Raw genomic sequence first — 42,391 nt, 5'->3', positions numbered from 1 at the left:
TAAAGAAACCAGTGAGGAAAGTGTCATTTCAATTGCCAGCTGGAAGCGTAAAAAGTTCAATCAACACCTGATGGATAGGGTTTTTGATGACTTAGAATTAAGCAGAAATTGTAAAAAAGTGGCAGCGGTTTACCAACATTATAGTGACTATGGGGCAATCGCTGCTTAAAAGTGTCTACAGTATTGGAAGCATCAAACTTGAAAAAAACTCCGAAATTATTTTACTCTCAAAAAGCCCCTTCCGGGGCTTACAATAGCAATTCTCCAAAAACGTGCTTTGTGAGTTTAATAATCTGCAATTAAGCGCTCTAAACGATCCAAATCATTCATTACTCTCCAGTATCCACCGCCATTGCTCACACGCGTTTGCCAATTTTCTAAACGCTTGAGATACTCTCTTGGGTCGATATTATCCGACCGGAGTTTTGTCACATTTAACGCCACCACTTCGATGCCAGATAACGTCATCGGAAAATTCCGCACATGACCACTGTCTAGATCTTCTTCCAGATCAGAGAAAATCAATACCATTTTCTTATCCGCCCCCGTTTCATTTAAAAACTCAGCGGCTTGTAGAAGACCTCCGGTAATATCGGTATGACGACTGCCTTTTTTCAACTGATCCACAAACGCATCCAGCTCTTGCTTAAAGGCACGTTTTTGTTGATTAGCCATGCTTGGCCGTTCATCAAAAGTGGCTTTCGCAATAATGTCTTTTTCACTAAAACTGCCACTATCGATTCTAGCTACGGCAATAGAGTCACCACTACTGAGTGTGGCCAATAAGTAATTTAAAATATGCTGTGCTTTATAAATTTCTTGTGTGTAAGTCCCTGAGGTATCCATCAACATGTAGACAGATCGACTCTGTGGCCCTTGTTCCCCACAACCCGTCACCCATAAGGTGACGGCAATGAATGTGACGAGGCGAATTTTATGCATTGCTTTCAATAATGGCATCGTCATTGTCCTCTTTCTTGGTTCGACTTTTACGTGGCGTGGTTTTTCGTGTGGTCGTTTTGGTTGTACTTTTTCTTGCTGTGGTTTTTCGGCCTGAATCTGTGGAAGTCTCTTCCATTGGTAATTCAGGCTCTACCACGTCTGCACTCAATCCACCCCTTAGGTCATCACTGACGGAATGATTGCCTTGATTATCATTACCACTATAGGCATAGCGGTAAGAGGGTAATGCTTCTCGACTATTAAATTTAATGCGCCCTTGAGCAACCCATGTTTCTATACTAAGCGGTACCATAATCACCAAATCATAAAGGTGAGTGAGCACACGACAAGAATACATCCCCAAAGTGCCGAGCAATCGTGAACACACTGATAATAGCTGCAATACACCTTGCGCTACTAAACCCAATACCGTTCTCGCTGCATGCACAAAAGACTCAAGGGGAATCGCAACAAAAGCCAATGCAAAGGGTAAAATAAATCCCATCACCATTTGACCCACCGAAGGAATCCAACGAAAATTGGCTTCCACAACGGTATTCCCCGCCAAGCTTTGTGTTAATGCCTCACGATCTAAGGCTAACAAGTCCCGCATGTAAGCCAGAGAAGCCTCAACGGTCGCCAAAATAGTGAGTATGGTTAACGTAATGAGCATCATTTTACGGCGCATTTTATCGTCCATGGAGCCGATAATCGGAAATAAATGGGTAATGCGTAAAGACTCCAACAAAAATAATCCCATGGCAATTTCCACTAAAATAATTACCAACGCCGCAATATCCGACGTTCTCATCCCGCCGATATAACTATTACCACCAACCATTTCTGACATGGGCATCGCTATTAATTGAAAATTAATTAATCCCCCCATCACCGCAATGACCAGCACCACACCACCAATAAAAAATTGAGTCAATGATGACAACGTTAATGCCTGCAATACGCTCTCTTCCCCTTCGCGAATTTTCTGGTACTCCTGCATTTTTTCATCAATGATACGAGCCCTGTCGCCAATTCCTTCAAACTTCGTATTTACCTCTCCAAGCTGACTGACCATATTGCGCCAGAGCGGTTGTAATTTCCCTAAGATACGATGACGTTCTTGACTGGACTTTCGGTATGCCGATAACGTCTCATCGTGAGCCGCAACAATCGTGTCATGAATGTTATCCATGATTTTCGCCACAGCCGGGTCCGCACTTTTAGGAATGGCCCCAACCGCTTCTACTGCATCAAGCCAACTCGGTGGCGCCGGTGGCGTTTCTGCGGATGCGTGGTAATCGGTCTCGATTTTGCCGACTACATCGCTGATCTGGCGATGCAGACTGGGATAATGAGCCAAGTCACGGGCAACAATGTCTTTGATGCGTTCAAATTCTCGCTCAATGGCACGCTCTGTCGCGTCTTTGCCTGAAGCCAGGATGATTGAGCGATTACGCTCTGCCAAGGCTTCTTGCCACAACGCTAAAGTACGCGCACTTAAGCGCATCAAACGATAAATCCCACGACCGGACGAGCGTAGAAGTTGGTGTGAAGGCTTGCGCCCCAGATACATCATAAAAATAATCATCGCCGCCCATATCGCCAACGATAGCGCAGGTTGATTGGACCAAAGTGTCAAAAGTTCACTGGACATACATCACATCTCCACTGAATGGGTGAAGTTCGTCACAGTTTTAATCAGGATGACCCTCTTCGATTTCTGGATAATCCAAGGGGTATGTCGAGTTGTGTAACGAACCGTTTCAAGTTAACGGTGTGATTTATATCCAACGGCAGTGAAAAATCTGTGAGAAAAAAGGATAACGATCAATGGCAGTGATATTTTGGGTAGAAGACCAATCCCATTGGATCAACAAATTCTCGTCGGTATTAGAGTCTACACACTTTGATCAAATCCCCGATGCCCAATCCTCATCCATTTCCCAGTCCAACTCTCGATCTACCTCACAATCTCACCCACAACCCAATACACTCATCGTTTCGCGCTTCGCCGAGGCCGCCAAGCAACGTATCGCCCAACTCCCGAAAGATCAGCCACCACACATTGCCATTTTAGATGCCCGCATGAATGGCAATGATCAGGCAGGGTTTTCCGTCTCGCAAGCATTGAATAAAAAATGGCCACAACTGCCCATTATTTATTTATCGGAATACAGCGGTACGCAAATTGAAGCAGATGCCTTTGAGCAAGCCAGTACACAAGACTTTATTGCCAAACATCAAAGAAATGTCGAAGCGGTTTTATGCTGGCGAATTAAAGCCATTTTACGTCAACAGAATATGGGCAATGAAATAGCAACCACCTCTTCTTCAGAAGAGGCCATTATCAGCGGCCCATTAACCATCGATTTAATTACCTGGGATGTGTATTGGCGCAAGATAAAACTCATGAACCCTGCCAATCCGAAACGTCCGCTTGCACCGATGCCGCGAAAAATTTTACGTTATTTAGTAGAATGCTCACCTCGACCGATTACCACGCTGCAAATGGCAGAATGTTTAGACGCGGACCCTGAACGTTTTTCTTACGCCAATTATCGACAACACATTAAAACCCTACGCCATGCCTTCGAATTCGCCGAAGGTAAGCAAGGTCATTTTATATCCCATTGTAAAAACGGACAGGCCATTGCCACGTTTGGTGATCAAGGCGCTTATTGTTGGATACCCCCGAATGAATGAACACCCGTTACACCGCCACGACGTAATGCTCAGTCGAAAAAAACGTCTATCTTACACTTGGAGCAGTACGACACTGTTGTTAGGTGTCATTGCCTATTTATTCATTGGAACAAACCCCTTCTTAATTCCAATAGAGCTCACACCTTCTTTTTTATGGCAGTGGCCATTACAAACGGTGGTACTTATCTGCGCTGGACTGTTATTAACACTAGACATACGCCGCTTTTATCGTCGGCAGAAGCGTTATATTGCACATATAGAAGCATTACAGGAACAAATACAAGAATTAACAGACCATAAAAAACACTTACAAAGTAAAGCCCATACTTATTCCAACCAAGCAGATAAGCTAAAATTTTTTATCAGTGACCGTTTATTAGAATACATTGAATACGATGAAAAATTTCTGCACTTCCGGGGCATTGCCGCTGAAGTACGCCATAACGGCATTATTTGTTATGACAAAGTCAAACAATCCCTACAAAATGCGCGTGATCATTTTGAGATAGACTCGCACTCAACAAAAAGTACTTCACCACCACCGACATCTCATCACCTCCACCCAGAAGCCCCCCCTCAGTATGAGCAACAAACCCTCATTAATGGGGAAATGGAAAACACACCCTCAGAAGGAGAGTTCGATGAGGAAAGTGCAGCGCAAGCATTAGAAGATACACTGATCGCACTTTCTGCCGAGCACAGAACCCAAGACAATCCTCCCGAAGAGAGTTCAGAAAATAATTCATCACACATTCACACAACGCTGAACTCGACTATTCCTCTCTATCATCACAACCCTTATGCAGAGGCGATAATCAGCTTAGATTATTTATGGGACTTATTGGATTTATCCACTACCGAAAACATCGCGCTTCATATTAACAATCATTTATGCGAGTGCGAGGAATACTACTACCAAGCGCAATTACAAAAGAAAAATCAGCAGAAAAAAACGTTAAACAATACCACCAATGGTGAAGAGCCTCTGCCTTATGTACCCACATTTTTTGCACACAACAGTGTACTAAGGGCCATCGCACCGTTAATGGAAGATTTTACATTACTGCACAACAGTGATACTCACGGAGGGGTTATCCGTAATTTTCATGATTCACAGTTTTGGTTTGACCTCGATGCTCATTGCGAGCTGTTAGGAAATGAAAACCATCTCGTATTGGTAATGGAAAACCTAGTAAAAAATGCGCTCTATTATTCGAGTAAACTTCCCACAGGCAAAAACCATTCAGGAAGTACAATAAGCCGAAAATACCATCGGGTATCCATTGCACTCACAAAGCAACCGACTCAGACACTATTACGCGTGTACAATCATGGCCCCCATATTCGCGATGAAGATGCCGATAAACTTTTTCAGCTTGGGTTTACTACGCGTCGAGCAAAAGGCCAGCATGGTAAAGGATTAGGTTTATATTTTGTGCGTGAAGTGATTAAAGGTTACGAGGGCAATATTGAGTTTCAAAATATTGAAAACACACCTGAAAGTTATTCGATACGTATCGAGCTAGACAGCAGCGGATTCAGCAGTGGCGCCATCATAACGGATATTGTTGAAGTTCAAGTAACAAAAAATGGGCTTCGCTGTAATAACCAAACGTCTCCCATCAACGATAATGCTAACCTTTCTACTCATACCGATGAATTCGAAAACCATCACTCTAATAAAAATACGCCGCCCTCTAACAACAAGACCATAGAGTGGAAATACAAAAAGCCCATTAAAAGCGTCGAGATCACACCCCGCTCACAAGGTCAAACTCATGTATTTAGTCATTTTGAAACGGATACACTCATTAAAATCACGGACCCGAATAATCATCACATCCCTAAATGGGCCATCGAAATCACCACTAAACGTCGTTCTTCCAAGCTAACTTTTATCCCTCTAGACACCACTGGAGTAGAGTTCAACGTTACTTTACCCAATGCAGATGCGCAGTTTTCCTATGAAGATGATCTCAATCAACGGCAAGACGATGATGAGTATTTGAGCTTTATGGAAACCAAACTTAAGCCGCTGGATGTGGAGTAAGAATCAACCTACCCAATGACTACGATTCATATTTTCACTTCACAACCCCTGAATCACCTAGCGGATTCAACACCCAACAGCGCTCATTCCATGAGAACCCCACTTTTTCGTAGTAATCTTTCGCCGCCGGAGCCGCAATGAGTATCAGTTTGCATTTTGGCCCCAACTGTTTTTGAGTCGATGCAAGTAATTGTTTACCAATCCCTTTCCGTTGATACTTTTTATCTACCGCAAGATCCGACAAATAACACCCATAATGGAAGTCGGTCATACTGCGAGCAATAGCGATTAACTCCGCCCCTTGCCATGCCGTCACAATCAGGTTGCTGTTGTCTAGCATTCCTTGCAAGCACGGGAGGTCATCGACAGGCCGCCTCTCACCTAATGTAGATGCTTCTAGTAATTTCTGAAATTGCACTACATTGATAGGAACGTTCACTTTGTATTCAATACTCACGCTTTATCTCCATCATTACCCCCCTCTTTTCCTCTCTTCAGCATCGCCTTTACACATTACAACAGCACAACCCATTACAACAGCACAAAAAACACTCTCTCAAAACACACTTTATGGAAAATCGAATTAACGTGAGTTTAAAGTAAAAAATACTTACCAATGAAAACACCACATAAAAATTCAGAATCAGCACACCATTTTGACACAAAATACATCTTAATTAATTAAAATTTAATTTAAACGCCAAAAACCATCACCATCATAAAACACCAAAAACTCTTAAAAAAAATTAATTTACCCTAAGTAATTCACAAAAAAAAATTATTTTTTTACAAAACAAAAATAATTTTGAGGCCATTCAAACCACAAGCGTCTTGCTTTTGTAACATTAGAAAAAACATTCAAAACAAAAACATTCAAAATGCGACAAAGTCTCAACACAGAGAATAGTCCAAAAGTGACGCTTTAAAATAAAAAAAGTAAAGAGAAAGAAAGTACCAAAACATTTGATTTCCTGGTGTTTACACACCTGCAACAGCATGTAAAAAATTTTAACGACAATTAATATTCATCAATATTTTTTGATCAATGCATAACTTGTCGACCGCTTTTGCGGTCAAATTCAGTGCATTAATTAATTTCGTGCACAAAATTTGACGGCAAAAAGTGATGTTTATCATCACAACAACAATAGTATCCCGCTAGGGTCTTAAATGTACTTACTATAGATACAATAGGTTTATAATGTTTAAAAAAACAATGATTGCCGCTGCCGTTGCAAGCAGCATGATAGGCTTTGCTCACGCTCAAAGCACTGCTCAAATTGAAGCCACAGACAAAACTCGGCTTCAAGCCATTAAAGAGCGCATTCAAACCAAGCGCGCAAAAAATAAAGCGTTAGCTTTAGAAATGGCTGCGCAATTTAATTGGCCTATTCGTCAAGAGCTTCCTAACGGCAGCATCATGGAATTAATCGGTGTAGAAGACAATCAGCCGCGCTATTACACCACTTTTAATGTTGATTCTGCGGAGACAACGTCTACCGATGCATTGTGGATCAACGGTTCAAGTGGTTTAGATTTAGAAGGTAACGGTATTACTTTGGGTGAATGGGACGGCGGTGGTGTACGTACCACTCACCGTGAATTTGACGGTCGTGTGACCCAGCGTGACAACCCTTCTTCCTTCAGTGACCACGCCACTCACGTGGCCGGCACCATGGTAGCCCAAGGTCAAACTGCTCGCGCGAAAGGCATGGCGTCTCTAGCCAATCTCGATGCCTACGACTGGAACAGCGATACCGAAGAAATGGCCGATGCCGCCGCAGATGGCTTGCTGATCTCAAACCACTCCTACGGATACGTGACTGGCTGGAGCCGTGGAACCTGGTACGGTGACGAAGACATTACGCCAAACGAAGATTACCGTTTCGGTTACTACACGCAAAACACCGCCGACTGGGATGAAGTGGCCGAGGCGGCCCCTTACTACCTCATCGTAAAAGCGGCCGGTAATGATACGGGCGACAGCGGTAACGGCCACCCTAACGATTGTGCGTACGACAATGGTTATGACTGTATCGGTGAAACCGGTAATGCGAAAAATATCTTAACCGTTGGCTCGATCTTAGACATTTCCGGCGGCTATGAGTCCCCAAGTGATGTCACTGCCAACAGCTGGAGTTCGCGTGGTCCTGCTGACGATGGCCGTATCAAACCAGACTTGGTCGGCAATGGGCATCAGGTTTACTCCACCTACAGTGGCAGCAATAGCGCTTACCAAACCATCAGCGGTACTTCGATGGCCTCCCCTAACGTTTCTGGCTCTATGGGGTTATTGCAACAGTACTACGATGAAACTTACAACGAGTACATGCGTGCTGCCACGTTAAAAGCTTTGGTTATTCATACTGCGGATGAAGCGGGCAACTCAGACGGCCCCGACTATGTCTTTGGTTGGGGTGTACTGAACACGGAATCTGCGGCGAACGTCATTACAGCAGCGACTACTGGCGGTAGCATCATCACCGAAGAGACCCTGTCCAATAACGGCACCTACACCCTTGAGTTGGAAGCCAGCGGCGACGGCGACTTAGTGGTTACCATGGTATGGACTGACCCTGCTCACGCTGCCCAGAACCCTGCTGCACGCGGCAGTCGCTCTTGGGACGATTGGGAGCATGAAGAAGTCATGCTGATCAATGACTTGGACATGACCATCACTCGCCCTGATGGCACTACCGCCAGACCTTACGTTCTTGACCCAGAATTCCCAGCACGTGCCGCCACCACCGGCGACAACGATGTGGACAACGTCGAGAAAATCGTGATCGAAAATACCGTGGCAGGAGAAACCTATACCGTAACCGTCACTCATGAAGGTTCTCTACGTGGTGGCTCTCAGGCGTTCTCATTGATCGCAACCGGTATTGAAACCGAAGGAACGGGCACTCCTGATCCAGACCCAACTCCAGATCCAGATCCAGATCCAACCGACCCAGCACCTCAGTGTTTAACTGCACCATTGTCTTTGAGCATCACCTTTGACCGTTACCCTGAGGACATCAGCTGGAGCGTGACAGATGGTGGCAACACGGTAGCCTCTGGTGGAACCTATGGCAGCGAACCCGATAACTCTACCCTAGAAGAAACCATCAACCTGGCTGCTGGCACCTACACCTTCACCCTAGACGATTCCTACGGAGACGGTTTGTGCTGTCGTTATGGCAACGGCGGTTTCACTTTAACTGATGCCAATGGCACCGTTGTTTCAGAAGGCGCTGAATTCACCAGTGAAGTCACCTCTGGCGAATTCTGTATCGCCGAATAAACACCAATGACACATCAGCCTCTACACGTAGACTCCTAGTGTAGAGGTTTTCATCCTTTGCCCAAGTGTGCTCACTTGGGCTTTTTTTACCTATCGTTACGCTTTCGTGAAGATCTCACTCGCTCATAGGGCAATACTAAACCAACGACACATAGGCCATTACTCATCGGCCTGTTACAAATAGGTGATAGGATGAAAACTTCAAATACCCCCCCACCCTTTTCTACGGTGAAGACGGCTTCTTTTTCTCTGAGAGAAGATTTTTTTATTTTCACTCTTGTTACAATACTTTTCTTGATCGCCTCAACAATTGCACCAAACGCACTGGCGAATGAGCCTCAGACTACCTTATCATTCTCAAGCGGTGACGAAGCCACCACCGTCATTGAGTTATACACCTCACAAGGCTGCAGCAGCTGCCCCCCTGCAGATCGATGGTTGTCCAAGTTCACTGAACACCCTGGCCTGTTTGAACACATTATTCCAATGGCTTTTCACGTGGATTATTGGGATTACATCGGTTGGAAAGATCCGTTCGCGTCATCCCGTTATTCCCAACGACAACGCAAACTGGCCAAAACGGGGATTCTCAAGTCCGTTTATACTCCAGGCTTCGTCGTCAACAGTAAAGAATGGCGGCAATGGTTTCAACGACGCGCTAGCACACCACCCGCTCATCAAGGAACACCCGGTAATTTAAAAGCCACACTGAATAACGAACAATTAACGGTATCATTTGACCCCATAGGGGACGTGAAATCTTCTTACACACTGCACATTGCTTACTTGGGTATGGGGTTGACACGAAAAATTACAGCAGGTGAAAACAACCGACGAGAATTAACCAACGATTTTGTGGTGTTGGATCATTGGCAACGAAATGGAAAAAAAGAATGGCGCTTTCCATTAAGAAAAATCCCCAACAAACAGCAAGAAAAAACGGCTATTGCTTTATGGATAACTTCAGACCGTTCCGAAGAGATTATTCAGGCCACCGCACATTGGTTGCCGAGACATCATCACCAATTTTAAATGGACAGCTTTTTTAACTGAGCAACCAAGAGCGCTTACATCAGCAACCCCCCTGTAAATAAAATCTACCCTCACTCACCAATAGCGCCATTTTTCTTATAAAAACTCGCGATTAACGCCAAGTGTTAATCGCCCACTCTTTTAAGTTGATATTTTTTTGCACCAAAGCCGTAGTGATTACCGGAATCCCATTGACCTAAAAATATTCAATGGTGATGCGTGTTACAAATATAAACTTATCCTCTTAATTAATAATATCTTGCTGTCGACTATTTGATCATCAATGTGTAGTTTTGTTACATTTTTACGACAAGAATTAGACTGAGCGGTCATATTTTGTTAACCGATTTGTAACACGTTATGGTTTCAACATCCCTCATAACAATAATTTCGGGAGACTCCCTTTTATGAAAATACAACTTTCATCTGTAAAAAAATTACCTCTCTGGTTATTGGGCATAGCATTTGTTGTCACAAGCCAATGCACGCTTGCCATCGCAGAATTTTCGGAATCAACCTTCACCGATCTAGATTATGGGTTTTATTTTTTTGGAAAAAATGACGCCTACGAGAAATATCAGCCCGGCCAGCGAAATCGTTATTTTGACCCATCCAAACCCACAATGGTTTACCTCCATGGCTGGCAAAATGGCATGGTAGAAGATATGCGTCGAGAAACTTTTGATACCAGTGACATTATTGGCGCACCTGAGGGGATTGATCTTGCCGCCTCTTGGATAAACGATGGCTACAATGTAGCAATTTATTATTGGACGCAATTTGCAGACGAAAGCGAAGTGCAAGATGCCGAAGAAAAAATCTGGCCACAACCCGAAAGAAATAACCCTCGCCGCTTAAGCTGGCGTTCCTACGTTAGCCAAGGACAAACCGAAACCAACAATAATGGCCCCCAAAATACCAGCATCTCAGAATTATTTGTTGAGGAATATCTCGACGTTTTTCAAGACGCCAGTAATATCCGCCTCGCAGGACATTCTCTTGGTGCACAGTTAATGATTGTCGCCAGTCAACAATTATTAGATGCCGTTAACGCAGGAGCACTCAACACAAACGCATTGCCCAATCGCCTTGCATTATTAGACCCATTTTTTTCCAATGGCGAAAAAGACTATTTAAATAATCGGTGGACAGGCCAAGTCGCTCGTGACTATGCAGATAATTTAAAAAATGCAGGCGTACTTATTGAAGCCTACCGCTCTTCTCCTACCACCAGTACGATATTTGTTGGCGATGCCAATAATGAACTATTACAAAAAACAGCGTTTTCTGAACTGGCCCCTTGGTATTTTTGGGCGTGGCAATTTACAGAGAAGCACGTTATGGCACGCTGGTGGTATTTACTCAGCTACAACAGTTCTACTTTAAACATTGAAAATAATAATAACCGAGATGCGCTCTCAGCCAGCGCCTCAAACCAAACCGTTCGCTACTGGATGAACAGCAACCAGCGCTTAGTTCAAACAGAAGGCCGTCGCACTGAACGCGTAAGTGATGATCAGTTTACCCAACGTAATCGGTGAGGGTCTACTTCTCGAATCGGCGGAATATCCCGCCGATCACCATACTTCTGATGACTTGCAAAAAAAATAGCAAATAATCCTCTTCTCCAAGTACGGCTCTTCTCTGCTTTTTATCCTTCGTTAATGCAATCCCATGATAGCTCACTATATCGGTGAGCTTGTGTAAGCTTCCCTCAGCTATACCTTTTATACAAAAGGCCTGTTGTACATGAGCAAAAAAGCTTATAGTTTTAAATGAAGAGCAAATAGTATACCCTGCACATTTATTATTCTTTAAGAACCTCATTCAAGACATATTATCTCCAATAAAGGACAAGCGTAAAACGTGAAAAATGTCATTATCCAAGCTCCCAAAATTAAAAACTTAACATCAATGAAATATGTTTTATCACTTTTTGTTATATTTTTTCTATTTACAACAAACTCCACAGCTGAAGCAAGCGAAGAAGATAGAAAATTGGAATTAGCTCTGGAAATGGCTACTGTAAAGAAGTACGCAAAATTCATACATGATCGCGCTGATATAGCATTTGAAAAACATTTAGAAAAAAGTAAACTGAGAAATGCAAGTAATAAACTAATACTTGACTTTAAATCAGACTACACCAATGCGGTTGAAAAGCACCTCAGTGAAGAAAGTATCAAATACTCAATTGCCTTTCATATAAGTCATCACCTCACCTTAGATCAGCTTGAAAATGACGCAAAGTTTTATGCCACTCCTTTGGGCAAAAAAGTGGAAAAGAATATACTGAATAAGAAATTAGCCACCCATGGCTTATCGAAAGAGGAAACCAAAGAGTTATTTAAATTGTATAAACAATATGGGGTTTTAGAGTTATTAAGTATCACACCAGAGCTAATGAAAACCATACAAAAAAGCTTGCTTCAAAAAGTGGATAAACTAACTACTGAACACAAAGCACTAGAAGCCGAATACCTAATTAGATATTCAAATGAGAAAAGCCACAGATAACAAATTTAGTAGCATTCAACTATCAAAGAAAGATTAAGCATTGGCCAAAAATTCACCGAAGGCCATGATAAATATTTTTAGAGTTCATAAAAGCTATATTGTCCTATGAATTTAATTCTTATTTCAGCCGACGAACTGAACCCAAATCACTCAATCCAACTCACCGACCGCCGCTTTAAGCATATTCGCAAGGTTCATCGAGCCGAGGTGGGAGACGCATTGAAAGTGGGCGTGATTAATGGTGAGTTAGGTACTGGGGAAATCCTACACATTGACGAACAACGAGTAACCCTTCACGTCACACTGAATTCACCACCACCTCCCCCCTTGCCCGTGACGCTTATTTTGGCATTACCTCGCCCGCAAATGTTAAAGCGTACTTTACAGAATATCGCCGCGATGGGTGTGAAAGAATTACATTTACTCCAAACGCGTCGAGTTGAAAAAAGCTATTGGCAAACGCCATTACTGATCGAAGAAACCGTTCACGAACAATTATTACTCGGGTTAGAACAAGGTCGAGACACCGTGCTACCACGCCTTTATTTTCATAAACGCTTTCGACCGTTTGTTGAAGATGAATTGGCCCAACTCACAGAAGACCAACATAAACTCGTAGCGCACCCAGGTGACTTCCCCCATTGCCCCGCCAATGTGAATGAGCCTACCACCTTGGCCATTGGGCCTGAAGGAGGGTTTGTGGATTTTGAAATTGAGAAACTGCAAGCTGTGGGGTTTAAGCCCATACAGATGGGCGCAAGAATATTAAGAGTGGAAACTGCCGTACCCGCACTACTGTATCGGCTTTTTGGGCATTTAGCGTAACGTAGAGGATGGTGTAACGTAGTGGATGGCGTCTCCTAGAGGCGCTACGAAACCGACTCTGATGCGATACTCTCGGTTAACAAGTGGGTAAAATCATCGGCTGAAATGGGGCGGCTGTAAAAATAACCTTGGTACTCATGGCAACCAAAGTCCCTTATTAGCATCAATTGCTCTTCTGTTTCCACGCCCTCGGCAACCACTTTTAACCCGAGCAAAGATCCCATTGTGGCCATCGTTTGCACCAGCACTTTGTCGCTACGATCCTCGGTAATATCTCTGACAAAACTTTGATCTACCTTCAGAGTGGAAACCGGCAAGCGCTTGAGGTAACTGATCGAAGAATACCCTGTGCCAAAATCATCCAACGAAAACGTAATACCGCTGGACACCAATTTACGCATAGTTGCAACGGTTTCGTCCACATTGCCAATAACAACACTCTCTGTTACTTCAATATCTAAACTGCCTTTTTCGATAGGCACATCACGGAGTGTTGAGATTACATCGTCAACAAACGCCTCTCTTCGAAATTGCCGTGGACTGATATTAATACTCAGTTGCATGTTCAGGTGCCAATAGCCTTGACGCTGCCAATATTGTAATTGTCGACACGCTTCCTCAAGAATCCACTGACCCACATCAATAATGAGGCCCGAGCTTTCTAAAATGGGAATAAACTCTCCAGGCGATACCATACCTCTAGTGGGGTGACGCCAACGCAGCAATGCCTCCGCCCCCGTCAAAACACCCGTTTTCACACTCACTTTGGGTTGGTAAACCAACTCAAATTGAGATTCTTCCAGTGCTTTATGAAGCTGACCTTCGAGCAATAATTGATGGTGTACTTGTTCAGCCATATGCGCATTAAAGAATTCAATAGCATCACGGCCACGCTCTTTCACCTGATACATGGCAGTGTCAGCGAAGCGCAATAACTCATGCACGGTGACGCCTGCCTCAGGGAACATGACCGCACCGATACTGCATGTTACGCGCAACTCCATACTTTCATGGTAAATCGGCTCGGCAATACGCTGGCGTACTTTTTCACCTATTTCACTGGCTTTCAGAGCCGCATCGTTCATTTGCGAATCCAACACCGTCAATACCAGCACAAATTCATCACCACTGAGACGTGCGACTAAGTCTTCATCCCTGACTGATTCCAATAAACGCGACGAAATTTCTTTCAGTACCACATCCCCCGCCGGATGGCCCAAGGAGTCATTGATATTTTTAAATTGGTCTAAATCAATAAAGAGTACTGCACCAAAATAACGATGGCGTGCGGCTCGATGGATTTCACTTTCTAAGCGCTCGACTAATTGCAGTCGGTTAGGTAATCCGGTGAGCGCATCATGATAAGCCATGTGCGCCATACTCGCTTCAGCGGTTTTACGGTCGGTAATATCGGTAGAGACCACCAACACAACCCGTTGATCACGAAAATCCATTGGCGTGTAATGGCTTTGTAAAAAGAGCACGCGCCCATCGGGGGCTTTCCAATTCTCTTCAGCAACAAACTGGTCAATACCCGTATCAATGACCATACGATCACGCTCATACACATCAGACACAATGGCGGAATTCACACCGGCCACCTCACTGAATAAGGCATTGGCCAGAGCACCACTTTCGACCCCCAACAATTCAGACATCGCCTTATTCGCAAAAACAAAACGTCCGCTGTAGTTACGCGCCCCTACCACCACAGGCAAGCTTTCAATGAGTTGGCGAAGATGCTCTTCACTTTGCCGCAAAGCACTTTCGACACTTAAACGCGACGATAATGCTGTTTCGACAGACTCCAATAAGTGATTTCCATTTTTTACGAGATCCGCCAATTCATCTCGACGATTACCCAAGCTGGTGAAGCGTTGTGACCCCGGACGATGAAAGTTAATCGCACGCATCTCTTTGGCAAGCCTAATTAAAGGACGCGTTAAAATCGCATGAAAAGCAATGAATAAAAGCAGGACCAATAACATATTTCGAAGTAAATCGAAAAAGTAAATGGCCACGGAGCGTTCATAAAACGCCGCCAATGCAACACGTTGGTCTACAGTAAAGAAAATTTGGCCAGATACCGCATTGGTATAACCGGGAATCGAAAGCTGAGCATGGTAAACTTTGTAACGCTCACCGGTTTGAATAAAGGCAAACTGTCCCAGCGGTTTTTGCTCGGGCAGTGTCCCTTCAGCGAGGGTCGCACCCAGCTCATCCACAATCTTGGCACCCACCACATGGTCATAGCTCAAAATACCAGTGACAACCTCGTTGGCTAAGCCACTATCTAACGTATGAACCGCGCGTGACGCAGCTGGGGAAATCATTTCAATAATGTGGTTATTATTTTGCTCCAGCAGTATCTGTTGACGTGTAAAATCCCAGTAAATCTGTACGGCCCCAAACAGCAAGCCTAGGGTGAATGCCATGCATACACCCACTAATGCGAGCCGAAATGAGATACCTCTAAAAAATGCCTGCACGTAGGTTTCACCCTATCTCTTATCGATATCTAATTGCTTTACGATATGGCCAGCGTTTTGAGTGTCGTACGTCACTCATCGCCCAAAAGCCTTACCTCATGACACTGGCCCACTTCGATGAAGCCATGCTTCCTACTCGTCAATCACTACCCCCAATGTCTTTCAAACTGCCATTGGTATAACTATAGTCATAACTGACGAGTCTGCACCTTTGAATGAATCGTTGGCCAAACAGACATAACAAATCGATATAAGTAAGATTAATCGTAGCGAATACTGCCTATGGTGAAAGGAGGAGGTAAGAAAAATCGAGGGAAAAAAGAAGAGGCTTCAGGTCAGGCTCGCTTACCCGACCTTTCAATCAATGCAAATGCCATAACCTAGAGCAAGTACTACGACAAATTCATTACATTGATCACTTCAACAGGATCTGAATTCAGCTCTGTAGCAGCGGCGTGGCGAGATGGCGTCAATTCCGCATCCAGAGCGAGCTCTGCATCTTCACTTGGTGTCGCGCCTTCACTGTCTCGATTGAGCATCAACTCTGTAAAGGGAAAGAGCGTTGTATCCGCTAACTGAGACGGTTGAACATTTTGAATGGCTGAAAATATGGTCTCGGTACGACCGGGGTGCTGGCGCTCCCATTGGTGCAGCATCGCTTTCACTGCTTGCCTCTGGAGGTTTTCCTGAGAGCCACATAAATTACAAGGAATAATCGGGAATTGCTTTGCCTCGGCAAAATCAATTAAATCCGACTCTTTGCAGTAAGCGAGAGGGCGAATGATAATATTGCGTTTGTCATCGGCCAGCAGTTTGGGTGGCATGGCCTTAAGCTTCCCGCCATAAAACATATTCAGAAAGAGCGTTTCTACGATGTCATCCCGATGGTGGCCTAAAGCAATTTTGGTCGCGCCAATTTGTTCTGCAAACCCATATAAAGTGCCACGTCGCAGGCGGGAACATAACCCACATGTCGTCTTCCCTTCAGGAATCACTTCTTTGACAATACTGTAGGTATCTTTTTCAACAATATGATAAGAAACGCCAAGTTTGTCTAAATATTCAGGCAACACATGCTCAGGAAAACCCGGTTGCTTTTGATCCATGTTGACCGCCACCAACTCGAAACGCACGGGCGCAGACTTCTGTAAACTCATGAGAATATCGAGCATTGCATAGGAGTCTTTACCGCCAGATAAACACACCATCACCTTATCTCCTGCTTCAATCATATTGAAATCGATGATGGCTTGGCCTACTTGGCGTCGGAGGCGTTTTTGAAGTTTATTAAATTCGAGGCGGGTTTTACGTGTGGCGTCGATAGTCATGATAAACCTTGGTGACAACATGCTAATGGCATTGAGTAAATCGCATTGGTCAATACACAAAAGTTAACCAATGGAAAAATAAGGGCGCCTATTCTAGAGTGAATACTCTCTAACGCAAGCCGTTTTGCCCCACTAGCGCTTTATCGCTTGCCGCTCTCATTGATCTTGTACCGCCACCATTGCCGGTTCTGTTACTCATACCGTTGCTGGTACTGTTTTTTGCACTATTTTTTGTACTATTGCTTCTCGCTTGCAAACGCTGAAGCTTCTCTAGGAAGCGTTCCGTACGACTGATACGCTCGATAACAGCACTGTTATTCGGGTCTAATATTAATAACTGTCGCCATACGTCTAGGGCTTGGTTTAACAACCCCTGACTGTACAAGGATTCACCTCTCTCGATACCTGCGGCAATTTCCGCATCAATAATGGCATTAATTTGCCCACGCCAACGTCGAATGTCCGGATCCTTGGGTGCTTCAGACTCCAGCTTTTCCAGAGTTTGTATCGCCCCTTGCCACCACCGCACGGAAACCAGATCTTGGTACTCCTTTTTCAAGGCTTTCACCCGCTGAGCATGAATGATGGCGGATTGCCTTTGTCCATTATGAAATGGCTTAGGTGTTGCTACCTTTGTGTTTGCTGGGCTACTCACCGTAAGGGATGGTGTTGAATTAGCAGATGCTTGGCGCTCTAATGTGCTGCCCAAAGGTTGCCCGCCAAGCTGTTTACCCACTGTCGAACATTGAGAGGCCAACTGCTGATTGTTCACACTCAATGCCTGACGAACACATTCTCGCAACTTATCCACCAAAATAGCTCGGCTCTGACGCTCTTTTGCCCGATTGATAAACGCCCAAGGCATTTGAACCTGCAATTTCTCTCTGTCTTGGGCTAATGCCATCTTTCCCACCAACGTTTTTGCCGCCAGTAAGGTTTCTCGCGCCTCCAGCTCACCCAACAACTTGAGGTGCTTACCACGCAATACCACTTCGGTTTCCTGAAGGGCTTTGCTATTGGGTAAATTCCGCTGACTTTCGGCCAATACTGCCCACGCATCCTGCCATTGATGGCGTGCAACCAATTGTCTCGCCTGTTCTACTTGACGACTCTCATAACGCTGCACCCGCTTAGGAATCGTTTGTTTTAAAGACTGAAGATCATCGTATTCGGGGTTTGCTGCGGTTACTTGATCAAATAGGAGGTTAAGTCGGGCAAAGTTATTGGTCTCGACCAAATAACTGGCCTCTCTTAGGGTAGGTGGATTGTCTGGGCTCCAAGCAGGAAGAGCGCTGCCAATGACTTGGCAACCGGTTAACACCCCCATATTCGCAATGACTGCGGCCAATACCATTGTAGTCAGAATTTTTGTTGGCATAATTTTAATCAAGCTGTTTCAGGAAAAAAGAGTTAAACCGCTGCAGGAGAAGCTCTACTTCACGCCAGTCTACCACTGACACAAAACAACACTGTCGCCAAAAATAACACAGGGATTAAGATGATATAGGCATCACAACTTTTCTTAAGATTTTATCTAGTAAACCCCATCACGACACTAACTCTTCTGATACCTTTTCACTCTTCGTTGACTTCTTCAATTGGTTAAAATCAGATAAGCATTGTCGCAATACCACTTTGATTTTTGCCTCGTCTTCAGGGGATAGCTCTGACACCAAATAAGTATCCACTGGCGCTTTTTTTCCTTTTACAGATAAGGTTTTCCAAGCTTGTATTTGCGCATTGGCATTATTCAAACTCTGATGATGAACACTATTACCCGAAGCCAAAATTTCACTGCTCGGCCCCAAACCACTCAAACGTGACGCCAAATTGACGACATCACCAATGGCCGTGTATTCCATACGATCTGATGCCCCCACAATGCCCGCCATTAACTCCCCACTGTTGACCCCCACACGCACTTCAATGGGCCTTAAGCCTTGAGCGATGCGCTTGCGATTCACGATGGACATCAACAAAATAATGGCCCGGGAGAAACATAATCCATGCAGACGATGGTGCGGATCACTTTTTGGCGCCCCGAAAAGCACCATTGCACAATCACCAATGAATTTATCAATGGTGCCGTTAAAGGCATTACTGACTCGGGCAACTGCATCAAAAAATTCATTCAATAACTGCACCACCTCGGCTGTTTCCAATTGCTCGGATAACGAGGTAAACGCAACGATATCGACAAAGACAACGGTTGCTTCTATTTCCTGGCTGCCCAGAGCCAAGCCTTCAGTTTGAGACAACAACGACTCGGCGACATCTCGATCCACCAACCGATTCACCACATTTTCCACTTCTTGGCGACGCTTCAAATTTCGCGCAGAACGATTCAAGGCTTGAACTAATTCTCCCAATTCATCATTGCGCTTTTCCGTCAAATTAACCGTGTAATCGCCCTGACCAATAGCATCGGCAGCCTCCACCAAGCGAGTAATGGGCTGCGCCATGGCACGGCTCAATAAACGTGCAATGACAATCATGACAACAAACGCCGCCAACGCCATCCAAAGCAACAGCTTGGCATTATTACCAAATCCCAATTCCAATTCCCATTTGGAAATGACCACTAACGCATCCCCCGCTTTCACATCCCGAAAGCTGATGGGGGCAACAAAGGCAATCAATGAGCTCTCATCTGGTGCAAACTCCCAAATCCAGACATCCTCTTCGAGCCTATTTTCAGGTTGTTTAATATACGCTAAAGGCACTTGCGGAATGACACCTTGATGGACTCTCTGCTGACCAAATTCATCAAAAACAGCCGCACCATAAATTTTTCGATTTCGCACCAAATTATTGACCAGAACCTGCATCGTGAAGGAGTCGTCGGTAAATAAAGACTCTGTGGCAGTAGAGGCCCATTGTTGAGCAATAGTGGAGCCATAATCCCGTATTTGCTGGCTAAGCAACTCTTTCTGTGCTGTCCAAGCCGCCAACGCCAATAACCCCATGGCAAGGAACGTGACAACAGAAAGTACTAATGCCATTTTTACGGCAATAGGTACACGACGGTGCCGCCACAAGCGCCAAAGTAACTTCAAAGGGGCCAAGGCCTTTGAAGCAAATAGCAATGACTGCCATTTACTCATCACAGGCACTCCAGAACTGACAACGTCTGTCAATACGATCCTGTGACCAGACGGAAAGAAAACGTTGCTCGATATTTATTCTCAACGGGAAAACCCTTTTAAACTGTTCACACAACACACCTAAAAATCGCCCACCATTAATGCCTTCACCAATTTAAACACCAAAGACACGCGAAACGACTATTTGGCATTTATGAGCCAATAAATTATTTGTAAAACTTTATTCACCTACAAACTCTATGGCCATAGAGTGTATGCCGATATAAGCGACTGGTCATTAGCCATTGTGACTAATTCATACTCCTTCGCTGTTTTTCTTGATCCTTGAGTGCCAGTCAGTAATTTCACACGAAGTGAGCGCACCTTAATTCAAATCAATACATGAATCCGTTGGGCTTTTAACAACAAGCCGATACAATCGCGTTTGTTTTAAATAGTTTGTTTTAAATATTGACCGTTTTAATTACTGACCGCTTTAAATACGACTGCGATTAAGGAAACACCATGAGCCAGAAGCCGCCCTCTCCTTCGCTCGATACTCAAACATTGATTGAATGGGACAAACAGCATGTATGGCACCCCTATTCTGCAGTCAATAGCCTTGCACCGATTTATCCTGTCTCCCACGCCGAAGGCGTCAGAATTACCTTGCACGATGGGCGAGAGTTAATCGATGGCATGTCTTCATGGTGGAGCGTACTCCATGGTTATAATCATCCAGAACTGAACCAAGCCGTCAGAGATCAGCTGGATCACATGGCTCACATCATGTTTGGTGGCCTTACTCACGAACCCGCTATTACCTTATGCAAACACCTGGCAAAGATTGCCCCTGGTGCACTAGAGAAAGTTTTTCTATGTGATAGTGGCTCCGTTGCCATTGAAGTCGCAATGAAAATGGCACTGCAGTATTGGCACAGCCAAGGAAAACCCGAAAAAAACCGATTGCTCTCTCTTTCTGGTGGTTATCACGGCGATACCTTTGCGGCTATGTCTGTGTGTGACCCGGTTACTGGAATGCACCACTTATTCCAACAAAATCTCACCCAACAATTTTTTTGCGAAAAACCTACCTGTGGGTTTAATGAACCCCTACAAGCCATTCACCTTAAAAGTGTCACCACGCAAATAGAAACACACCATAAACACATTGCCGCAGTGGTTTTAGAGCCGATTGTGCAAGGCACTGGCGGTATGAATTTTTATTCCCCCGATTACCTGAAAGCCGTGCGACAACTCTGCAATGAGTTTAACGTATTGTTAATCGCGGATGAAATCGCCACCGGATTAGGGCGCACAGGAAAACTGTTTGCCTGCGAACACGCCGGTATCGCACCGGATATTTTATGCTTGGGCAAAACGCTTACCGCAGGCTACATCACTTTGGCGGCCACTTTGTGTACACCGACCATCGCTCAGGGCATCGCCGAAGGTGAAGCCGCCGTACTCATGCATGGCCCCACCTATATGGGAAATCCACTGGCTTGTGCCGTCGCCAATAAAAGCCTAGACCTTCTACTGCATCACACATGGGAAGGCCTCAATTGGCAGGGAAATATCAAGCGACTAGAACAGGGATTAAATACAGGCCTTGCTCCCTGTAGAGCATTACCTCATGTAAAAGACGTTCGGGTATTGGGCGCCATTGGCGTGGTAGAACTGACGCACCCTGTGGCACTAGACGACGTACAAGACCTATTCGTTCAAGCCGGTATTTGGGTAAGACCCTTTGGGAAATTAGTGTACATTATGCCGCCGTATGTGATGAATGATAACGACTTAGATTTTCTAACTCACCAATTGACTCAAGTCGTAAAGCGAATTGGACAGCGATAAAAATGGCTTCCAAAGCCATTCCAATAAAAACTATTCCAATAAAAGCGAGGCATGCACACGACGCCCACCCAAACTGTACTCCAAAGAGTGACACAATGCTTTAAGAAGCTCTAACCCACGACCATAAGAGCTTTCTTCTTTTTCATAACTGTCTTCTGATAGCGTAAAACCATCTCCCGAATCGGTAATGATAATGTCCAAAAAAGGTTTTGTATTCATTATCATTTCCTCGACATACTTTTCTTCGGTTTTTGTCAACGTTTCAGGGGGGCGAATAGATAAGTCTATTTCAATATTCCCTTCTTTTAATTCATGCAAACGTTGTTTACGCGTGTCATAGTATTGTTCAAATCCCTCTGCTTCCGATTTTAGGGAAGAATCTAATTGTAACAAACCATGCTCCAAGGCATTATTAAAAAGCTCACTGATAATAGTATAAGACAAAGAAGACTGAGCGTATTCAACACCTGCAGCCTGAAGAATTGACACCAAATTCAATAGAGCGTCATCACGCCGTAATTCCGCTGCATTTAAAGATATTTTAAATTGCCACGGCAATACATTAGCAAGATGGGTATCCGTTTTCAGTTTCTGCGCCCGAACATTTCGTTGTGCTTCGGCTTTTAAATTCACCTGCTGTTGACGCTCACAGTCACAAAAAACTTCGACCATACTTAAGTCGTCATCTTGATCGGCGCCATCCTTAAAAGAGGTTACCGCATTCAACAAATGCGGAATTAAAGACTGCCCTTTACTGCTTAATACTGCCGCTCGTAAACGATTGGTACCAAACTGTTCTCCACCATGATTCTCTGCTTCAACCAAGCCATCGGTATAAGCTAATACACGGGTTTTTGGGGGCAATAAAATTTCAACCACATCTTCTTCAAATTCAAAATCTTCCAATAACCCTAATGGCATATGCTGGGAGCGAACCAAATCAATAATGTCACTGTCCTCATTCAATAAATACACCTCGTGCATACCGCCACTCCACACCCTCAAACGCCGATGATCATTACTAATGTGAATAATGATGGCGCAACAAAACATATTTGGCGGCAAAATCTGCATGAGCTTGGTGTTCATTTCACGAACGATGGCCTCAATAGCCGCACCTTTGCTCGACATTGCAAAGAAGATATCTGCCATTGGCATAGTGCCAATGGCCGCAGAAAGCCCGTGGCCAGTAAAATCCCCAATAAAAGAATAAATACCCCCACCAACACTTTTTTTTGATAAACACACATCGCCATTAAACATGGCCACAGGAGAGACATAAGTGGTCACCCCATCCACTTCACTGCCTGGCCGATAAATCACATTCTTAAAAACATGATCTACCACAGCGTGTTCGCAGTTGGTCATCTCATTATGATAAATTAACTCTTGGTTTTGCTTTGCAATAGTCTGGTAAGATTCATAATTGCGCTTATGGACTTCGAGTCGAGAAATAAGTACAACTTCATCAACCGGCTTGCCAATAAAGTCATCGCCGCCAGAATTCAAACATTCCCGCAATGAATCGGGATTATCTAAAGCAGTAATGAAAATAACAGGGACAAAGCGATTACCCGCTTCGGATTTAATACGACGTGTGGCTTCAAGCCCATCCATCACAGGCATATTAACGTCCATCAAAATGATGGCGATACCTGCATGTTGAGCAAAAACATCTAAGGCTTCTTTTCCGTTAGATGCCTCATAATACTCAAAGCCGTAATCATCGAGAATAAATTTTAGAAGCTGGCGGTTATCGGCCTGATCATCAACGACAAGAACCTTCACCGAACTAAACTCACTGGAAAGAAATATCGAATTTTTTATCGAAACGGGCGATTAATAATATTTTTTTAACTTGTTCATTACAATTAGACAACTCAATAGACACACCAAATTCTTTATAATAACGCTCCATATTCACCAGCATTCCTAAAGCTGAGCTGTCAATAAAACCCGTTTTAGAAAAGTCCACATCAAAATGCTTTACGCCTTGATCCTTAACAGCCTCATAGGCTTCTCGAAACTCACGGACACAATGAAAGTCGAAACGCTCACTCAACGAAATTCGACACACTTTAGACGCTTCATTCATTTGACTTGATAGTGTCATCTTCACCTACTCAATAAATAGTGACTTTACCCAAAGGGTAGACGCTCATTTCTAGCTTGCCAATACAGCACAGAGAATAACAAACCAAAGTCGTATCAAACTGACAAGCACAATAAGGTTGAAATACAGAAAAAATCTTTGGGCGACAAAACTCTATTTATCAACTTATAAAATTGGATAAATAGAGTCATGATTATAACCATAGGATTTTAAATAGAACGATTTATTGACCAAAAGACTAAGGCTAAAACTGGGCTATTTTTAGGCTCTTTGCAAACCATACTTACGCATTTTTTCCACCAAGGTGGTTCTACGAATCGCTAATCGTGTTGCCGCTCGTGCGACAACACCACCGCAATCATCCAGCGCTTGTTGAATAAGGTTCCTTTCTAGGTTATTCAAATATTCTTTTAAATCAATACCTTCATCTGGTAACAACGCACGATCATTCATGCTCGCCACCGAAGGTAAATGGCTCGCGATGTCCTCCTCAGGCAAGGAAAACGCTTCCTCTTCTACCTGAACATGCCGGTATTTTTCCGGTAAATCCTGCACACCAATCACCCCATAAGGGTGCAAGATCGCCATACGCTCAACCAAATTAGCAAGCTCACGCACATTACCCGGCCATGAATGACGACTCAACGACATAATGGCAGCTGAATTAAATCGCACAGAACCCCGCTTTTCACTTTCTAAACGAGCCACCAGCTCATTAATAAGAAGAGGAATATCTTCGGCTCTCTCATTCAACGACGGCATTTCAATTGGGAATACATTTAACCGATAAAATAAATCTTCCCGGAATGTACCCGCCTCAATCATGTTCTCTAGATTGCGATGCGTGGCCGCGATAATACGAACATTAACCGACTGGGTTTTATTACTCCCCACCCTTTCAAAAACACGCTCTTGCAACACTCGCAAAATTTTCACCTGCATGTTCAAGGGCATATCCCCTATTTCATCCAGAAACAGAGTCCCCCCTTCTGCCATCTCAAACCGGCCAGCACGAGCACTAATCGCACCTGTAAAAGCGCCTTTTTCATGACCAAATAATTCACTCTCTAAAAGTTCTGCCGGAATAGCACCACAATTGACAGGCACAAAAGGGCCATTACGACGCTCAGAACTGTAATGAAGATTTCGAGCAACCACTTCTTTCCCTGTGCCCGAATCCCCCAAAATCAACACACTGACTTCTTTGTCTGCCACTTGAGACATCATCTCTCGAACACTTTCGATATTACGACTGGTACCGACTAGGCTTCGAAATAAATGAATGGGGCGACTTTGATCATTACGCTTATTGCTGGTTTGAGCCTCTCGATAACGCTCTGCTCGATGCAAAGTATCGGTTAAGCACGCATAACTGGGCTTTTCATTGATGTGTGCAATGATTAGATTTTCAACCACAGCATTGCCTTGCACCTGTGTGCCAAAATCACCGCACAGAATAAACGGCAGGTGAGCATCCCACCTACGCAACGCCTTTAATAAATTCTCAAGAGGTGACTCAATATTGCATATAAATACAGCAACAAGGGCGTCACTCCCCGATTCCTGTGATTCAACCAGCCCTTGCCAGTTGTCACTGCGTGCCTCAATAACAGGCTCTCCCATAAAATCGAGAACCACTTTCAAATCATGACGATGTTGATGATCGTCGTCTATGACCAGTAACTTCAATTCAGTCCGCATCGTACGTGACCCACTCTCTTAATCATTGCTTGCCACCGAGCGCGAGCTCAGACTCTTAAACCACTAGCCCCCAAGACTGAATCGCCTTTCATACTTATCGTATTTTTAGGCGTAAACACGCTAAAAAACGTGCATCTATTTCTTCGTCGACGTATGTTCGTCGATCTCTATTCACTCGTTATTAGTTTGAAAAAGAGTATTCACAACATCACTTTGTCCACAGCCTCTACTCTGCCCATCAACAAAGAATCATCCAAGCACGCCACACCTGTTATAAACAATCTACGACTACCTTTGATGCTCTGCCGATTATTCGAGCGTTTTACACCTAAAGTTTTACGACAAATGTGATGACAAATACTTGGCTGTGACAAAAAATGAATAGACCAGTGTGTGCACGAAGTCAATTTATCGACTTCATGGCGGCGCTACTTTATGGAAATCTGAGAGGAATTGCAAAAAAATGTGACAATTAACACAAAACTTTACAAATGATTTGTGCTAGCCATAACCTAAACGACGCACAAAAACTATGGCTTTTTAGCCATATACGAGGCAAATTTTGTTTTTTAATTCTACTGAGGGTGTATCGAGACGGAAGTGCTCAAAAGAAAATCATTCTGAATTTACAGAGTTTGAAAGAAACACGTTTAAAAACCATTAGCTTAAAAACGTTCGGCTTATAAAAAGCACAAAATAGATATAAAGGCCTCCTTTGATGACAAAGGTGGCACAATACCGATACCGTCGCCTTCAGACCTTCATCACTGAGGACGGAGCCAGCAAGAGAGGCTGACCACTCAATGCCGATTAACCACGTCGCTCAGAAGCGCCCACAGGAAATGATCGGTACAACTTCACCGTGGCTTTCAATTCAGCCACCTTTACGGCACTGGATAGACGGTGATCATTTAGCATCATACGCAGTGCATTGTTGACCGACTTATCCGCCTGAGCTACCGCTCTTCTGATGGATGATACGTTAAGCTTCATTGAACTATCCACGTGCATTAAGACCATCATAGCGCTTTGCAATTGCTCTCGGGCAACTTTAAGTCTATAGCACTGTAAACTGGTTACCGTAGGATATCTGGCTTCAGAAGCGTCTAACTCAATACCTTTCAATTCAGTGTTTGTTAGCTGAAGTTCCTTGGCCTGAGTATTTTTAGCCTTAGCAGCCTCTACCTTGAACTCTTTTATCTTAGAATCTTGCCCTGAAGAGCAATGACGATTTTTCATAACGGGCACTACCATCTAAACTGCTCACACCATCACCTGCGTCACATTCGAGCGAATATGACAAAGCATAATTTGAGCAATGACTATAATTGACTGTGTAAAAAACCGGGCAAGTTGTCCGGCAAAAAATACAAGTATTTATCCACTTATACAAAATAATGCATCTTCCCAATCGTTTTGAATGCTTAGCAACTCAAAGCAATCTGGTTTTAATCCGATAGGGTACCAATGCAATCGTTAATCACTTATGTTGTGAACCTCACTGTGACCTAATAAAGCTATCGGCTCATACAAATAAAAATTTAAGGATATTTTTTAAATTGAAACGTTATTTTTAACGTAAAAACCTTTCCTTTAGATAAATAAAAAATAACACAACAGCAAAAGAAAAAATGACAACTAGAGCATATGAAAACCTTGATTAACCCATCAAAGTATTCATTAAACTAAAAAAAGAGAGGGATTTCACACTGAAAGACGTCTTTCTGAATAATATACCTTTATTGAAAAAGGCTAGACGTCTTTTAAAAAACAGATATGGCCAAAAGGTGTGCAGAAGAAGAGTTATGTTTGAATTTGCAAATAGTGATTAGCAACTTTCTTTTGCTGCTGATTGTTTTTTAGCCTGGATTGTATCGTGTCGCGACGCTTGCTGAGCGTCGGGACTAACTCTTGATAATGATGCAGCACATCCTGCAAACAAGACTGCACCGCCGGTTCGTTGTTGATGCCCATAGCAACACATTGGGAAACGATGTCACGCAATTGGAAATCCAGAGAAGATAATTCAGACAAAATTTCATCACGCTCATCAGAACTGGCATCATCACGGTTCCCATCCATAGTTTCATCAGCAGATTGGACTATCGACTCAGAACCCGCCTCTGAAGGCTCTCTAGTATCGAGTGCTTCATCCCAGGTTTCACCGTTACTGGCATCACGTAATTGTTCTAGGCAGCGGTACAATACCGCAACGGCAGATTCAACATCCACAACAGCGGCAACATTACGATCAAACTCTTTTCTCTCGTCCTGTGCGTGTATTTTCATGATTACGCTCCTTGGCCTGCTGATTGTTCTTTAATACCGTCCCATCCTTCTTTAACGGTTCTCATCAAGCCAATCACTTCATCCAACATATCCAAGTCATTATTGGCATTGGCAGTAAAAAGGCGTCGCGCCATATAATCGTAAAGGCCATCTAAATTGGACGCCAATTCTCCCCCTTTTTCAAAATCCAGTGCGCCACGCAAACCCGATAAAATTTGGATTGCTTTAGAAATTCGCTCACCTTTCGCTTCAATTTTTTGAGCATTTAACGCTGCTTTTGCTTGGGTTACACGCTCAATAAAGCCGTCAATCAATAACGTTATCAATTTATGAGGCGAGGCATCCATAACCGAAGTTTGAACATTAACTTGCTTATACTGCGCTAAAGCATGGGAAGTATTCATAACCATATCCACATCATTGTATTTCTACGACGGTATTTCTTCGGCGCGTCGCCGTTGCCGTACGCGCTCTCTTTTACTGTATCGACAAGGCTCAACAAACCTTTAATTAAGTTCAAAAAAACCGTATCTATCCCCGTTAATGTGACTTTTTAAAAAGCACAAAAGAACTGTTTTTCAGGGTTCCTTACCCGGTTAAATTCGGGTTTCAATTGATAATACTGTGCTTAATCCTTCATACATTTTTATTAATCTCGTTCTGGTGGATTTAATGCCCCTAAAACAAAATCCAACGTTGAATTTAATTGTGATACCAACTGATCCATTGCCTGATATTGAGAATACAAACGCGCTTCAACTTGGACCATACGCCGATCTAACGCTTCTCGGTCTTCCACAACGTCGTTGAGGGTATTTTGTAAACTGTCCATACGTTGCGACAACACCCCACTAGGGCCGGTATAACCCGTTAATGCGGACGATAAACGCTCACTTAACCCTTCTGCACCCGTAAACAACCCACCAATATCATCAAAATTATTACTTAGAGCATCATCTAACGCGGTATTATCAATCTCCAACAAGCCTTCATCGTTTGTTGAAATACCTAAGTTCACCAAAAACTGTAGGCCATCAGGATTACCACTCACAGGAGTAGAAAATTCATCTCGAATATTAGAAACCAAATTACGAACCGTAGAGTCTCCAGTCAACGCACCGGTCAAATTACCCGTTGTGCCATCATTCACCACTACCACGGTTAGCTGATCCACTAATGACATAAAGCTGTTGTACACATCGGTAAAATTTTGAATGGAATCCCTTACACTCGACTCGTCATTGCTCACGGTTAGATTAATGGTATTGCCGTTAGTAATATCGGTCGCATCCTGTGCAGAACGCACATTTAACGTCACCCCATCAATCGCACTGGTAATGGTGTTACTTTCGCTGGTGGTACGAAGGCCATCCACATAGATAATGGCATCACTGCCGGCAGATAATTCCTGCCCACCTTGGGTCACCCCTCCATCACCCGCTCCCGCCAAATCGGTGGGGTCATAGACCAATTGGCTCAAACCTGATGCCGCATCACGGTTAGTGCCATCATCGTCTTCTACGGTTAGTGCGACTGAATTACTAGAGCCGGTGTCATCACTGGTTAACACCAATCGTGAGCCTGTGTCGTCCGTCACAATAGAGGCCGTAACACCGAGGTTATTTTCCGATGTATTAATGGCATCTCGAATGCCTTGAAGCGTGTTATTGCTGGAGTCTATGGTAACGCCAAAAGAGGTCGTGCCAGAAAAAACATTAATCGTACCTGTACCCACAGCACTGTCTGCACTACTCACCCCTTGGGTAGCGATACGAGCTGATTCGGCCACCGACTCCACCTGAATTTGATAACTTCCCAACTGCGCCCCTTCCTCAGCAGACGCAGTGAAGTTCTCTGAGCTACCCACGCTGGTAGAGCGCCCACTGTACAATGAGGCATCGTTTAAATCAGACAATGCGTCCAGAAATTGATCCAAGCCTTGGCTAAGCTGACCAATGGCCGAAAACTCTTCTGTGGAGTTTTCTTCAATACGGGTTAACCGACTGGCAGTGGGCGCACGCTCTGCCTCTACAATGGCCCCAACAATGGAGTCAATGTCCAATCCAGAACCGATGCCGTTAAATGTAATACTCATTGCCTTTCCTCTTGGGCCTTTCTCTGTGCAATGGTTGATGATACAGACAGACCATAGATATCTATCTTGTAGTATCGGCCGTCAGAAATAAAACTTAAACTTACTCGCCGCCAAGCCATCCATTATTCGTTATCAATTTATGCGCAACCTGCATCATACCGTTCTCGAATAATGTCGAGACGCTTTGACGTCTTATTGTCATCTAAAGGATAAGCAAAGATTAACCCAAACGTATCGGGAGAAAGAGAGAAAATGAGAAAGGAAAGGTAAGAAAGCTCGATAACCTAAAAACAAAAAGCCCGATGGATAGGCCATCAGGCTTCAACTGAGGTCATAAGGCTGCGCATTTCATCCATACGACGAGATAATTCCAACGCCTCTTCCGACGGTATCCTTCGAATCAGCTCACCGGTTTCGGAGTCCGTCACATCAACCACCACATTACCCGTTTCATCTTGCAGACTAAAACTTAAATCGCGGCGAATAGATTGAACAAATTGATTTAAATCCGCCACAGCGGCCTCTATTTGTTCGCGGCTTTGCTCCGCTACCTCTTCGGCTTCCTCAGCTGGATTCAAGGCAGAGGTATTTTCGTTTTCTGTTACCGAAACTGCTTGTTCAGCGGATGAGTTTATCGAATCGGCAACGGGCCGCGCCTGGGAGCCGGAACCCCCAGGTGCATTTGCCGGCGAAGACGCCGGGCGAACATTCACCACATTTTGAATATCCATCGTTCACCCTCCAGATACTGCAGTGGCGCTACACTTTCGCTCCATTCATAACCACTTTACCCATTGAATACTGTTAGTGTACACCACTTGCACTATCTATTCGCGTTTACCCGAGCAAGCTCAATACCGCCTGCGGTAACTGGTTGGCCTGTGCCAATACCGAAGTACCTGCCTGCTGCAAAATCTGTTGACGCGTTAGCTCTGCAGTTTCAGAGGCGTAATCCGTATCACGAATTCGGCTTCGAGCAGCAGAAACGTTTTCCTGAATATTTTGCAAGTTGGCAATGGTATTTTGGAAGCGGTTTTGCACCGCACCCAACTGGGCTCGCTGGGAGTCAATATTCGCAATAGCACCATCAATAATGGCAATGGCATCCTGAGCACCAGTAGCGGTGGTGACATCAACATCCTCAACGGTTTGCTCTAATGCAATATTCGTAGCAGTCAACTCGGCAATATTCGTCCCAACCAGCCTGAAAGACTCACTGGAATCAAACGTGAGCGTACCCAACGCCTCAAATTCCGTTCCACCACCACTACCCACTATCGTATCTGCCACGCCGGTGGCTGCACCCACAGGGGTATTAAAAGTAATAGCAGAACTTGCTGCACCCGTCCCATCCACTTCTTGGAAGTTAGAAAGCTGTATATTATCACCATCAGATGCACTGATCAGTAAAGTGCCGCTCTCGTCAATGGATGCCGTCAGACCATTATTACCAGAGTCACGGTTGATCGCATCACGAAGGTTTTGCAAATCTTCGGCCGCATCCCCGCTGGCCGTCAGCGTAATATTCGTTAGGTTTGCGTTGTTATTACCGTCATTAGTACCAATATCGAAGTTGACAGAGTCATTGGTCGCGGCACTGGTAAATGTTAGAGCTAAATCACCAGCACCGATTTGGATCACATTAGTTGCGTCTGCCGTCACACCGGTCGTATCACTTAAGGCATTAATCGAATCCGCAATTTCGCCTGCTGTGTTTGTGGCTAAGACATTAAAAGATCCTGTATCGAATGGCCCCAAAATACCGATAGAGCCTGCCGTAAATTGTGTAGCCCCTGGAGCTCCAGCATTAATTGAGCCCGCCCCATTTGCTGCTCCAATATCCTGAATGCGGTAGTTACCCAAGTTATCAGAAGAGGCATTGGTTAAAGAGACTTCAATCGTCTGGTTTGCCTGTGAACCCACTTGGAAAGCACTGGTACCAAAAGTACCGTCTAAAATATTACGTCCACCAAAAGTGGTGGTGTCTGCAATTCGGGTTAGCTCACCCTGAAGCTGGTTCACTTCTTCTTGCAACGCTTGACGTTCCGCCGCCGAGTTCGAACCGTTAGCGGACTGCAAGGCCAAATCCCGCATACGCTGCAAGATATCGGTAGATTGTTGTAGCGCACCTTCTGCAACCTGGGCGAGAGAAATACCGTCATTGGCATTTCGTGCTGCTACATCCAAACCATTCACCTGAGAAGTTAAACGGTTTGAGATTTGCAGGCCCGCCGCATCATCGCGTGCACTGTTAATTCGGAAACCCGTGGACAGCCGCTGCAGCGAGACATTGAGCTGGTCGCTTGAGTTATTAAGGTTACGTTGCGTGTTAATGGAGGCAACATTGGTATTGACCGTTAGTGGCATGGTTAACTCCTACGCCCTCTCTGGGCTCATGCATTGACTGAGTTATAAATCGCTTCACTAAGGGTATCGGCCATATTGCCGCTTTCTTTAAAAAAACTGCAAATTTTTGCCGCCTTCTTCGAAACTCTATTTTTTCTTTTATTTTCAATAGGTTACAGCCTTTCAAAATGAACCTCCCTACCCGCTAACACAAAAATATCATCCACCTCCACCAAAAACGGCAAACAATTGCCAACACACACCAAATGCCAATGGCGCATAAATCATTATTCTTAATCAATCGCTTATTCCCAACTTGTGTTCACACCGACCCAGACCCGCCTTACGAATACCATTATTCCTCCCCTACATATGAGGCGGGCTTGAGAACAATGAAAAAGACAACGGAGAACCAGGCTGATTGAAATGAAAAACGCTAGAGTGAGAGGGAACACATAAAAGAAACCGACAGAGGAAAACAATCTCTGTAGGGGACGATAATAAATAGAAGCAGACTGGAATAAGTAGAAGCAAGCTGGAATAAATAGAAGCTGGCTGGAAATTAAGAGATGGGGAATAGACAGAAATTAGACTTCAGAGAACCGTTGGCCACACCAACAAAAGAAAAACGGCAAGAGAATCTTGCCGTAGCTAGGATAAGAATACTACCGAAATAGGCCTAATGGCTTTTATTATAAGGAAACGAACCCGAAACTCTTCTAGAGGCGCTTTTGTATAAAATCCACCGATTCACATAAACGCAACTCTGAAGCGATACCCGCTGTTGATCGGCAACAGATACCCATTAATCCACCTAAAAAGCATGGATGAGCCGCCTCGGGATCTGAACGACTCGCGTGAATGCATACCATCACTTCTTATATGACTACATTATATGACTACACGTAATCCACTCAAAAAATGGGTAAAACCGATTAACCACCCAGCAAACCCAAGACAGCCTGCGGCAACTGATTCGCCTGAGCCAAGATCGTGGTGCCGGCTTGCTGAAGAATCTGATTCCTCGTCAATTCTGCCGTCTCCGCCGCAAAATCCGTGTCCTTAATTCGGCTTCTTGCTGCCGAGACATTTTCAATGATGCTCTGCAGGTTTGCGATCGTATTCTGGAATCGATTCTGAACCGCACCCAACTGTGCGCGCTGAGAGTCGATGTTCGCTATCGCCCCATCAATCACCGCAATGGCATCTTGTGCCCCAGCCACATTCGTGACATCAATATCGTCGATCGACTGTAATACACCGATCGATTGAGCAGAAATTTCATCAAGACCCGTCGCAGTACTTGAAAGAGAAAACGGCGCGGAAGAATCAAACGTTAATGTGCCTATGGCTTCCAAACTGGTATTCGGTCCACCATTCACCAATTGCACCGTTGGGGTCGCATCGTTGGTATTCACCGCCGTGAACGTAATGGTTGAGTCGTTGGCGGTAGTGTTGCCATCCACCTCAACGTAATTGGTCACCTGGATGTTATCACCATCTTTTGCGGTAATATCCAAGTTACCATTTTCATCTATTATCGCCGAGAGGCCATTGCCACCAGAGTCCGCATTAATAGCATCGCGCAAATTCTGCAAATCCTGGGCTGCATCCCCTGTTGCTGTAAGCACGATATCTGTGGTGCTTTGGTCTATTCCGTTGCCTCGATTCGTACCGATGGTCAAACTCACCGAATCCGCTGTAGGCCCAGACCCTTGCAACGCCAAATCCCCTGCGGCTACTCGAATCACATTGGTTGCCGTCGCCGTCACACCGGTGGTGCCGGTAAGAGAATTGATACTGTCTGCAACATCGCCGGCGGAATCTGTATCCGCCAGTGTAAACTGACCAACCCCAAACGGGCCTGTCACAGTCACATCGGCCCCATCGGTAAAGGTCGTGGTACCTAACGCGCCCTCCGTAATCGTACCTGCGATACCACCGGCAGCCGCACCCGCTTCCCGAATTCGATAATTGCCTAATCGTTCCGAAGAAGCATTGGTCAACGTCACTTCAATTGTTTGGTTAGCTTCCGAGCCCACCTGAAAAGAACTGGTTCCAAAAGTACCATCCAGAATTTTTCGACCACCAAATGTCGTGGTATCCGCAATTCTGGTAAGCTCTTCTTTCAACTGATTCACTTCTTCCTGCAATGCCTGACGCTCTGTTGCCGAATTAGAGCCGTTGGCAGACTGCAACGCCAAGTCTCGAATTCGCTGCAAAATATCTGTCGATTGTTGCAGTGCTCCTTCGGCCACCTGTGCGAGTGAGATACCATCACTGGCATTACGCGCGGCAACCGTCAAACCGTTAACCTGAGAAGTTAATCGGTTTGAAATTTGTAACCCTGCAGCATCATCCTTCGCACTATTAATACGAAAACCGGTAGACAATCGCTGTAAAGAGACATCCAACCGTTCGGATGAGTTATTTAAATTACGTTGCGTATTTAACGACGCAACATTGGTATTAACAGTTAAGGCCATGGTTGTACTCCTAGCTCCCGAAATCGGGTAAAAGCAGATCAAGATGTTTCACAACCCTGCTTTCGACCTCAAAAAAACTTCCTTTAGAAAGGGTTGATCACAAATAGTGCGCCACCCTCAGACGACCGCCCAAAACAATTCCTTAATAATAAAAATTTATTTACTCACCTATTTCCCATAAATTTTTAAATGCAATTTGGTTATTTCTTGCCGCCCGAAGGCGGCAAATAATTTCCGCCTTTCAGTCACCGGCAATTCTCTTCACACCTGAAAATAGGGTTACAAACGCCCATTGCTTGAATGATCTCTCCATGCTTCAATTTACAAAGAGCACAATACGATTAACTTGGAACTGCGCATGGTTAATAAAGAAAAAGTAAACACAGTGGATATCAATACCCTTCAATCGGTGCTTAAAAATGGAAAAACCCGAAAAGCCCGACAAACGATAAAGAAAATATTGAAAAAGCCATTAGATGAGAACACAGCCGCATCGCTCACTAGGCTATGTATAGAAAATGCTTTAGGTGAAGAAACCATCCTGGCATTCTCACAAATCTTAAAACTGAACCCTACCTACGCTCAAGAAGTCATCGCAATACAGCAAACGCCCCCCTTTAATACTGATCCACAACTCGCGCTTCAACTCATGCGCGTCGCAATAGAAGCGCAACCGAATAATGTTTCTGTGCAACTCAAATTAGTGGATGTACTACTTTTAAATGGGATATTGGATGAATCAGAACAACGCCTACTGCCTTTGGTCAACACCCAACATGCGGTAGAAGCATTAGCTCGACTCTCCGAAACCTACTACCGAGCCAATCGCTTACACGAAGCCTTAGCCGCCTCTCAACTCTCTACAGAGCTCGAACCCAATAATGACGCTCTGTATAAAAATTTAGGCATCACTCAAGTGGCACTCGGCCGATTTACCGATGCAGCCAAAAGTCATCATAAAGCGATCTCGCTCAACCCAGATAATTACTACAGCCACATTAATTTGTCACAACTCGCTTTAATGATTGGTGAATTCAAACTAGGGTGGGCGGAAAATGAATGGCGTTTTAAGGATAAAACCATCACCCAGCTTAATTTTCCCTGTCCTCTCTGGCGGGGTGAACCCTTAAACGGTAAATCAATTATTCTTTGGGGGGATCAAGGACTGGGCGATCACATCATGTACAGTCGTTTGATCAGCAACGTTTTAGAGCAAGGCGCTTCAATCACACTGCTGATTGACCATCGACTAACCCCACTCTATCAACGCAGCTTTAAATCCGTTAATGTCGTCGCACTCTCCCAAACTAATGTAGCATTGATCAGCTCACAAACTCATGACTTTCATCTGTCCTTGGGCTCATTACCCCAATACTTCATTCATTCTTTTGAGGATATTCAGCCCTGTAAACCATTCCTTCTATGCCATGAAACCCAATTTGAAAAATTTAAAAACGGGCTACCTAAAAAAGCAGCGTCCATTACTCATATTGGTTTTTCCTGGCGAGGGGGCAGCTTTGGAACCCGTAAACAATCCAGAACCATTCCACTGGCAATGTGGGAAGCCTTATTTAATCGAGAAGATTTGCAATTCTATAATTTGCAATACGACAGCAGCCCAGAAGAAAAAGCCATATTGGACAGCAAAGGGGTCATTACGCCCAGTTTCGATGTCCGTAATGATATTGAAGCCCTTTCTGCGTTTATGTGCGCCATAGACTGCCTACTCTCTGCGGATAACTCGACGGTACACTTATCCGGCGCCTTAGGCGTAAACACCTTCGTTTTACTGCCTGCCTCAGCAGAGTGGCGATGGTTTACCGACCCTGATCAATCACTGTGGTACGAAAGCGTATCATTAATTCGCCAACCTCCCGACAGCAATTGGGAACAACCTATGCGTACGGCAGAAAAAAAGATCGAGGCGTTAATCAATTCAGCAAACGAGCCCACACCATGAAATATGGCGCCAATAACCCCCTTTCACTTAGAGAGCCGTACACCTCTTATTCACTCCCCCGATGCAACCACAATACGGCTTTTCGAATTTGCTCAATAAAGGCACTATCACGAAATGTATCACCACGGTGCCCCTGGTTCGTATAATAGACGCGCCCCTCTTTCACTCGATTAGTGAAAATAACAGGGTGATCTGAATCAGCCGGTTGCACACTGGTGGGGTAACTGGTTCGATCAAGGCGGGCAATCACTTCTACATTGGGTGCTTGGCGTAAATCCACATCCCAAAAATACCACTCATCGAAAAAGCGCCACCGTTCAGACGGCTGCCCCACATGGGATAAAAACCCATACTTCCCTTCTTCGATGATTAAATCTGCCACTTGCTCTCCGTCTGGATGACCGATAAAACGCGCGCCCGCTAATACCGTATCGTGATACCAGGCCCACTTGGATTCTGTGTCCACCGCCGAATGAATACCCAAAAAACCACCACCATTTTCTAACCAAGACCGAAACTGACTGCGCTGCTGGGGCGTAAAAATGTCACCCAAGGTGTTATTAAACACAACTACATCGTACTGATCCAAATTACCATTAAAATGATCGGCGTTTTCTGAAAAGGTCATTGTCCAATGATTTTCACTGCCCAACGATTGCAACATACGATTGCCATCAGCGATAGACTCATGGCGAAAGCCTTGGGTTTTACTGAACACCAAAATATGGAGGTCTGTATTACTCTTCTCACTATTCTTTTCACTACTCTTCTCATTACTACTTAGCATACTTGTCTCACAGGCCAGTAAAAAACAACAATAGAATACGACAACGGAAAGGACGGTTATTTTTTCTACAAATGCACATAGAACCCTATAGAACATCAAGAAGCGATAACGCTGGGAATAAAATAAGAAGTCAAGCACTGCACAATTCATAATTACCACTCATAATTATCTCTTATTGGTACTACTCATTAGTACTACTCATTAGTACTGCTCATTAGCACTACCAATACTTTTCGTCTATTTCACCAATGTGATAAAGTGAAAAACACCCAGAAGCGCTACTGTATTCCGGCATGCATAGGAGTGGCTTGATGATTTCTGACATACTTACCCACCAAAGAAGAGCGTGGCGATGAAAGAGAGAATTGAGAAGAAGATAATGGCTTCTATCCAATTAATAGAGCGCCATTTGTCCGACCCTATTTCACTGGAAGACATTGCCGATGAGGCGCACATAGGCGTCCGTCAATTTCATCGAATCTTTAAAGAAGCCACCGGAGAAACACCGGCCAACTATTTACGAATACGACGCTTAACCGAAGCTTCACGAGAACTGTCACTCAACAAGCACTCGATATTAGACATTGCTTTAAAATATGAATTTCAATCTCCAGAAGTGTTTTCCCGAGCCTTTGCCCGCACTTTTTGGAATACACCGAATACATTTAAGCTTATTGGTAGTGCCTACCATGCCAGCCAACGTATGGCGTTTGAAGGTGAACAATTTGAAATCATCAAAAACAACAACGGTGTTACACCTGAAATAACAACACTACCTAATAGGCACTTTGTAGGAATACGACAAACACAACCTTATTACGGACTTAGAGTGGCAGACAATATACAGGAAACAGAGACGCTCTCTGCACAACTTATGAAAGCCACACAAGAATTACCCGAAATCGTTAATGGAAGAGAATGGAATATTGCTTTCAGAAGACATTCTCTTTTATCTCATCACGAAATAGAAAATTTGTTCGCTGTTGAAGTAAAAAAACGCCCTACCAAATTATCAGAAGAATTAGAATACTACTTCATGACTGAGCAATCTTACGCCATGTTTAGGCATACTGGACAAGACACCCGTGTAGAACTCACCGTTTCCATGGCATTTCAATGGTTAACAAACAGTCCTTTTTACTTAGGTGATGGGCCATCATTATTTTGCTTAGATGACGAACAACGCTTCAGTGGTAAACTCTACATTCCTATTTCACAATCTTTTCAGACCGATCTCAGTTGGTGGAAGGGGTACTCAGCTCAATACTTAAAAAGGCTATCAGGTATCTAAATGTGCCCTTATATAAGAGCATTTATTCTCCTCTGCCTTTTTCACCCCTTCCATTCAAATAAGAGTCGTATCGATTCGGGGGCCTAAAAATGTCGATACAGACTGAAGCAAAGTCAGGCAATGCAGCCACCTGAAATCACTGCACAATTTCTTGCGACGGTGCCTTCATTGCACACTACATAACTCCATATTTAATCATGGTATCAGCAACGCGCACAAAGCCAGCGATATTTGCACCTTTCACATAATCAATATCACCATTACTTTCTCCATACTCCCGGCATTTTTCATGAATCGACAACATAATTCTCTCCAACTCTTGATTAATTCTGTTCTTTTCCCAAGACATGTGCAAAGCATTTTGGCTTTGTTCAATTCCACTGACTGAAACACCGCCTGCATTCGACGCTTTACCAGGAGCAAAAATAATACCTTGTTTTTTGAAAAACTCGATTGCTTCATTACTGCACGGCATATTAGCACCTTCACAGACAACCTTTACCCCGTTAGAAGCCAATGTTTTCGCTGCCTCTAAATCAATTTCATTTTGTGTAGCACAAGGAAAAGCAGCATCACAGGGCACTGACCAAGGCTTGGCCCCCTCTATGTATTCCGCTTTATCATACTTACAGCAATACTCACGTATTCTTTTACGATCCACCTCTTTCAGTTGCTTAATATACTCAAGCTTCTCCTGATTAATTCCCTCTTTATCATAAATAAAGCCTGATGAGTCTGACATGGTAACCACTTTGGCCCCTTTCACGAGGAGTTGCTCCGCCGCATAAATCGCAACATTACCAGAGCCCGAAACAACGCAAATTTTACCTTCGAGTGATTCATCCATAACATTTAGCATATTGTGACAAAAATACACACAACCATAGCCCGTAGCTTCTTTCCTTAACAGGCTACCACCAAATTCAAGCCCTTTACCGGTAAGAGTACCCGTCCATTTATTCGCAAGTTTTTTATAGGCTCCAAACAATAGATCAATCTCTCTAGAACCTACGCCAATGTCACCAGCGGGAATATCCACATCTTCCCCAATGTGTCGATGCAGCTCAAGCATAAAGTAATAGCAAAACGCCATGATTTCATCGTCACTTTTACCTCTTGGGTTGAAGTTAGAACCTCCTTTTGCCCCTCCCATGGGTAATCCAGTTAAACTGTTTTTAAAAATTTGCTCAAAACCAAGAAACTTCAACACACTTTGATTCACCGTAGGGTGAAATCTCAATCCACCCTTATACGGTCCAATAGCATTGCTAAATTGCACCCGCCAACCACGGTTTGTTTGAATGACTTTATTATCATCACGCCAAGTCACCCTAAAGGAAATGATTCGGTCAGGTTCCGTCAAACGTTCTAAAATACTCACATCCTGGTATTTAGAATGCGCATTGATAAAAGGAATAACTGACGCCGAAAATTCAGAAACCGCCTGATAAAATTCAGGCTCATATGGATTTTTTTGCTTTATCTCTTGAACAAAGCGATCTAATTGATAATATCCCACATCACCCTCTCTTAGCTTATCCGATTACTTTACAGCACTTATTGAAATTTAAATCGACATCCGCTTTGCTTTTAAAGCATAAAAACCATCACTACCGCATCAAGCTTTATCCGAATTATTTATTTTTTAATCTATTGACTGTACTGAGTATAACCTTGTCAAATGCACGATCACTTAACCACTTGCGTAAAAATAATAATTGAGAAGCAAATCTACCCGCATGGTAGCGCGTCTTAGGTTTTGTTGCCTTGATCGCTTTTAAGATAACATCACTGATTACCGCTGGCGGAGACGCATCACCTTTGTTGTAAGAGCTTTCCATTGCCTTAACAACCCCTTTTGCCAAATCGGCATAAGGGCCATTACCCGAACGAGTGAGCAATGGCTTATTCATTACTTCACCAAATTCTGTCTTAATTAATCCTGGCTCAATGATGGTTACATCGATACCAAATGGTTGAACTTCCAAACGCAGACAATCAGACCACCCTTCAATTGCATGCTTCGTTGCATGGTACCATGCTCCCAGCAATGAATATATTTTACCGCCAACTGAAGACATATTGATAATATGCCCCTTATTTTGTTTACGCATTACAGGCAGCACCGCCTTGGTTACTTCGGCAACACCAAACAAATTCACTTCAAACTGGCGCTTATAATCTTCTTCAGAAGTCTCTTCTACTGATCCATATACCGCATAGCCAGCATTATTGATGAGAACATCAATCCTTCCTTGCTCTAAAACAATCTGATCAACCACTCGTTGAATATTCTCGACATCTGTCACATCCAGTTTTAACGCATATCCACCCACGTCGACCAACGGCTTCATTTCCTCAATACGTCTCGCTGCGCCATAAACGGTATAGCCTGCATTAATCAAATCCAATGCCGCTTTTTTTCCAATACCAGATGAAGCACCGGTAATCAGTATAACTTTCACTTTTTATCCCTCCTCAAATGGGCTGCCTCACTTAACCAATAAAAATTTATTCGTTCACTACTCTAAGTTGATTATTATCAATTAGTAAAAAACTCATTATGACAAACAATATCGCACATGCACTTTCAGGCTTTGATTAGGATTAAATGATTTTCAATTGATTTTATTATTGCAGGAATGGAATATAAAGTGACACCATATGATTAGCGCTTCTTGAGTTATGGCGATGTCACAATTGAGATTTGAAAGTCCTTGTTCTAGATTATTGCTCACCGTGATACTGCCAACACCCTACCGTGGCGCGAGTGATTTGCTGACGATCACGCTCGTAGTAACTGCCCTCAACACTCCAACTCGAACTGCCTTCGTCGGTGTTGGTTTCGGTGTTATCGCCCATACCAAAACCCACACTCAGGTAAGAGCTGGTTTCTTCATCGCGGCCTTGAAAGTCGGTGGAACCCTCGGTTTCCCCGTAACCCACGTTTCCCCGTAACCCACACTGGAATTGACACTGGCACCCGGCCCCCACGGCAAATTATTATGGGTATCCCTATAAATTCCTTCCCTATAAACTCCTTAAATTCTTTTCCCATCAAATAGAGTCTGTTCATGTAGCATGACTTAAGGGAACCTCTATAAATTCGTTTTTTTAGCGCGATAATTTTCTAATTTTTTCTACCGGAACATTTACCGAAAATAATTATCATTACGCATTTATTTACAAAAATATTGGATAAAAATTCGTT

The 42,391-nt window shown here is 44.0% G+C and carries 32 protein-coding genes; 11 read left to right on the top strand and 21 right to left on the bottom strand.

What is annotated here, in order from left to right; translation table 11 throughout:
• Positions 1 to 285: 285 nt before the first annotated feature.
• Together LU351_RS17935 and LU351_RS17930 are read right to left on the bottom strand one after the other, a co-directional pair.
• The gene (locus tag LU351_RS17935) at positions 286 to 960 is read right to left on the bottom strand and encodes a VWA domain-containing protein (RefSeq protein ID WP_232595472.1); all 675 of its coding nucleotides are present in this window, start codon (positions 958 to 960) and stop codon (positions 286 to 288) included.
• Positions 935 to 2,596 carry a hypothetical protein gene (locus LU351_RS17930; RefSeq protein WP_232595471.1) on the bottom strand — a complete coding sequence of 554 codons (1,662 nt, stop codon included), beginning with the start codon at positions 2,594 to 2,596 and terminating at the stop codon, positions 935 to 937. Before LU351_RS17930 ends, LU351_RS17935 begins: the two co-directional genes overlap by 26 nt.
• 176 nt (positions 2,597 to 2,772) lie before the next feature.
• Here LU351_RS17930 and LU351_RS17925 point away from each other — a divergent pair, with 176 nt between their 5' ends.
• Both LU351_RS17925 and LU351_RS17920 read left to right on the top strand, forming a co-directional pair.
• Positions 2,773 to 3,645: a response regulator transcription factor gene (locus tag LU351_RS17925; RefSeq protein ID WP_232595470.1), complete on the top strand. Its 873-nt coding sequence runs from the start codon at positions 2,773 to 2,775 to the stop codon at positions 3,643 to 3,645.
• On the top strand, positions 3,638 to 5,695 hold the full coding sequence (locus tag LU351_RS17920) for an ATP-binding protein (RefSeq protein WP_232595469.1): 2,058 nt from the start codon (positions 3,638 to 3,640) through the stop codon (positions 5,693 to 5,695). The genes LU351_RS17925 and LU351_RS17920 overlap by 8 nt, the downstream gene beginning before the upstream one ends.
• A 34-nt stretch (positions 5,696 to 5,729) precedes the next feature.
• Here LU351_RS17920 and LU351_RS17915 read toward each other — a convergent pair whose 3' ends face one another.
• The gene (locus LU351_RS17915) at positions 5,730 to 6,152 is read right to left on the bottom strand and encodes a GNAT family N-acetyltransferase (protein ID WP_232595468.1); all 423 of its coding nucleotides are present in this window, start codon (positions 6,150 to 6,152) and stop codon (positions 5,730 to 5,732) included.
• A 744-nt stretch (positions 6,153 to 6,896) separates the two neighbouring features.
• Here LU351_RS17915 and LU351_RS17910 point away from each other — a divergent pair.
• From LU351_RS17910 to LU351_RS17890, 5 genes are all read left to right on the top strand, one after another.
• Positions 6,897 to 8,981 (top strand): S8 family serine peptidase, encoded by a 2,085-nt coding sequence (locus tag LU351_RS17910; protein ID WP_232595467.1) that lies wholly within the window; start codon positions 6,897 to 6,899, stop codon positions 8,979 to 8,981.
• Between the two features lie 192 nt (positions 8,982 to 9,173).
• Positions 9,174 to 10,013: a DUF1223 domain-containing protein gene (locus tag LU351_RS17905; RefSeq protein WP_232595466.1), complete on the top strand. Its 840-nt coding sequence runs from the start codon at positions 9,174 to 9,176 to the stop codon at positions 10,011 to 10,013.
• 407 nt (positions 10,014 to 10,420) lie between these two features.
• On the top strand, positions 10,421 to 11,554 hold the full coding sequence (locus LU351_RS17900) for a hypothetical protein (RefSeq protein WP_232595465.1): 1,134 nt from the start codon (positions 10,421 to 10,423) through the stop codon (positions 11,552 to 11,554).
• Between the two features lie 325 nt (positions 11,555 to 11,879).
• Positions 11,880 to 12,530, top strand: coding sequence for a DUF2059 domain-containing protein (locus LU351_RS17895; RefSeq protein WP_232595464.1), 651 nt, complete (start codon positions 11,880 to 11,882; stop codon positions 12,528 to 12,530).
• A 105-nt stretch (positions 12,531 to 12,635) separates the two neighbouring features.
• On the top strand, positions 12,636 to 13,355 hold the full coding sequence (locus tag LU351_RS17890) for a 16S rRNA (uracil(1498)-N(3))-methyltransferase (protein WP_232595463.1): 720 nt from the start codon (positions 12,636 to 12,638) through the stop codon (positions 13,353 to 13,355).
• A 44-nt stretch (positions 13,356 to 13,399) separates the two neighbouring features.
• Here LU351_RS17890 and LU351_RS17885 read toward each other — a convergent pair whose 3' ends face one another.
• Positions 13,400 to 15,790 carry a putative bifunctional diguanylate cyclase/phosphodiesterase gene (locus LU351_RS17885; RefSeq protein WP_232595462.1) on the bottom strand — a complete coding sequence of 797 codons (2,391 nt, stop codon included), beginning with the start codon at positions 15,788 to 15,790 and terminating at the stop codon, positions 13,400 to 13,402.
• Positions 15,791 to 15,834: 44 nt separating this feature from the next.
• Between LU351_RS17885 and LU351_RS17880 the strand changes: the two genes are divergently transcribed.
• A complete protein-coding gene (locus LU351_RS17880; RefSeq protein WP_232595461.1) occupies positions 15,835 to 16,026 on the top strand; it encodes a hypothetical protein in 192 nt (63 codons plus the stop codon).
• Between the two features lie 210 nt (positions 16,027 to 16,236).
• Here LU351_RS17880 and ttcA read toward each other — a convergent pair whose 3' ends face one another.
• The 3 genes from ttcA to LU351_RS17865 all read right to left on the bottom strand — a co-directional run bounded on the left by ttcA (position 16,237) and on the right by LU351_RS17865 (position 20,276).
• Positions 16,237 to 17,172 carry a tRNA 2-thiocytidine(32) synthetase TtcA gene (gene ttcA, locus LU351_RS17875; RefSeq protein WP_232595460.1) on the bottom strand — a complete coding sequence of 312 codons (936 nt, stop codon included), beginning with the start codon at positions 17,170 to 17,172 and terminating at the stop codon, positions 16,237 to 16,239.
• 109 nt (positions 17,173 to 17,281) lie between these two features.
• A complete protein-coding gene (locus LU351_RS17870) occupies positions 17,282 to 18,550 on the bottom strand; it encodes a tetratricopeptide repeat protein (RefSeq protein WP_232595459.1) in 1,269 nt (422 codons plus the stop codon).
• A gap of 169 nt (positions 18,551 to 18,719) precedes the next feature.
• Positions 18,720 to 20,276, bottom strand: a complete 1,557-nt coding sequence (locus LU351_RS17865; protein ID WP_232595458.1) for an adenylate/guanylate cyclase domain-containing protein — start codon at positions 20,274 to 20,276, stop codon at positions 18,720 to 18,722.
• Between the two features lie 504 nt (positions 20,277 to 20,780).
• Between LU351_RS17865 and bioA the strand changes: the two genes are divergently transcribed.
• On the top strand, positions 20,781 to 22,112 hold the full coding sequence (gene bioA, locus LU351_RS17860) for an adenosylmethionine--8-amino-7-oxononanoate transaminase (RefSeq protein WP_232595457.1): 1,332 nt from the start codon (positions 20,781 to 20,783) through the stop codon (positions 22,110 to 22,112).
• 30 nt (positions 22,113 to 22,142) lie between these two features.
• Here bioA and LU351_RS17855 read toward each other — a convergent pair whose 3' ends face one another.
• The 10 genes from LU351_RS17855 to LU351_RS20815 form a co-directional block, all read right to left on the bottom strand.
• Positions 22,143 to 23,900 (bottom strand): ATP-binding SpoIIE family protein phosphatase, encoded by a 1,758-nt coding sequence (locus LU351_RS17855; protein WP_232595456.1) that lies wholly within the window; start codon positions 23,898 to 23,900, stop codon positions 22,143 to 22,145.
• A gap of 10 nt (positions 23,901 to 23,910) precedes the next feature.
• A complete protein-coding gene (locus LU351_RS17850) occupies positions 23,911 to 24,225 on the bottom strand; it encodes an STAS domain-containing protein (RefSeq protein WP_232595455.1) in 315 nt (104 codons plus the stop codon).
• A 261-nt stretch (positions 24,226 to 24,486) separates the two neighbouring features.
• Positions 24,487 to 25,926 (bottom strand): sigma-54-dependent transcriptional regulator, encoded by a 1,440-nt coding sequence (locus tag LU351_RS17845; RefSeq protein WP_232595454.1) that lies wholly within the window; start codon positions 25,924 to 25,926, stop codon positions 24,487 to 24,489.
• A gap of 810 nt (positions 25,927 to 26,736) precedes the next feature.
• A complete protein-coding gene (locus tag LU351_RS17840; RefSeq protein WP_232595453.1) occupies positions 26,737 to 27,180 on the bottom strand; it encodes a hypothetical protein in 444 nt (147 codons plus the stop codon).
• 549 nt (positions 27,181 to 27,729) lie between these two features.
• Positions 27,730 to 28,215: a hypothetical protein gene (locus LU351_RS17835; protein WP_232595452.1), complete on the bottom strand. Its 486-nt coding sequence runs from the start codon at positions 28,213 to 28,215 to the stop codon at positions 27,730 to 27,732.
• Positions 28,216 to 28,217: 2 nt separating this feature from the next.
• Positions 28,218 to 28,619, bottom strand: coding sequence for a flagellar export chaperone FliS (fliS, locus tag LU351_RS17830; protein WP_232595451.1), 402 nt, complete (start codon positions 28,617 to 28,619; stop codon positions 28,218 to 28,220).
• Between the two features lie 245 nt (positions 28,620 to 28,864).
• Positions 28,865 to 30,310 (bottom strand): flagellar filament capping protein FliD, encoded by a 1,446-nt coding sequence (fliD, locus tag LU351_RS17825; protein WP_232595450.1) that lies wholly within the window; start codon positions 30,308 to 30,310, stop codon positions 28,865 to 28,867.
• 314 nt (positions 30,311 to 30,624) lie between these two features.
• Positions 30,625 to 31,041 carry a flagellar protein FlaG gene (locus LU351_RS17820; RefSeq protein ID WP_232595449.1) on the bottom strand — a complete coding sequence of 139 codons (417 nt, stop codon included), beginning with the start codon at positions 31,039 to 31,041 and terminating at the stop codon, positions 30,625 to 30,627.
• Positions 31,042 to 31,147: 106 nt separating this feature from the next.
• Positions 31,148 to 32,677, bottom strand: coding sequence for a flagellin N-terminal helical domain-containing protein (locus LU351_RS20820; RefSeq protein WP_269783523.1), 1,530 nt, complete (start codon positions 32,675 to 32,677; stop codon positions 31,148 to 31,150).
• A gap of 914 nt (positions 32,678 to 33,591) precedes the next feature.
• Positions 33,592 to 35,142 carry a flagellin gene (locus LU351_RS20815; protein WP_269783522.1) on the bottom strand — a complete coding sequence of 517 codons (1,551 nt, stop codon included), beginning with the start codon at positions 35,140 to 35,142 and terminating at the stop codon, positions 33,592 to 33,594.
• 358 nt (positions 35,143 to 35,500) lie between these two features.
• Between LU351_RS20815 and LU351_RS17795 the strand changes: the two genes are divergently transcribed.
• Positions 35,501 to 37,102: a tetratricopeptide repeat protein gene (locus tag LU351_RS17795; RefSeq protein ID WP_232595448.1), complete on the top strand. Its 1,602-nt coding sequence runs from the start codon at positions 35,501 to 35,503 to the stop codon at positions 37,100 to 37,102.
• A 46-nt stretch (positions 37,103 to 37,148) separates the two neighbouring features.
• Here LU351_RS17795 and LU351_RS17790 read toward each other — a convergent pair whose 3' ends face one another.
• Positions 37,149 to 37,889, bottom strand: coding sequence for a ThuA domain-containing protein (locus LU351_RS17790; RefSeq protein ID WP_232595447.1), 741 nt, complete (start codon positions 37,887 to 37,889; stop codon positions 37,149 to 37,151).
• Between the two features lie 352 nt (positions 37,890 to 38,241).
• Between LU351_RS17790 and LU351_RS17785 the strand changes: the two genes are divergently transcribed.
• The gene (locus LU351_RS17785; RefSeq protein ID WP_232595446.1) at positions 38,242 to 39,180 is read left to right on the top strand and encodes a helix-turn-helix domain-containing protein; all 939 of its coding nucleotides are present in this window, start codon (positions 38,242 to 38,244) and stop codon (positions 39,178 to 39,180) included.
• A gap of 175 nt (positions 39,181 to 39,355) precedes the next feature.
• On the opposite strand, the gene gdhA is transcribed toward LU351_RS17785, so the two are convergent.
• The 3 genes from gdhA to LU351_RS17770 all read right to left on the bottom strand — a co-directional run bounded on the left by gdhA (position 39,356) and on the right by LU351_RS17770 (position 42,126).
• Positions 39,356 to 40,699 (bottom strand): NADP-specific glutamate dehydrogenase, encoded by a 1,344-nt coding sequence (gdhA, locus tag LU351_RS17780; RefSeq protein WP_232595445.1) that lies wholly within the window; start codon positions 40,697 to 40,699, stop codon positions 39,356 to 39,358.
• Between the two features lie 115 nt (positions 40,700 to 40,814).
• Positions 40,815 to 41,645, bottom strand: coding sequence for an oxidoreductase (locus LU351_RS17775; RefSeq protein WP_232595444.1), 831 nt, complete (start codon positions 41,643 to 41,645; stop codon positions 40,815 to 40,817).
• Between the two features lie 262 nt (positions 41,646 to 41,907).
• Positions 41,908 to 42,126, bottom strand: coding sequence for a hypothetical protein (locus LU351_RS17770; protein ID WP_232595443.1), 219 nt, complete (start codon positions 42,124 to 42,126; stop codon positions 41,908 to 41,910).
• Positions 42,127 to 42,391: the final 265 nt, after the last annotated feature.

It is taken from the genome of Marinibactrum halimedae, from assembly GCF_021234875.1.
In the GTDB taxonomy this organism is placed as follows: domain Bacteria; phylum Pseudomonadota; class Gammaproteobacteria; order Pseudomonadales; family Cellvibrionaceae; genus Marinibactrum; species Marinibactrum halimedae.
Note: the sequence above shows the minus strand (reverse complement) of the source record. Positions and strands in the feature narration are given on the sequence as shown.

Bases quoted from the DNA above. Each gene is read 5' to 3' on its own strand.
- LU351_RS20820 (WP_269783523.1), bottom strand. From the start codon at position 32,677: ATGCCACTAACGGTCAATACCAATGTTGCCTCCATTAACACGCAACGT.
- LU351_RS17880 (WP_232595461.1), top strand. From the start codon at position 15,835: ATGCCTGCACGTAGGTTTCACCCTATCTCTTATCGATATCTAATTGCT.
- LU351_RS17920 (WP_232595469.1), top strand. From the start codon at position 3,638: ATGAATGAACACCCGTTACACCGCCACGACGTAATGCTCAGTCGAAAA.
- LU351_RS17890 (WP_232595463.1), top strand. From the start codon at position 12,636: ATGAATTTAATTCTTATTTCAGCCGACGAACTGAACCCAAATCACTCA.
- LU351_RS17850 (WP_232595455.1), bottom strand. From the start codon at position 24,225: ATGACACTATCAAGTCAAATGAATGAAGCGTCTAAAGTGTGTCGAATT.
- fliS (WP_232595451.1), bottom strand. From the start codon at position 28,619: ATGAATACTTCCCATGCTTTAGCGCAGTATAAGCAAGTTAATGTTCAA.
- LU351_RS17900 (WP_232595465.1), top strand. From the start codon at position 10,421: ATGAAAATACAACTTTCATCTGTAAAAAAATTACCTCTCTGGTTATTG.
- LU351_RS17820 (WP_232595449.1), bottom strand. From the start codon at position 31,041: ATGGATATTCAAAATGTGGTGAATGTTCGCCCGGCGTCTTCGCCGGCA.
- LU351_RS17840 (WP_232595453.1), bottom strand. From the start codon at position 27,180: ATGGTAGTGCCCGTTATGAAAAATCGTCATTGCTCTTCAGGGCAAGAT.
- bioA (WP_232595457.1), top strand. From the start codon at position 20,781: ATGAGCCAGAAGCCGCCCTCTCCTTCGCTCGATACTCAAACATTGATT.
- LU351_RS17785 (WP_232595446.1), top strand. From the start codon at position 38,242: ATGAAAGAGAGAATTGAGAAGAAGATAATGGCTTCTATCCAATTAATA.
- LU351_RS17865 (WP_232595458.1), bottom strand. From the start codon at position 20,276: ATGAGTAAATGGCAGTCATTGCTATTTGCTTCAAAGGCCTTGGCCCCT.
- LU351_RS17925 (WP_232595470.1), top strand. From the start codon at position 2,773: ATGGCAGTGATATTTTGGGTAGAAGACCAATCCCATTGGATCAACAAA.
- LU351_RS20815 (WP_269783522.1), bottom strand. From the start codon at position 35,142: ATGGCCTTAACTGTTAATACCAATGTTGCGTCGTTAAATACGCAACGT.
- fliD (WP_232595450.1), bottom strand. From the start codon at position 30,310: ATGAGTATTACATTTAACGGCATCGGTTCTGGATTGGACATTGACTCC.
- LU351_RS17870 (WP_232595459.1), bottom strand. From the start codon at position 18,550: ATGCCAACAAAAATTCTGACTACAATGGTATTGGCCGCAGTCATTGCG.
- LU351_RS17845 (WP_232595454.1), bottom strand. From the start codon at position 25,926: ATGCGGACTGAATTGAAGTTACTGGTCATAGACGACGATCATCAACAT.
- LU351_RS17795 (WP_232595448.1), top strand. From the start codon at position 35,501: ATGGTTAATAAAGAAAAAGTAAACACAGTGGATATCAATACCCTTCAA.
- LU351_RS17835 (WP_232595452.1), bottom strand. From the start codon at position 28,215: ATGAAAATACACGCACAGGACGAGAGAAAAGAGTTTGATCGTAATGTT.
- LU351_RS17930 (WP_232595471.1), bottom strand. From the start codon at position 2,596: ATGTCCAGTGAACTTTTGACACTTTGGTCCAATCAACCTGCGCTATCG.
- LU351_RS17910 (WP_232595467.1), top strand. From the start codon at position 6,897: ATGTTTAAAAAAACAATGATTGCCGCTGCCGTTGCAAGCAGCATGATA.
- LU351_RS17885 (WP_232595462.1), bottom strand. From the start codon at position 15,790: ATGGCATTCACCCTAGGCTTGCTGTTTGGGGCCGTACAGATTTACTGG.
- LU351_RS17790 (WP_232595447.1), bottom strand. From the start codon at position 37,889: ATGCTAAGTAGTAATGAGAAGAGTAGTGAAAAGAATAGTGAGAAGAGT.
- LU351_RS17905 (WP_232595466.1), top strand. From the start codon at position 9,174: ATGAAAACTTCAAATACCCCCCCACCCTTTTCTACGGTGAAGACGGCT.
- LU351_RS17935 (WP_232595472.1), bottom strand. From the start codon at position 960: ATGCCATTATTGAAAGCAATGCATAAAATTCGCCTCGTCACATTCATT.
- ttcA (WP_232595460.1), bottom strand. From the start codon at position 17,172: ATGACTATCGACGCCACACGTAAAACCCGCCTCGAATTTAATAAACTT.